Source organism: Lacisediminihabitans sp. FW035 (assembly GCF_054880895.1).
Genome location: NZ_CM142187.1, coordinates 2661773 through 2718204, shown reverse-complemented (window position 1 = coordinate 2718204; position 56432 = coordinate 2661773). Strand labels below are relative to the sequence as shown.

Below are 56432 nucleotides of genomic sequence, written 5' to 3'. Positions count from 1 at the left end.
CCGGGCTGGTGGTGGCGCTTCATGCGGTCGCGTCTCTCTCGCCCAGTGAGCGCATGGGGGTGACTATTCTCGTGACCGGCGATGAAGAGATCGGATCACCCAGTTCGCGGGAGCTGATCGAAGGGGAGGCCCGGGGGGCGGCGGCGGCGCTCGTGCTCGAGGCCAGCGCCGACGGCGGAGCGCTCAAGATCGAGCGCAAGGGTGTTTCGCGCTACGAGGTGAGAGTGACCGGCAGGGCGGCTCATGCCGGACTCGAGCCCGAGCGCGGCGTGAACGCGAGCCTCGAGATTGCCGCACAGATCATCGCTGTCGCGAAGCTGGCTGACCTCGCGCTGGGTACGACTGTTACGCCCACGGTGGTGTGGAGTGGCACGACGACGAATACGGTCCCCGGCTCCGGCACGTTTGCCGTCGACGTGCGGGCGAGAAGCCGGGCGGAACAAGATCGAGTAGAGCGGGAATTCCGGAATCTGCGACCGACTCTGTCCGGCGCGGTCATAGCAGTCGACGGCGGACCTAACCGGCCTCCGCTCGAGCGTGAAATGGCGCTCCCACTGTTCGAGCGGGCACAACTCGTCGCTACCGCACTTGGGATGTCCCCCCTCACCAGCGCCGCGGTAGGCGGCGGTAGTGATGGGAACTTCACTGCCGGCGTCGGCACTCCGACTCTCGATGGACTTGGGGCTGTGGGCGGGGGAGCGCACGCGGACAACGAGCATGTGCTGGTCGAGTACCTGAATCCACAGGTTAGATTCCTGACCGCATTGATCTCCGACCTGTTGGCCAGCGAGCAACTGTGACCATCACCCACCTGGCTGTCCCGACCGATCCTGACGTCGTCAGGGCGGCTTCCGCAGCAGTCGGCGCGGCCGGAAGAGCCGAAGTCGTGCTCCGCTACCTTGCCGGTCGGGACGAGTTGGAGGCGGCGGTCGCTCTTACCAGCGACATCTGGCGCCGTGTCGGCGGTGAAATGGTGACAACCGAGCTTCTGCGCGCTTTCGTCAAATCCGGCAACTATGTCGGTGGCGCCTACGACGGCGACGAACTCGTCGGCGTGGGCATCGCGTTCCACTCGAGTCCTGCTCAGCGCACAGTGCACAGCCACATCGTGGCGGTGACTCCCGCGATGAAGGGCCGTTCCGTGGGGTTTGCGCTGAAGGTTCATCAGCGGGCTTGGGCGCTCAGCCAGGGCATTTCGGTGATCGAATGGACATTCGACCCGTTGGTGGCCCGAAACGCCTACTTCAACATCGGCAAGCTTGCGGCATTCCCTGTCGACTACCTCACCAACTTTTACGGGACGATGCCTGACGCCATCAATGGTCAGGACGAGACCGATCGCCTCCTGACGAGGTGGATGTTGCTCGATCCCCAGGTTGTGGTCGCGGTCGAGTCTGGGCGCGCCGTTCCCGCGGACTCGACCTTGCGTGGTCGAACTGTGGTGCCAGTGCCCGCTGACATCGAGGCAATGCGGCGGGCGGACCCCGCGGCGGCACGACGCTGGCGAACGCGGGTGCGGGATCGATTGGATACTGCGCTGAAGGAGGGTGGCAAGATCGTGGGATTTGACCGTTTTCAGGGCTACATCGTGCAGACGCATGAGCAAAACGCTCCACTAGAGAGGGAAGACACGTGAAAATCGAAGGATTCGACCTGTATCGGGTTCGGATGCCCCTCGTGTCGCCGTTCCGCACGTCTTTTGGAACGCAGACCGAACGAGACATCCTGCTGGTGCGCGCGGTGACCGATGAAGGATACGGCTGGGCCGAATGTGTTGCGCTGGCGGATCCGATGTATTCGTCCGAGTACGTCGACGGAGCTATGGACGTGATGAGGCGATTCTTCATTCCCGCCCTCGGTCACGCCGAGGTTCGGGATACCCCCGCTGTCGGGGAGGCGCTATCGATGTTCACCGGGCACCGGATGGCCAAAGCGGCCCTCGAGACAGCAGTCCTCGATGCCGAACTGCGGGCCACCGAACGAAGCTTCGCCCGCGAACTAGGGTCTGTGCACGATCGCGTCCCGTGCGGGGTGTCCGTGGGAATCTTCGATCAGATTCCACAGATGCTCGACGCGGTAGAGGGCTATGTCGAGGCGGGGTACGTGCGCATCAAGCTCAAGATCGAGCCCGGGTGGGACATCGAGCCGGTCCGGGCGGTGCGGGAGCGTTTCGGCAACGACCTCCTGTTACAGGTCGACGCGAACACCGCCTACACGATGCGGGACGCTCGCCACCTCGCCAGGCTCGACGAATTCGACCTACTCCTGATCGAGCAACCGCTGGAGGAGGACGACCTGCTTGGTCACGCGGAGCTGGCAAGAATGCTCACAACCCCGATCTGTCTCGATGAATCCATCACGTCGGCGCAAACCGCTGCCGCAGCGATTCGACTCGGTGCAACCCAGGTGATCAACATCAAGCCCGGCCGTGTTGGCGGCTACCTCGAAGCCAAACGTATTCATGACATCGCTGCGGCCAATGGAATCGCGGTCTGGTGCGGCGGCATGCTCGAGACGGGAATCGGGCGAGCCGCCAACATAGCGCTCGCGTCGCTGCCCGGGTTCACCTTGCCCGGGGATGTATCGGGATCCGACCGTTTCTACCATCAAGACATCACGTCACCGTTCGTGATGAAAGACGGCCACTTGGACGTGCCGACGGGGCCGGGTCTCGGCGTTGAGCCAATCGCCGAAGTGCTCGTCGAGGTGACCACGGCCCGAGAGTGGATCGGGGTCTGAAGCTAGGCTGCTCACCGTGACCCACAGAGAGCGCGCCAACCTTGGTCGAATCCTTGAGGACCTCGGTCACACCCTGCTGGACCTCGTGTCCGGCAACGCGGAACGCGTCGACGAAATCGGCGGTGTCCTTATCTACGATCCGGTGGACGAGCAGATCTTCCCCGAGCATGCGATAGTGCTGGGCGTGGGGGTGGCCGACTCCACCCAGTTGCTCTCCCTTATCGCCGATGTCCGCAGCCGCGATGCTGTCGCGGTGATCGTGCGTGCCCCCGTTACCCTGACCGATCCCGAACGCGCGACAGTGAGGGAGTCTGGCGTCGCAGTTCTGGCACTGACCCGGGGTGCAACGTGGACACAGCTAGCCACATTGCTTCGCTCGCTTCTAGCCGAAGGGGACATCGGCGTCGCCGAGCCCGAATCACTCGGAGGCTTACCCTCAGGCGATCTCTTCGCGGTGGCTAACGCGGTGGCAGCACTCCTTAACGCCCCGGTGACGATCGAGGATCGTTCCTCTCGTGTGCTGGCGTTCTCGGGCCGCCAAGACGAGGCGGATGCATCGCGCGTCGAGACGATCATCGGTCGGCAGGTGCCCGAGCGCTACGCGCAGATGCTCACCGAACGAGGTGTGTTCAGGGAGTTGTACCGCTCCGAGCACCCGGTGGTGGTGAATCCGACGGAGGTCGACTATGAGGGTCTGACCACGCAACGAGTCGCCATTGCGGTGCGCGCGGGCGACGAGATCCTCGGGTCGGTGTGGGTAGCAGTAGACGGCGAACTGACGAAGCAGTGGACCTCGATGCTGCGGGACTCAGCAAAGTTGGTGGCGCTTCACCTCCTCAGGGTGCGGGCCGGAGCAGACTCGCACCGTCGATTGAGTGCGGATCTGGTCGCGACCGCGCTCGAAGGAGGCTCCGGAGCACGGGGCGCCCTTGGCCGGCTCGGTCTGGGTGGTCGCCGACTCATTGTTGTCGGCGCTTCTCTGATTGACGCCGACCAACTGGGCGGCTCGCTTCGCGCGGACCAGTCGCTGGTAGCGGAGCGGCAGAGATTCGCTGATGCCTTCGCCGTTCAACTATCGGCGATCAACCCGGGAGCGGCCGTTGCGCTCCTCGGCGACACCGTCTACGGGCTCTTCCCGACCGCCGAGGCAGGGGCAGAAGGGGAGCAATGGGCCACCCGCGTCGCGGAGGACTTTCTTAGTCGAGTCGGCACGAGGATGCCCGCCGTCATCGCGATCGGACCTGCCGCGGGTGATATCGCCGGAATCGCCCTCTCCCATTCCGCGGTCGACCGAGTCTTGAGAGTGCTCAGGGATGGAAAGGTGACGCGCCGTGTTGCGAGGCTGGAAGAGGTCCAGACTGAATCCCTGCTGCTGGAACTTCGCGATCTGGTCGCCGTACGAGCCGACCGTCCGGTGGGTCCTCTCGCTCGATTGATCGAGTATGACGACCGCAACAATTCCAACCTCGTTGAGACGCTTGAAGCGTGGCTGGACAGCTTCGGTGACGTGAGCGCCGCCTCTGCGCGGCTGTACGTGCATCCCAACACTTTTCGTTATCGACTTCGTCGACTCGCGGAGGTCAGCGGCCTGGACCTGGGCAATCCGGATGAACGTTTCTCGGCGATGCTTCAATTGCGCATTCTCGCCCAACGCTAGGAGGTTCCTCGTGCTGAGAGGGGTGGGCGGCGGTCCGAGTCGGAACGCATTTCGCTCGCCTTCTAATTCCTACCTGCTGAGGAATACCACGATCAGAGTCACCACCGCCAGGCCAAGGAAGACGACGGCTCCACGCAAGTCGGGGTCACTCGCACGCCGATGCGAGATGATCGCGCCGACGAAGTAGGCGATTACTCCGATCGTTGCCGCGATCGCGAGCTCGGGGAACCAGATCCCCGCGACAAGGCCAACGGTTGCTATGACCTCGATCACCCAGAGAACCCTCATCTACGGTTGTGTGACATGAACCGCTTCCATCATGGCCACGACCCTCGGGGCGTGAATGAGTTTTATCACTCCGGAACCGAGCATGATCAGGGCGAGGAGAAGGGATAGGACGAGGGCGATGGTGTGCACGAGTGTTCCTCCTTGTTGGTCGATCTGATCGGTTCGCGGCACAGAAAGGGCGCGTCTCCGCGGGCGAACCGGTAGACGGATGCGCGGACGGCGTAGCGGGGAGCCCGCCAGGTTCCACGTCATCGACGCTACGAATCCGATAGGTACCCCTTGGTACCCTTCAACGCATCAGCCTCACCGCCGGAACCGTGTTCCTTGCTGACTGCTCGGCCCGGTTAGCGATCGAGATCATCGCCAACAAGTGGTAGGTCGTTACGCTGTTCGCTCTGGGCGACGGGCCCAAGCGTGATGGTGAACTCGTGATTCTCATCGGCGGAGTCTCCCGAAGGTGCTCACCCAGACTCTCGGTCGCCTGCAGAGCAATAGCATCACCGAGCGTCGAACCTTCGCCGAAGCGCCCCGAGGGTCCATTACAGCCTGACCACACTGGGCGGAACGCTTCACGAGCCGATCAGGATTCTGACCGACTGGGCAAGATCCCACGAAGAAGCCATCCTCGACCACCAAAAAAGCAGCGAGGAGTCGGCTGCGGTCTGTCGGTGTTCCTTCTGTGGCGCTGGCAAATACCGTCACGATCCCTCTTAGGAAACTCTGGGCCGCGGGACTTGTCGGAGCGACAGCGCTGATTCTCGTGCTGGCTCTTACCGCCTTCGAGTGCGAATTATTGGCCTCGGTTGCGGCAGTCACCCTGTATTGCGGAGTGCCGCACGTTTACGGGGAGACCGGGTCAGTCCTATTGTTCATGACCATCACCATCGCACTTTCCGCAACAGTGGGTAGCTCGGCGGCGCTCCGCTTTGACGTCAAGAGCCGCAGACCCGCATCATGGTGGTCAACATCCGTCTCCCTGTTTCTATTCGGCGGGATCCCGGGAGTCTGGCCGTGTGCTCTCGTGCCCGGGGCTTGGGACTCCGCAAACCGCGGGCACGCGCCACCGGTATTGAGCCGGCCTTGCGACCCCTCATCTCGGCGGCACCTCTTGTCCCGTGGATGGCTGGCGCGCTCACCAGCGCAGTCGCCGTAATACTAGGCTCCCAAACTCTCAGGCTCCCAATGGAACGATCGCGGGCTGGGCGATTGCGTCGAACATGCTCGTAGTCCAGTCCTCGCTGGCCTCGCCATTGATCGGCCTGGCCGGTGTCTAGCACCTGAGAAAACCAGGATCGTGGGCTTACGGCGCATGGTTCCGATCCCTGTGTCACGATTGGTGCGACGGCGATGGTGGAGTGCTCGATTCTCGTTCGATCAATTCGTACGGGACGACGATGTGTGACGGGGGTCTCCCGGGTGCGGCGATGCGCATGATCAACACATCGAGCGCCTGGTGGGCGAGCTGGACGATGTCGGGCGCGATGGTTGTGAGCGCCGGCCAGCAATACCGGCCCTCGGGGGTGTTGTCGAAGCCGACTACGGCGACCGAATTCGGAACCGAGATCCCGTGAAGGCGTAGTTGGCGAAGGGCGCCGACGGCAAGAAGGTCGTTCGCGCAGAGGAGCGCATCGAAATCGACTCCGTCCTCAATGAGCCTAAGGGTTTTGGCTTCGCCTTCTTCGGGGATGTACTTTCCCGTTTCGATCACGAGCGAGTCGTCGAGTTCGATTCCCTCCGCGGCGAGTGCGTCTCGATGGCCCTGAAGTCGTAGGTCACCGGTGCCAGCAGTGCTTCTTGGCTGGTAGCCCATGAACGCGATGCGCCGACGGCCTGTTGCCAGAAGGTGCTCGGTTGCCTGCCGCGCAGCCGTGATGTTGTCGATGGCAACGTGATCGAGTCGATCATCTCGCAAATGCTCGCCCAAGGCGACGACAGGCGCGCCCTCACGGAGAGCTTCGATGTCGTCAGGGCTCAGTGAGAGCGGGCTGAATATCGTCCCTTGGACGTTTCGCTCCGAATGGGGGCGTATCGCTCGCTGTTCGCGTTCGATGTTTCCGCCGGTCTCGGTTATCAAGACGGTGAAGTTGAGGGTTTCCGCGTAGGCGATGAGTGCATGGGCGAGGTGGGAGAAGTACGGCGATTCGATATCGGGTACAACAAGAGAGAGCAGCCGGGAGGGTGCGCCTCTCAACTCGCGTCCGGCCGCTGAGGGTCGATACCCCAGCTGCTGGATGGCTGCCTCCACGCGCGCCCGTGTGCCGGCCCGGATGTTCGGATGATTGTTGAGGACGTTGGAGACGGTAGCCCAGGACACGCCGGCGACACGTGCCACATCCTTGACAGTGGGTCGCCGATTTTGGCCTGTGATACTCGGCGTCATGAGCCATCGCTAACTGTTGGGCGCCGTCGCTCAGCGGAGCCCAGGGGACACTCGTGCTGTGTGGCTTCGAAGGTTGTCAGGGTCTTCGTAGGCGGCGACTTCGCGCTGTACCGCCCTGATTGGTGCGACGCTGAGCTTCTCGCTTCGATCAAAGCGATAGATTCCGTTCTGCTCTTGGAAGACATCCGTCAATTGCGTGTAACAGTAACCGAACATCAATGGATTTCGGGCCAGCACTCGAGTTAGGCCAGCGAAGCGTTCGTGAAACTCCGTCTCGCTCGCGACGCGCTGTCCGTAACCCCAGGAGTCTGCTCGGTCAGTTCCGTCTGCGTCTCGATGGTCGGGGTTCCACCAAATACCTCCGTACTCGGAAACGAAGTAGGGCTGCCCACGGTAGGGCACCGAGAAGATACCAGCGTCGGACCGGTTGAGATATGGGCGTCCGTCCGAGAGTCCGGATTGTTCGCGTTCGAAAGCTTCGGGGTCTTGCTCGTAGGAGTGGGAGTCGTAGATATCGGTCGCCTCCACGCGGTGCGCGTATCCGGAGGCATCGATCGTCGGTCTACTTGGATCCGCGAGTTTGGTCGCGAGGAACATCCCGCGCGTGACATCGTCCAGAGTGGTCGTGCGGTCATGGAGAACCTGGTGCGTCTCATTGAGAGGGCACCAGCCGATGATCGATGGATGGTTGTGGTCGCGCTCAAGGACCTCCAGCCATTCGGTCACGAATGAAGTGGTGGGACGTTGATTGTTGCCAAGGACGCCCTGCCCGGATACGCCCCAGTCGCCGAATTCGGCCCAGACGAGATAGCCCATCCTGTCGGCGTGGAAGAAGAATCGCTCCTCGAATACCTTCTGGTGGAGTCGCGCGCCGTTGAATCCTGCGGCCATCGACAATTCGATGTCGCGTTTGAGAGCGTCGTCGGTCGGGGCCGTCATCAGCGTGTCCGGCCAGTATCCCTGGTCCAAGACGAGCCGCTGGAAGACCGGCTCACCGTTCAGCTTCAGCACCTGCCCATCGATCGACACTGATCGCAGTCCGCAGTAGCTCTGAACAGAGTCGATGAGCGTCCCTCCGATCCGACATGACGCGCGCGGAAGTCTTGTTTTTTTGGGGCACTGGCCCGGTCGGTCGCATTTCTTGTGAAGTCGTTGGCTGGCTGAGTTAGCGCAATTTCGTTGCAGTATTCGACCGATTGAGGCCATTGGGAGCCTCTCCGTTGCCCAAAACGGCTGCGATCTGGATACGACAGGGAGTCTGGTTAAAAGCTCAATTGGGGCATCATTCGTGCTTGAGGCTCGCGCACTTCCACGGTCATCGTTGCATGGTCTGCCTCGTGACCCTGAATGGGAGGGCCCCTGTTCGAGCCCCACCGGATTCCGGCGGATTCCTAATCCATATGGTTTCGAGCTGTCTCGTGCGATGGCTTGCCCCGGGCCCGAGGTCACGGTGTGGACTGTGGTCCTTGAACGAAACGAATGGAAGCAGAAATGGTTAAAGTAAGAAATGGTCTCCTGGGCCTGCCGTTGGTCGCGACGCTGGCCCTGGCTGGCCTTTTGATTCCTTCCCCTGCGATGGGAGCGGAACCGGCCGTCCCGGCCGCCGACCCGGTTGCCTGGGCAGCGTGCCCCGAAGATGTTGCGGATCCGCTCAAGCAGCTCCAGTGTGCTTCGATTCCAGTGCCGGTGGACTACACGGACCCGGGCGGCGCGGAGATCCAGATCATGGTGTCGCGCCTGGCCAGTCCGGCGCCGGACGAGCGTCGTGGCATCCTGCTGCTCAACCCGGGCGGCCCGGGCGAATCGGGGCTGACCCAGTCGCTCGATCTCGTGTCGAAGGGTCTGCCAGTCAGCGTGAGCGATGCCTACGATCTGATCGGCGTGGACACTCGCGGGATCGGCCACTCCGCTCCGATCTCCTGCGGTTTTACGATCGACCAGGGCTACGCCGGAGCCATCCCGAAGTACGCTGCCGACCGGGCGGCGGTGGCGGCTCAGGCCGAGGTCGTGAAAGGCATCGCGGAACAGTGCGCAGCGAATGACGTCGACGGGAGCCTGCGCCACGTCTCCACGGCGAACATGGCGCGCGACATGGATCGGATCCGAATCGCGCTCGGCGAGAAGAAGATCAGCTTCTTCGGCGTGTCCTACGGCACGGCTCTTGGCGCCGCCTATGCGTCGATGTTTCCCGACCGCACCGACCGGATCGTGCTGGACAGTGCCATCGGCGATACCCATCTCGATCGAGAGGGTATTCGACGGTACGGGCTGGGGGCGGAAGAGACGTTCCCCGATTTCGCGCGATGGGCGGCGAAGCGCGACGGCACTTATGGGCTCGGATCCACTGCGGCCGAGGTGCGGAAGACCTACTTCAGCCTGGCGCACCGGCTCGATGCGACTCCGATGGACGGGGGACAACTCGACGGTCACCTGTTCCGTCAATTCACCTTCGTGTCCCTGTACAACGAATCCCTCTATGCGGGTGCCGCCCAGTTCTGGGAGTACGTACTCCGCTCCGACGCCGCCGGTGTCACGAGCCAGATGAACCAAATGGACGCCGCGGTGCCCGGTTCAGCCGTCGCGCCCACGCAGCTTTCACCGAGCGACAACACCTTTTCAGTCTTCCTCGCGGTGACCTGTAACGACAAGAAATTCTCCGGGGATGTGTCGGTTTACCAGCGTGCTGTAGCCGAGGATCGCACGCGGTACCCGGTGTTCGGCGCCGCCACCGCCAACATCATGCCGTGCGCGTTTTGGCCCTATGAACAGGTCGAACCGCCGGTCGCGATTGTGGATGACGGTCCCGAGAATATCTTGATAGTGCAGAACAGCCGCGACCCGGCCACACCCCATGCCGGAGGCACCATGCTTCGAGAGAAGTTCGACAAGCGGTCGACGCTGGTGAGCGTCGACCGGACCGGTCACGGCGTGTACATCTATGGCGACAGTTTCTGCGCCGACGGCATCACCACCCGCTTCCTCGTGGGAGGGAAGATGCCGACGAAGGACAAGAAGTGCTGAACTGACGGGCAGTTCCAGGTGACTTTCTCGACAGTCATGCGCGGCAAACGAATTCGGCGTGCCCTCGCCGAAAAGACCTCGCCGAGAGAAAAGGAATCCCATGCCCCTGTACTCTCCTGTCATTCGAGCCGCAGCGGCAGCCACCGTGCTGCCGCTGCTCCTCGGCCTCGGCCGCGCCTGTCGCGCCCGCGTCGGCCGCCCAGGTGGCAACGGACACGAAAGCGGTGACCCATGCCGGCAATGACCGGGTTCCGGAGGGTGCGTCCTCAACGCAGCACTACTTCCCCTCGGTCGACGGGTCGGCCGTGGAGCTGCACTCCGACGTGCTGCTGCCCGAGGGGTTGGCTGCCGGCGAGAAAGTGCCGGTCATCCTCTCGCCCGGAACGTATTTCGGCCACTCGGGAGAGTTGGCCATCGAGGGTCACAGCCAGACATCTGACAACGCCCTACCCGATGTTTTGTCGACGTTCCTTCTCGCCTAAGTGGCTGCCTCCACTTCGACGTCGCCCGCGGAGGCTCCAGCCTCCACCGTGCTCACGGTCGCGAAGGGCGAAGGGCGAAGGGCGAAGGGCAAAGGAGCAGGCTGAATCGGCCTGACTTTCGTTCCTAGTGGGAGCCTTGTCCGGCGGGTGCCGGTTGGGCGGATTCTTTGTCTGCGTAGTATGCGTTCTCGACCTCGGTCGGGGTTCGCATGTCGAGTTCGCCGTGGAGTCGCTGGTTGTTCCACCACCACACGTATTCGAGGGTGGCGAGCTCGACCTGTTCGACTGTGCGCCACGGACCCTGCTGGCGGATCAGCTCCGTCTTGTAGAGGTTGTTGACGGCCTCTGCCATCTCATTGTCATAGCTGTCGCCGACAGTTCCGGTGGAGGGCACCGCGCCGAGTTCGACGATGCGATCGGTTCAGACCATCGCCATATAGTTCGCGAGTTCAACCGGTCGGAGTGACACTTAACCCCGGTGAGGTCTCCGCCTGCGTCCCACGCCGCCATATCGAGAGCCTGCATGGGCAGGATTTCGGCCCGCAGTGTCGCTGCGACGTTCCAGCCGACAATGCGACGCGAGTAGACATCAGTGACGAACGCGACATAGGCAAACCCTGACCACGTTGCGACATAGACCACGTCGCAGACCCAGAGTCGCCGCGGACCGTCGGCGGTGAAGCGGCGGTTGACGAGGTCCTTCGGCCGCTGCAGCGCGGGGCCGGACTTCGTCGTGAACACCTTCTTCGACTTGCGCACCCCGCGAACGCCGGCATCCCGCATGAGTCGCTCGGTCTGATCTCGGCGGATCGCCCAGCCTTGCCGTCGCAGAAGCGTGTGCATCTTCCGTCGCCCATAGACGCCGTAGTTCTCCGCGTGCAACCGCGCAACCTCCGGCACGAGCAAGTCATCGCGCAGCTGACGAGCTGATGGTGTCCTGCTCGTCGCAGCACGATACCCACGCGAGGTCAGGAATCCTCTCACTGCCGGTCGAAGCCCTGGCAGATGAGCTCAACCGGCGAAACGATCCCGGTGTTCGTTGATGAACCGGATCATCTCGTCGAGGGGCGGTCGAGCTCCTTCGCGAAAAAGATGCTCGCAGCCCTGTGGATCTCGTTCGCTCTCCGCAACTCCGAGACCTCCTTCCGCAGGCGCTTTATCTCCGCGGCCCCTTCGGTCGTGACGCCATGTTTCACGCCGGCGTCGACCTCGTAACGGCGGTGCCACAACCGCAGCGTCTCTGGACTCATCCCGAGCAGCCCAGCGACAGGGCGGATCGCGGCCGTCGGATACTCCGGTCTGGCCTCCGCGAGCATCCTGAGAGCCAGCTCACCTATCTCCGGCGAATATCTTCTGTTCACCGTGTTCCATCCTTACTAGAAGAACGGAACCGAAGTCAGGCCGATTCATTCATAACTAGCGACTCGCGCACCGGGAAGCGTGTCGGCCTGAACCGTCCCGGGTTTCATGCCGCCGGTATGTTGGCGGCGTCACCTTTTGATGGATGGGTCACCTGACCGTGCAGCAGACCCTTCCTCATGTCTCGGCTAATGTTTGTGCGAAGGTAGCTGCATGAGATCAGGAGGCCGAGTTCACGGTGGCTGGCTCGTCGCCGCCTTAGTCGCCGCATTGTTCAGTGTGCTGATCGCTGTCGGGTTCCAGACAGGTTCGTGCCAAGATTCACTAAATCCCGCCGCGAGCAGCTGTGTGCAAGGTCCTGAGCCCTTCGCTATCCTTCTTGGCCTAGCTGGAGCCGTGTTCGTCATCTTTGCGATGTTCCGTGCATTCCGTCGACAGTGACGGGGTTGCCCGTTAGCGGGACGTCGACCGCGTCACGTTTCGAGTGAATGGACCCGCGGCCGAGCGAGCCGGTGCCGTGTGTCACTCGGGAATGTCTTGACCTCAAAACAACAGCCCAGAAGCGGGTCGGACAACGTTGCGGTTCTTGAGCACTTGGGCAGCGGTGATCACGCTGCTTTCATGACTGAATTACTGATTGGGTACGCCCGCGTATCCACAAACGAACAAGACCTGACCGCTCAACAGAACGCACTCGAAAGGCTCGGCGTTCGGCCCGCCCTGATCGACACCGATCATGGGCTCACCGGCACCAACCGGGCCCGGCCGGATTGCGCGAAGGCCTCGCCGCGTGCCGTAGCGGTGACACCCTCGTTGTCGTGAAACTCGACCGGCTGGCACGGTCCCTTCGCGATGCAAAGGACATCATCGACGAACTCACCGCCAAGGACGTGAAACTCAGCATCGGCGGATCGATCTACGACCCCAACGATCCCGTCGGACGGCTCCTGTTCAATGTCCTCGCCATGGTTGCCGAATTCGAATCAGACTTGATCCGCGCCCGAACCCGGGAAGGCATGCAGGTTGCGAAAGCAAAAGGCAGACTGCGAGGAAAGCAACCCAAACTCTCCGCCGCACAGCAACGACACTTGATGGAGATCGCGAAAGCAGGAACTCACTCGGCCGCGGAAATGGCTGAACTCTTCAGCGTTGCCCGCTCAACCGTTTACCGGACCATCGATCGACAACTGGCAGCAAAACGCGAAGAGGAAACACGGACGTTCCCGTTGCACGGCATCTGTGTCGACAACGGGAACCTTCTGCGAAGCGTCATACGCAAACACTAAGTCGCCGGACGGGCCGGCGGATGGCCTACCTGCGGCGGAGGTGCTGCCAACGCGGGATTACAGCTGTTTCGAATTTTCTCCGCATATTTGTGCGGGAGTATTAGAGTGCAAACGTGAAGAATTATCCGAAGAGCAGGCTCATCCGAGGCATCGTCGTGAACGCAATCCTGCTCGTCGGAGGGCTAATCCTCGTGTTCTGGGAACCCCACAACCCTCCGTTCACAGGCGGCGGCATCGGCCTGGTGATTGGAGCCACCCGGAACGGAACCGCGATCTACTACAAGGTCAAGATGAGTCGATTGGCAGCCGCTAACCCGCCGCTTCCCGAAACGGCCAAGGAGTTTGCAGTCGCAGTTTCGCTGGATAGCAAGCGATAAACGACGCTATGTCCAGATCACGCGGATATCCCGTGATGGGAACGGTAATCGCGACACCGTCGGTCGCTTAATAGTGTCCTCTGATCTCGGGGCCCACGAGTGATATCAAACAAATAGTGTTCACGCATGAAGACAGTTCATTCTCGGATCTGGGTCCGGCGGGCATACACGATGCTCGCCGTTATGGCCGCTGTCCTGATCGCTGCCAGTGCCACTCTGCGCGAAACGATCCATGAACCTCGGGCGGAGATCCTTGCAAACATATTGCAGGCTGCGCCGATCATCAGCGGTGGACTGGGGTCATCGGCCATTCAGAAGCGTCGCCGCCTGATCCCGCCCACCGGACCGTGATGCGAATTCGAAGCGAGACTCGCACGACAGAACGCCACAGTCAGGGGTTCGTGTTGGCGAGAGCTCCCTAAGGGGAAACCCCAGTGATATAACAGCCGCAAGCCGATCGCCTGTCCGACAGTTTTATGCCGGGGCTTACTCTCTCCGGATCTCTCGCAGAATGAGCACTTTCTTCTAGATTGCGACCACAAGATCCTTTAGCGCTGATGATGATCTCGAAGCACATCTGCTGCAGTCGTCCAGCTGCGCTTCCCATACCGAACATTGTCGACGTGGTTGAGCGCATGTCAATCTGGGCCTACATTGGCCCGCTAGGGCGGACTCTCAACTTCTTGTTACAACGGACCGGGGAGCTGATTCATCGCTACTTGTTTGTAGTTACCCCGGAAGCTGCGAAACAGCGTCAGGATCGACTTCCAACCACTTTTGAGCCTCACGGAGTGTCATGACCACCCCGTTCCTCGGCATGGGGACATTGCTCTCTATCAGCACGGAATCCGGGCCGTAGCTGGCAGCATCGAACACGTTGACCCCGAGATCTTGACAGTAGCGCTCGAGCATCTCCGAGGTGAACTGAACCGCGCCCGTCGCGCCGCGTAGGACTCAACCTGCTCGAACAGCTGCTCCGTCCCAGTGGCGCTGAAAACCCATCGACTGCCATCAAAAGCGACCGAGACCGTTCGCACGTAGTTCAAGAATTGGGTCTTAATGGGTCCGAATAGCGTGAACTGAACCGCGCCCGTCCGGCCCTTCTGAACTCCTGCTAGGCCGATGGTGTGGGGAATACTCTCAACGGCCAGCCCCTGGCACTTGAGCTTTCGGCTGAGCACACCAATAGCGCTGATTGCTTCTGTCCCCTGCAAAGAATTGTCGAAATACGCGGTCCACGTTCCGTGTCCAACCAACAGCTCCCGAGGCCGTGCGCCCAAAGTAAGTCGCTCAAGACCGTGCAAAGCCTCCGGAAAACCGCAAGCGACCGGCCCGGAGGTGACATTCGAGTACAACGATTGACGCCATCCACTCAACGCAGCTGCCGCCTCGGACAGCGGGACCTGGAGGAAGCCCACCGAAGAGGTAATCGGCGCATAGAGATCGTTCAGCAATGTCTTCACAAGAACCCTAATTGACCTTAAGGAGGTCGACCATACCCGCCGGATCATTTGCAAGAAGCCGGTCCCTGAGACCGACACCTCGCCCGGAAACGCTTGTGTCGAACTCCTCGTAGTGGCGCACACCATTCAGCGTGTACTGGAGATCCGGTCGGTTCACTCCCACCCGGACTCCATTGATATCGATCTGCTGCTGATCAACCCGCATGTCGAGGGCACCGCCACCCATGAGCGAGCCTCCTTGGACTCACTGCGCGCCCGCCACTCGTGCCAGGACCTCGTTAATCTCAGAGCGCAACGCCCGCGCGTCCGAGGATTCGAACCCGAGTCGTGTTGAGAACTCCCACTCATCCACCGCCTCGAGCGCTTCCCCGATTGCACTCGCGAGTAGTCGGAGCTCATCGAGGGTCACAGTGACAGCAAGTTCGTCTTCCGAGTCAATCAGCCTCATGGCACCAACCTTAGTGAAGGGTGTTCAAGAAGTAGTCGTAGCCATCCCTCGGCCGGAATGCGGTGCCGCCGTCGACCGCCCCAGGGTTACGAATCACGACCGTTCCGTTCTTCCAATAGCCGGTCCTGCCACCGGAGAGCGTGCGCATCTCGCCGTTCGTCACCACGTCCTCGATCACCCCCGCGAACTGGCTTCGATTCGCGACGCCAGGGAACTCCCCGAGTTCAACCACATGCTTGTCGAACGCATGCCCACCCGCGATCTCCTCGCCAGTCAACTGTGCCCGCAGGCGAACACCATTGACGACGTTCTCGGCGCCCGCTCCGGTGTTTGCGGCTGCTGTGCCGCACTTTGGGGGCAAGATGCCCTTCGCGAAGGGGGCGGCAGTGAGTCCAATACCGAGGAGACCCTGCCCGAAAGCTTGTCCAGAGTCTTGAACATTGGTTGCGCTCAGTGAGGTGGCGTCAATCGTTTTCTGGCATTGCTGAGTGGCCAGCCGAAGCTGGAGCTGAACGAGGAGCACCCCGATGCTGACAGAAAAGATCCCGCTTCGGGCGAGTGAGTGAAGCCGAGCAAAAGGCCGCCTTGAAAGCGACCGTAAGAGGGACCGCGAATGGGACACTGTTCACGTGATTACCGAACATGCACTGCTGCCCGTGATGCCCGGCAGGGAAGACGAGTTCGAGATCGCTTTTACCGAAGCACGGGCGATAATCACCTCAATGCCTGGGTGCCGGGGACTGTCGCTCTCGCGTTCGATCGAATCGCCAAGCACATACCTGTTGCTCGTCGAGTGGGAGCAGTTAGAAGACCACACGATCGGATTCAGGCAATCGGAGCAATACCAGGCGTGGCGTGTTCTCTTGCACCATTTCTATGAGCCATTCCCCTTGGTCGAGCACTACCGATCCGTCCCGTAACCGGAACGTCATATGGGGCGACTTTGTGCCCTTGTCCTGATTGCAGTACCGGTCGCCGAGTTGTTTCTCTCGCGATAGAGGGGCCCTCCTTCCCTCGGATCCCGTGGGCTTCTACAGTGAAGAGATGAATACTCGGTTTGTTACCTGTTTCACAGCTCTGGCCGCTGCCGCTGTCCTTCTCGCCGGATGCTGCAGCACGGCCGACGGTGGCGCTGGTTCGTCAGCAAAGCCACTACAACTGCGTCTCGTGATCTCCTCAGCCGAGGGTATGTGCAGCGCGCCGGCTCTGACCTCGGACGGCCCGTCCAGCGCGTGCGACCGCGCGGGCATCACTACCTACGAGTTAGGGAAGTCGCTGGGTACGCTCACACCAACCTCCGTCACGCTCTCCAAGGATCAGGGGTCCGCACACTCAGTCATTCTTGAGCTCAACCAAGCGGATACCAGCACACTCGGCAATGTGTCTGGCGACGCCATCGACAAGAACCTGGCGATCGTCCTCGATGGCCGAGTACTTTCCGCGCCTCTCGTCAAGGTTCCCATCACGACTAGTCCGCTTACTCTTGCATTCGGGTCCGCATCCGAGGCCAAGCAGACCGCCGCAGACCTGACTGCGTCCGCAACACCTTGACCCCAACAAGTTCGCACGTCGGTGAAGTCCCCGCAAGCGGAACCCGATGAGTGGATCCAAATGAAACTCGCGTTCGCGGTGGCTTTCGCTGCGCTGGTCTGCGTCGGCGTCTCGTCATGCTCCCAGTCGACAAACTCAGTCACTCCGTTGAGCGATAGTGAGAAACTCCAAATGCTGCGACAGCAATCAGATGACTCTTGGACAGCGATTCACTACCAGTACCCTGACGCCGATGTTCCTTCTACTGGTCCGCCTGTGCTCCTCACCGGTCAGCGGTGGATGGCTGCTTTCAAGGACTGTCTCCACCGCCGAGGGGTAACCGGCGTGCAAGTGTCTTCTGAATCGGGCACCATCGTCACTGAAGCAGAAACCGAAGGAATCGCCGTTGGACTCTTCGCCTGCGATCGCGAATTGCCCAACCCGATTGAGGCAAATTTCTTGTTCAGCCATTCTGAGATTCTGGCGATGTACAACTACGACATCGGGTTCCTTCAAGCCTGCTTGGCGGCATCCGGATTCCGTATCGCCCCTTCTCCGACTATGAAAGCATTCGAGTCGAATTTTTACACGGAAGGGTGGAATCCCTACTACGGGTCTGTCGATACGCAGAAGGCCCTGGCGGATCGTAAGTTGCTCTTGAGATGCCCGCCCTATCCCGCCTGGACAAAAATCTCAGTTCCTACGCCGACGCGATAAAGGTCGGGTCAGCTGGGTCTGCTGCAGGGTTAGGTGACATCTGAGTTGGCTTGCCCGGAAGCCTGCCGTCAGCGCCCGCAAGCGGGACCTCTTGCGCGGCAAATCCGTGCGGCGATCTACGAACTCGGGGCCCATCAGTTGGGAACGGCTATGGCGCTGGCTCGAAATCGGTGTACACAGTTTCCGCTCGCCGCCTTCGTTCTTGCACGATTACTCCCGGCGCGTTGACCTCACCTTCGCCGAGGATCCGTTCGGCATGTTGCCGGTTCATATCGTCGCTGTCTTGGGCGATGATCTCTAACGCTTCGCGCGGGGCATCGACTCGACTGAGCACCGCCCAACGCACCTCGGCAGAACGATCCCGTGCAAGACGAACGAGCTGTTCATCGGTGGGGTACCTCAACCCTGTGACGGCGGACAGCGATCGCGTAGTCCATGCGCGATCGGTGACTAGGCGTTCCATCTGTTCGAGAGAGATCCGCGGGTTGCTAGCGCACCAACCACGAACTCGTGCATCGTCATCGTGAAGCAGCCGGTCGAATACGTCCGCGTATGGTGTGTGTCCCGCCAGGGCCGATCGCACATCTCGAAAGCTATCGCCGGCCAGCAGTCGCTGATCGGCGTAAGCGATGCAATGCGGATCACTCTCAAGGACCCAGACGAACAGTGCTCGCACCGACTTATCGTCATGATGAACGAGGGCGGAATGCATTTCGCGCCGACTACGTCCAGTTATTGCCGCTTCCATCCGGACCTCTGGAACCTGATCATCCAAGAGTCTTCTCAGGGTGCGATTGTCGGCCGCTTGATTGCTCGCGACAGCATGTCGCACTCGGATGGACTTGTGCGAAGCAAGCTCCCAAACGCGAGCCGAGTCGGATTCCGGATCCTCGGCCTGCGCCTCCGCGAGCTGCAAGGCAGTCATCATCCTGGCCATGTCCACAAGTATCCAGCAACTGATCCCCACTCGGGATCTTGAACGATCCCGAAAAGCACGAACGCTGCTCCCATTCCTCGGAGCCATCGGATTTGGTGCAACTGCGCCACCAGGGAGAGGTGCCCGTAAGTCGGACGTCGAACGCGACGAATCTCGAGTCAACAAGATCGACATCAGTCCCGTCCGTCATCTGAGACCCAATGCCTGAAGGGCTTCCGGGTATTCGGCGGAGACGTTGATGTCGCCTGCCTCAATCGCCTTTTGCAGCGGCCCTGACAACTCGGTCCGGTTCGCGCCGCCACGGACATACAAGTCGAAGCGGATCTTCAGACCAACGAGCTATCGAAGATATCGTCCAGGTTCTTGTTGACGCGACAGGATGACGCAATCACCAGGTGCCGTGCCCCTGCTGACAGAAGGAGAAATACCTGATTCGGCGCCACGACGGCGCCAAACTCTGCGCCTACGCGTTGTATGTCATCAGGTGTCACTTCGACCAGCTCCAACCCCCGCAACATCCGCGGGCAGGCGACATATTCAACGCCGGAGAACACGAGGTCAATGTTCGTTTCGGCATCCGGTCCCTTCGGGCTGCGGACCAGCAGAGAACCGTGGCTCACCTGTGACGGCGCTCACTGAAATTCCCCAGTTCTGCTCACCGAAATTCCCCACCCCGGGTCGCTTCCGCACATAGAAGCGGGCCTCCCTCGATGCTGATGGTCTTCGACCACACACCAGCTCGAGAAAGGCCCTGCTCCTATGCTTTCAGAGGAGGGCGACGTGGACATCCACGCGCTCAAACGACAAGGGATGACGATCAGTGAGATTGCCCGCCGCACCGACCACGACCGCAAAACCATCCGGGCTTATCTGGCCCGACAGACCGCTCCGGGGCAACGCAAACGTGCCACTCCGGACTTGTTCGACAAGTTCATCGCCTATGTTGCGGCGAGGCTTACCGAAGATCCGCACCTTTGGGCGGTGACACTGCTCGACGAGTTACGACCGCTGGGCTTTACCGGCTCCTACCCGACGCTGACTCGCCAGGTTCGGGATCGCGGGTTGCGGCCTACATGCACGGCCTGCGCGCATGTGACGAAACGACCGAACGCGATCATCGAGCACCCGCCCGGGGAAGAGACCCAGTTCGACTGGGTCGAGTTGCCCGACGCGCCGACTGGGTGGGTGTTTCCCACGAAACGCGCCTACGTCCTCGTGGGGTCGCTGGCGCACTCCGGTGTTTGGCGGGCGGTGATCTCACCATCGATGGACCAGCCGCACCTGCTGGCCGCGATGACGGTGCTGCTGGGCCTGCTGGGCGGTGTGACGAAGACCTGGCGGTTCGACCGGATGAGCACGGTCCTGAAGGCCGGGACGAGTGATCTAACGCCGATGTTTGCCGCGTTCTCCAAACATCATGCCGTCAGCGTGGTCGCATGCCGGCCCCGCTCCGGGAACCGGAAAGGGGTGGTGGAGAAGAACAACCACACCGCGGCGCAGCGGTGGTGGCGAAACTTGGCCGATGAGCTCACACCCGAGCAGGCGCAGCACAGCCTCACCACTTTCGCCTCCCGCCAGGACGGGCGGCGCCGCGAGGGCCGGGATGGGTCCACGACCGCGGCGGTCATGTTCGCCGCGGAACGCCTCGCCCCGCTGCCCCCGACGTTGTTCCCCGTCGTCGTGACGGAAGAGCGCACTGCGACCCGGCAGGCGCTGATCGACTGGCGTGGCAACCGGTACTCGGTCCCGCCCGAGCTGGCCGCGACGAAGGTTGTCGTCTATCAACGGCTCGGCGCGAACACCATCGATATCGCCACAGTCTCTGGTGTGGTCCTCGCCCGCCACCAAGTTGCTGAGCCGGGGCTCGGGGTGACGATCCGCGACAGCGGACACGTCACCGCACTCGAAGCGATCGCCTTGGCGTCGGCGCCTCCCGGGCGCCCGCACCGGAAGAAGGAACGCATCCCACCGGGGACCGGCGCCCGCGCCGCCGCCGCTGAACTTGCCGGCACCCCAGCCCCCACCACAACCGTGATCAACCTGGCCGCCTACGAGCAGGCCGCGAAGAACAGGAACACACTCCAATGACAACACCGACGAGACCCCAGACCGCCTCGACCACGATGACCACCGCGACGTCGGCGAGTATCTATCAGCAGCTGAAGGGCCACCTGGCCGAACTGAAGCTTGCCGACGCAGCCGAGGCGTTGCCGCGCGTCCTCGACCAGGCGCAGGCCGAGGGCTGGTCGCTGACCCAGACGCTCGAGCACCTGCTCGCCGTCGAGGTCACCGCCACCGACGCCCGCCGCCTGGCTGGCCGGTTCCGGTTCGCCAACCTCCCCACCGGCGCCACCCTCGACGACTTCGACCTCGACGCCGCCTCCGGCATCGACCGGTCCCTGCTCGCCGAGCTCGGCACCTGCCGGTTTCTGGACACCGCGACGAACGTGCTCCTCATCGGCCCGCCCGGCGTCGGGAAAACACACCTCGCCACCGGCCTCGGACACGCAGCAGTGCAGGCCGGCTACCGCACCTACTTCACCTCCGCCGCCGACCTCGCCGCCCGCTGCCATAGGGCTGCGATCGAGGGCAAGTGGGGCACGATGATGCGCTTCTTCGCCGGTCCCACCCTCCTCGTCATCGACGAACTGGGCTACCTTCCGCTGCCAGCCGAGGCAGCGTCAGCCCTGTTCCAGGTCATCAACCAGCGCTACCTGAAAACGTCGATCGTGATCACCACGAACCGGCCCGTCGGAGCCTGGGGCGAGATCCTCGGCGACACCACCGTCGCCGCCGCGATGCTCGACCGAATCCTCCACCGCTCCGTCGTCATCACCCTCGACGGAGCCTCCTACCGGCTCCGCAACCACACCGCAGCATCCGACGAACTACGCCGCATCACCACCGGCACAAACCTGCGCTAACCTAACCCCGCGACCTGGGGAGTTTCAACGATCAAGACTGGGGAAATTCGCTGAGCGCCGTCACCTGATACTCCCAGAGTTGGAACCGGCGATCAGGATAGGTTGCGCTCATTCGAAAGGACTCCTATTCGTGCGCGGCAAGCGCCACTTCACCCTCGTGCATCACATAGTCCATCCTCACGCACTGGGCGTCCGCATGCCGGACGTTGATCGCGACAGATCCACCTAACGCTCCCCAAAGCCGGGGCAGTGTCGCTGGCGCCGATCGATAGTCAGCGGCACGCAACTATCGCCGATCAGCGGCACGCAACTATCGCCGTGTCCGTAAGACCCGCCCGCAATTAAGTCGCAAAAGGGTAGGTCAACCGCGACACGCTAGTCATCTCTTTGCCCTTTCCCCAGGACCGCTGGCTGTTGGCGATTCGCACCCATAGAGTTCAGCTGGAACTTTTTCAAGCTAAGCCTGGAATCACCAATCCGTCCTTCGGAAAGTGGCCAATCATTCCCGGGCTATATGGATTTGCGGAACCACCCACAGAGGTAAAATTCAGAAGGCCCGGAATCCTCGAGATTCCGGGCCTTCTGCGTTGGCGGGCCCTTCTTGTTGGCGGGCCTTCACCAGGGCTACGACAGAATGTCGCGGAAACGGGCGGACAGGTCACCTGTCCCGCAGAGTGTTCGGCCGCGGGCTGAGCTTCGGGCCCGGTGTTGCATGGAGCCGCTCCGGTTTCGAGGGGGCGCGCACGACGACAGCGTGAAAGCTCGACCTCAGTTGAGGTGATCCCCGTTCACGGTCAGGTCGGCAGTCGAGTCGATCTCCAGCGCTTCGATGGTGCTGCTGCCGACCAGCTCATCGATGAGTGCACGGCTGCCGGCCACGATCGTCGAGTCGAAGTCGACCTCGGTCGCGGATGCCCAGGCGAGGTCGTCCGGCCAGATGATGCTGGGGCCCTCCGCATCCCACGCGTGCCGCACCCAGGGGGCTGACTCCGGCCAAGCGGCAGCGGCGAGCTCGCTGACGCCGGCATCGAACATCAGGTGCCTGCGCCACGGTGTTTCGAAAAAGGTACCCTCCTCGGCGCCGCCCGGCCGGAACATGCCGCCCCAGCCCTCCCACACGGCGATGATTCCTGCGTGGGGTGTGGCGGTGTGTCCCTCGAGATGCCGGGCGAGCGCGGTCACGGATGCGGCATCCAGGCGTCCCTGCCGAGGTTCGTTATATCGCCAGTCGTTCGCATCGAGGAAGTGATTGTTGCCATCAAGATCGCCCGCCCGCAGCCGGTCGAACTGAGCCAGGGGATGCATGGTGGTGCCGAAGGCCGTCGCGACTGTCGCCCAGCTCACCCGCTCCCGTTCGATCTCCCCCGGGTGAGTATCACCCGGCAGCCATCCGCGCCAAGTCTCCGGGGCCGCGAGGCGGTCGCGCTCAGCGGGGTGGAAGACGCGTGCGTAGGCATCGAAACCGCTCGGAATGACGAAGTGGATGCTTTCCCAGCGTTCGATGAGGCGCTCTCGATACCAGCGCCCGCGCTCCACCTCACCCGTCCACCGCATATCGACACGCTACTGCGCGAGCAGCTACGACAGGACGTCGCGCAGCAGTTCCTCGTTCACGGAGGTGCGGGCGCGGGAGACCAGGTACCCGATGCCGAGGAGGGCGAAGGGCAGGATCACGAGCACCCAGCCGATCACGCTGAGCCCCCAGGGGGTGACGGTCGGGTCCACGCCCTCGGCAACAGTTCCGGCGAGCAGGCCGAAGCGTGACATGAGCAGGTACTCCCCGAGCACGAGGCCGACGGTCGCCAGCACGGGCGCGATGACCGTCTGGAACACGTTCTCTTCGCCCTTGTTCCTGCGGAAGTAGACCATGATCGCGATGCACACGAGGATTTCGATGAGCACGATCGCCACCACGGACAGGCCGCTGAACCAGTAGAAGAGGTTGAGCACGGGGTCGAGCTGGGCGACGGCGAACACGATTATGACGACCCCGGTGATCACCGAGGTGACGATGGATGCCGCGGCCGGCGCACCGCGGCCGTTGACGGTACCGAGGCGGGCGGGCAGCACCCCGCCGCGGCCCATCGCGAAGAGGTAGCGGCTCGCCGCATTCTGGAAGGCGAGAAGACCGGCGAACAGACTCGAGAGCACCAAGATCGACATGACCGTCGCCATCCACGGTCCCACGTACTGGGTCGCGAGCGAGAAGAGGACTTCGGCCGGTGCCGCGAGCGGCACCTTTGCCACCGTCGACAGTTCTACGGTCTTGTCGACGACGTGGGAGGCGCCCATTCCGGTGACCATCGCGAAGGCGGTGAGGGCGAAGAGCACGGTGATCACGACCACCGCGAGATAGGTGGCGCGGGGCACCACCTTCTTCGGGTCACGAGACTCCTCGCCGTAGATCGCGGTGGCCTCGAACCCGATGAATGACGCGAAGGCGAAGGCGAAGGCGATGCCGGCGGAACCCGCGAGGCCGCCGACGACTATCGCTGCCGGGTTGAAGGACGCCCAGAAGTTGATTCCTTCTGGTCCACCGTTCGCGAGGATGACGATGGACGTGATCACCAGCGCAGTGAGTTCGAGGAGCATGAGGCCACCAAGCACCTTCGCCCCGACATCCACGCGGAGAAGCGAGAGCACGGTGACAAGCGCCCAGGCGATGAGCGACCAGGCCCACCACGGGAGGACGCCAACCTGGCCTGCCATGACGCCGCCGAAGAATCCGAAGATGGCGAGCTGGATCGCCACGTAGGCGAGGATCGAGACGAAGGCGGAGGCGATGCCGGCATGGCGACCGAGACCGCGGCCGATGTAGGCGAAGAAGGCGCCGGCGTTGGTGACCCGCTGGCTCATCGCGGCGTATCCGACGCTGAAGAGCAGCAGGGTTATGCCGACGACGAGGTAGGCGCCCGGGGCCGCGGCACCGTTGCCGAGAACGATGGCCACCGGAACTGCTCCGGTCATTCCGACAAGTGGGGCGGCGGCCGCGACCACGAAGAAGACGATTCCGACGGTGCCGAGTCGTCCCTTGTTGAGAGAGGTGTGTGTGTCCGTGTCGGAGGCGGGGGTGTCTTGGGCGAGTGCCATTGCGATACTCCTCATTGAGTTCGGGCTGAAATTCTGGGTGGGTACGCAAATCGTCCGTATCCGAACGAGTTAGCTAACAATGGCGAACCACGGCCCTACAGTCAAGCGATTCGGAGATTTTCATTCGGATACGAACAAGCCGGTATCTGGGCTACACTCTGGCGCTATGACTGCTCTGAACGGATTTCTCGCCCCGCTGACCCCCACCGGAGCGAGCGCGCTCGTGCCGAAGCCGCCGTGGTACTACTCGGGAACACTCCTGACCGTCGAATACCTCACCGATCCCGCCAACGTGCGTGCCATCCTCCCCGCGGATATCGACCTCGCTCCTGACCGGCCGGGCGCTGTCGCCATCATCTGGGCCGACTGGCAGTCGTGCAGCGAGGGCGGTCTCGAATTGCTCGACCCGGTGCGCGCCCAGTACCTCGAGGCGTTCGTCGTGGTGCGTTGCTCCCACCGCGGAGTCACCTACAGCCGCTGCGTCGCCATCTGGGTGACGAAGGACTTCGCAATCGGCCGCGGATGGTTCCAGGGCTACCCCAAGAAGCTCGGTTCCGTTCATGTGACGCGACTGTTCTCGCATGGCAAAGCGACACCGCGGCTCGAGGCGGGAGCCCAGATCGGCGCATCGCTCGCCGCCTACGACCACCGCCTGGCATCCGCCATCGTCACACTGCGGGAACCCTCGGAAGACAACGGATTCGTCAACGGACACCGGATGCTGCACAACCGCTTCATGCCGTCGATCAGCCAGGGCGAGGGTCTCTCTCTCGACCAGCTGGTGGCCATGGGCGGCATCGACGCCGACCTCGGACCGGCCTGGCGCGGCGATGCCGAGCTCTCGCTCGCGGATTCACCGTGGGACGAGCTGCACTCGATCCTGCCTGTGGAGGAGATCCTGGGCGGGTACTACCGCGAACTGGGCGTCACCTTCGCCGGGGGAGACCTCGTGGAGGATCGCTCGCGCGCCGTATAACGCGCGAGACCTGAGGGCTAGTAGTCCTCGAGGTACTCGTCGAGCTCCCACCGGGTCACGTCGCGGGTGCCGGGATCGTCGCACCCGTGCTCGTAACGCGAAACCTCGTCGCGCTTCAGGATGCTGAACACGTCGACGACCGGCGCTCCCAGCGCCTCGCGCAGCACGGCGTCGGAGTCGAGGGCATCGAGGGCGGCTGTCAGAGTGGTCGGCAGCACGGCGGCGGACTCGTTCTCGTACGACCAACCGTCCGCACTCGGTGGCACCTCGAGCTCGCGGGTGAGACCGTCCAGGCCGGCGGCGAGCACCGCCGCGATCATCAGGTAGGGGTTTGCCGCACCGTCGCCGATGCGCACCTCAAGCCGTGTGCCTGCTCCACGCTCCGGGGGCACCCTCACCATCGAACTTCGGTTGTCATGGCCCCAGTTGGCGCGGTACGGCGCGAGAGTGTCGGGTCCGAGGCGCTTATAGGCGTTGACGGTGGGGTTCGTGAAGGCCGCGAGCGCGGGAGCGTGAGCGAGGATGCCGGCGATCAGTCGGTTCGAGGTGGTCGTGAGCTGCCCATCCGGCTCACACATGAGGTTCTTGCCCGACGAATCGACGACGGAGAAGTGCAGGTGGAATCCGCTTCCCCCCTCATCGCTCCAGGGCTTGCCGAGGAAGGTCGCGAGCTTGCCGGTACGCGCAACGATGTCCTTGATGGCGGTCTTGAACAGGAAGGTGCGGTCCGCGGCGCGGAGGGCCTCACCGTGCCAGAGGTTGATCTCGTACTGCGAGGGGCTGAACTCGTGGTTACCGGCCACTACCCCGATGTCCATGCGGTCGAGCATGCGCATCAGATGCAGGAAGGTACCGTCCGGGTCGACCCAGGCGCCGGTCGTGTACACCCGACCGGTGCGGGTGAGGGCGCGCTGCCACTCACCGGATTCGCCTCGCTCGGCGATGTAGAACTCGAGTTCGGGACCGACGATAGGCGTGAGCCCGAGCGCGGCGTACCGGGCGATCACGCTACGAAGCACCGATCGGGGTGCGAGGGCGCTCGCGGTGCCGTCGGGCTCGAAAGCATCCGCGATGGCGAACGCGACGCCCGGCTCCCACGGCATCATCGTTACGGATGCCGGATCCACGCGGCTCACGAGGTCCTGCAGCCCGTCCGACATGATGTCGTTGCCGTCAAGCACCCCGCCACGGGTCGTGGTGACCCAGACACCCTGGCAGAAGGTGGGGCCGTTGCTGGCCGTGCGCTCCAGCTGGCTCACCAGCAGGTCTTTCGAGCGGGTGATGCCCAGGATGTCGGCATAGATCAGGCGCAGAACGTCGATGCCTTTCGCCTCGAGGTCCGTGCGAAGAGCGGCTGCGTCGATAGTCATTGATCCTCCACCAATAAATCGTTCGGCCCTGAACGATTAGTGCGATACTAAGGGCTAAATCCAGTCGACGACGACATCCGCGAGATATGCGGGAGCAAGGATGCGAATGCGCGCGCTGTTCATCCAGCATGATCACGTGAGCCCGACGGGCCCCGTTTCCCAGCGTTTGCGGGAGCGCGGTTTCGATGTCGACGAGGTATTGATCGTGGACGAACAGCACGCCGGCGCCCCCAACGTGCACTTCGATTTCCCGGATTCCTCCGAATACGACCTGCTCGTGCCGATGGGAGCCCCGTGGGGTGCCTGGGACGACCGTGGCATCGGACGCTGGCTGGTGCCGGAGATCACCTGGCTGCGCGGTGCCCTCGACGCCGACATCCCGGTTCTCGGGATCTGCTTCGGCGGCCAGCTGATGTCCCGGGCCCTCGGTGGTGCGGTCGCAACGGCCCGACGGCCCGAGATCGGCTGGACCGTGCTGCACACCGACGACGCCGAGCTCGTGGCATCCGGTCCCTGGTTCGAGTTCCACTACGACCGCTGGACGGTGCCGGCTGGCGCCCACGAGATCGCACGCACGGCAGCTGCGAGCCAGGCCTTCACGCACGGCCGGAGCCTCGCCGTGCAGTTCCACCCCGAGCTCACCGCCGCGAGCCTCGAGGGCTGGCTGAACGCGGGCGGCGCCGAGAAGGTGGCGGCGGACGGCCAGGATCCGGATGCCCTGCTCGCCCACACCCGCGCAGAGGAGTCGGCGGCGGCAGCTCGCACGTTCGCGCTGGTCGACGCCTATCTCGAGCGGGTGGCCGGGCTGATGCCGAGCAGCACGAGCAAAAAGAGCTAGCGAAGGCTCTCGAGGATCTCGATCACCCGTTCGGCATCGGTCGCCGGGTTCACGAATGCCAGGCGAAGAACCGTCTCCCCGTCGAGGGTCGTCGGAACGCAGAGCATCGTGCCCTCGGCGGCCGTGGCATGCGACCAGGCCTCGTAGTCTGCTGGCTGCCAGCCGGGACGATCGAACACGACGACGGAGAGCTCTGGCTCACGAACGAGCCGGAGATGGTCGGATGCCCGGATGGCCGCCGCTACTGCGCGCGCGGTCTCGAGCGAATTCTCGATCGCGTCCCGGTAGCGGTCGGTACCGTGGGTCGCGAGGCTGAACCAGAGGGGTAGCCCGCGCGCTCGTCTGCTCAGATGCAGCGCGAGCTCGCTCGGGTTCCATGACTCACGGTCCACGTGATCGAGGTAGTTGGCATGCTGTGAATGCGTCGCACGGGCGAGGGCCGGGTCGCGGTAGAGCAGCGCGCAGCAGTCGTAGGGAGCGAACAGCCACTTGTGCGGGTCGACGATGAAGCTGTCGGCCTGTTCGATGCCGTCGAAGAGCGCGCGAACGCTCGGCGCGGCGAGGCCAGCCCCGCCGTACGCGCCATCCACGTGCATCCAGACCCCGAATTCGTGGGCGACGGCCGCGATATCGGCGAGGTCGTCCACGAGTCCCTCGTTGGTCGTGCCGGCGGAAGCGACGACCGCGAAAACGTCGGGGGAGCGTTCGAGCACGGCACGCAGGGCCGCTCCGGTGAGGTGGCCGCGAGCATCCATGGGCACCTCGACGACATCGACGTCGAGAGCCCTGGCGGCCGAGCGGATGGAAGAGTGGGCGTTTGCGGTGCAGGCGAGTTGCCATCCTCCGGGCGGGCGCCCTCCCCGGCGGGATTTCGCGGTCTCCCGGGCGGTCATGAGGGCGGAGAGGTTGCCGGAAGTGCCGCCGGAGACGAAGCATCCGCCCGCGCCTTCCGGCCAGCCGAGAAGGTCGACGATCCAGGCCAGGGCCTCGTTCTCGGCGTAGATCGCGCCCGCGCCGGCCTCCCAGAGTCCGCCGAAGATGTTCGCTGCGCTGGTGACGAGGTCGAAGGCGATCGCCGCCCTCGTCGGGGCCGCGGCGATGTAGGCGAGGTTGAGCGGGTCGTCCTGGGCGCGGGTCGCGGGCTCGAGCACCCGGTCGAAGACCTCCAGAGCGGCATCCGCCCCGATTCCCGATGCGGTGATGGTGGGGCCGGCCGCTGCGGCGAGCTCGGAGGCCGATCGCGCCGTGGACTGCGGATCGGTCTCCCGCACCAGCCGACGAGCGGCCCAGTCGGCGGCGAGCTTCACTGTCGCCGACTCGTCGCCCCAGATCGAGTGGGAGTCGACGGTCACTTCCCGCTCGCCAGCTCGACTCTCACGGGAAACCGTTTGATGCCGTTGACGAAATTACTGCGAAGTTTCGAGACCTCGCCGAGGCGAGTCATGCCGGTGATCCGTGGAAGCAGCTCTTCGTACATCACGCGGATCTCGAGCCGTGCGAGCGCATTGCCGAGGCACATGTGCGGACCGCCGCGACCGAACGACATGTGCTCGTTCGGGTTGCGGGTGACATCCATGCGGTACGGGTCGTCGAAGACCTGCGGATCCCGGTTGCCGGCGGCGAACCAGGTGACGACCTTATCGCCCTCCTTGATGGCCTGGCCGTTGATCTCGGTGTCGTGGGTGGCGGTGCGGCGGAAGTGGTAGACGGGGCTCGCCATGCGCAGGAATTCCTCGACGGCCCACGGGATGAGCTCCGGCTTCTCCTTCAGAAGGGCCAGCTGGTCGGGATTCTGCATCAGGTAGTCCATCGAATGGGTGATGGTGTGACGGGTGGTCTCGTTGCCGGCGACGACGAGCAACAGGAAGTAGCTGTTGAAGTCGCGCTCGCTCAGCGGGATGCCGTCCATCGGCGTCTGATTCACCAGCCGCGACACGAGGTCGGTGCCGTCGCCACCGCGGCGCTGCCTGGCGAGTTCGTTTCCGTAGTCGAAGACCTCCTGGGCGGCGGGCGAGCGGAAGGGCAGCAGCCGGTATTTCTCGCTCTCTTCCGAGTGCGCGAGCACATCGGTGTGCTCCGGATCGGTGTTGCCGACCATGCGGTTGCCCCAGTCGATGAGCTTGTAGATGTCCGCGTCGGGCACGTCGAGCATGCGGGCCAGCACCCGGATGGGGAAGTCGGCGGCGACCTCGGCCACGAAGTCGAACTCGGTCTTCGCGAACGCCGCGTCGAGGGTCGATGCCGTCAGTCCGCGCAGGAAGGTCTCGTAGCCGGCTACCGCTTTCGGGGTGAACTCGCCCTGCATGAGCCGGCGAAGGGAGCGGTGCCGAACACCATCCGTCTCGAGCATGGACTTGCGCGCCTCGATCTGCTCGTCGTCCAGCTCCTCGAGGTTGACGGTGCCGCGTTCGCTCGAGAAGGTCTCGGTGTCGCGCAGGACACCCACGATGTCGTGATACCTCGTCAGCGACCAGAAGCCGTGATTCGGGGCATCCTCTTCGTCCCAGTGCACCGGCGAGTTGGCGCGGAGGTCATCGAAGACCCGCCAGGGGTCACCGGTCTCGAAGAGATCCAGATCGGCCAAGGTGACATTCGTCGTCGAAGTCATCTGAATCCTCGCTATCAGTTCGGGGGATGTTGTTCGGACACGAACAAGTTATACCCGACGATAGGGCATTCGGCCGTGGTGCGACAGGGAGGAGGATCGTGCCGGACGGTCAATTAGAGTGAGCGGAGTCAGCATCACCTGTGAGAAGGAGTCCCGATGGCCGGAGCGCACACGCTCGCCGAGACCGAGCGACAGGTCGATGCGCGTCTGGGTGACCTCCGGCTCGACTACTCGGCGATGGCCGTCGCGTCGAACCTGTTCCGAGCGGCGAACGCGGTGCGCAATCACTTCGAACGCACGGTGCTCTCTGAGAACAACCTCTCCTGGACCGGCTTCGTCGTGCTCTGGGTCACCTGGATCTGGGAGCCGATCGAGACCCGCCAGATCGCCCTCGAGGGCGGCTTCTCCAAGGCGACGCTCACCGGCGTGCTCTCGACGCTCGAGGGGCGCGGATGGCTCGTTCGTGAGCGCAGCACGAGCGACGGTCGGCTCGTGGTGGTGCGACTGACCGCCGCAGGCCGCACGCTGATGAACACGCTGTTCCCGGCCTTCAACCTGCAGGAGCAGCACATCGCGAGCCCGATCGATCCCTCACGCCGCGACGAGTTCGCCGAGATGCTCCGTCTCGTGACCGCTCACGTGGAGAAGCCGGAGTAAGAGCTGCCGGGGTGGTTGTAGACCCATCGCGGATTCGCTATGGTAATTCATTAGCATCCGAATGACTTAACGAGGAGTCTTTCGATACGGGAGGCGGCTCGATGACCAGCACCGACAGCGCGACGTCCCATCACATCGAGGTCGCGGGCGTCGCGGTCGACACGCGGCACTACATCGGCGGGGCTCGTGTCGCGTCCGCCGAGACCTTCACCAATACTTCTCCGATCGATGGCTCGTTCCTCGGCGAGATCGCGCGGGGCGCCGGGTCAGAGGTACAGCAGGCGGTCCAGGCGGCCCGGGATGCCTTCCCCGGCTGGGCGGCGACACCTCCGTCTGCGCGTGCCGCGATTCTGCACCGCATCGCCGATCTCGTCGACCAGAACATCGACGCGCTGGCCAACATGGAGACCCTCGACAATGGGGGACTGCTGCGGAGCAACCTGCGCGGGGTGATGCCGCGGGTGGCCCACAACTTCCGTTTCTTCGCCGACTGGCTGGTCGACAACCTGAAGCACGACGACTTCGAGACTCGCGGACACGTCAACCATGTGAGCTGGGACCCGTCCGGGGTCGCCGCGATCATCACCCCCTGGAATGCTCCGCTGATGCTCGCCACCTGGCGGATCGCGCCCGCGCTGGCCGCCGGTGACACCGTGGTGCTGAAACCGGCCGAGTGGACGCCGCTCACGGCATCCTTCTTCGCCGACCTCACCAAACAGGCCGGCCTTCCCGACGGGGTGTTCAACGTCGTGCAGGGCTATGGCGCAGAGGCGGGGGCCGCGCTCGTCGCACACCCGGCCCTCAGTCGCATCTCTTTCACCGGTTCGGTACCCACTGCCAAGACCATCGCCCGAGCGGCCGCGGAGAACCTCACGCCCTGCAGTTTCGAGCTCGGTGGCAAGAGCCCGTGCATCGTGCTCGCCGACGCGGACATCGAGCTCGCGGCATCCCTCGCTGTCGAGCAGTACGACAACGCCGGCCAGGTCTGCCTGTCGGGCACCCGGCTGCTCGTTCACGAGAGCATCGCCGCCGAGTTCACGGCGGCCTTCACGCGCAAGACGGAGTCGCTCGTGCAGGGCGATCCGCGCGATCCGCTCAGCGACATCGGTCCGCAGGTGCATCGGACCCATTTCGAACGCATCACCGGATTCGTCGACCGCGCGAAGGCGGATGGCGCGACCATCGTGTTCGGCGGCGAACAGAATTCGGGGCTCGGCGGCCTCTACTTCCGTCCGACCCTCGTGGACGAACCCACCCCAGGCAGTGAGATCGTGACCCAGGAGGTCTTCGGACCGGTGCTCACCATGCAGACCTTCTCCACGGACGAGGAGGTGATCGAGCTGGCGAACGGCACCGAGTTCGGGCTGGCGGCGGTGGTCGTCTCCGGTGATCGGCTCCACGCCGAGGCGATCACGACCCGCCTCGTCGCGGGCACGATCTGGGTCAATTGCTTCTTCGTGCGTGATCTTCGGGCGCCTTTCGGCGGCTCGAAGAAATCCGGGGTCGGTCGCGAGGGCGGCACCTGGTCATTTGATTTCTATGCGGACGTGAAGAACACGGTCGTCGCTCCCAACGGTTGGAAGGAATAGCTCATGGGTGAAGTAGTCGGGGTGGGCCTCATCGCCCATGTACCCACGATCATGCTGCCGATTGAGACACGCATGGAGCTCAACGAAGGCAAGGACTCGACCCTCGTCTCCGGTCTGGAGAAGCTGAGGGCGGATGTCTTCGAGACCGCTGACTACGACACCGTCATCGTGCTCGACAGCCACTGGGCCTCCACCGTCGAGTTCATCGTCACCTCGCAGGAGCGCCGTCACGGGCTGTTCACCTCGGAGGAGCTGCCGCGCGGCATGCACGGCGTGCCATTCGACTATCAGGGCGACCCGGAGCTCGCCGAGCTCATCGCCGCTCAGGACGAGAAGAACGGCACCTGGATCACGCCGATCGACGATCCCGATCTCCCGGTGATGTACGCCACCATCAACCTCTGGAAGTACCTCGGTGAGGGACTGCCCGACAAGAAGTGGATCAGCGTGAGCCTCTGCCAGACCGCGACCGACGAGGACTTCCTGCGCGCCGGTCGCGCCATCGGCGAGGCGATCGCGAAGAGCGACCGCCGGGTGATCCTGCTGGCTTCAGGCGCCCTGTCCCACACCTTCTACAAGCTCCGCGAACTGCGCAAGCACGAAATGGCCGATCCGAGCCACATCTTCTCGGAGGCGGCCCGCGTCGCCGACTATGAGCGCCTCGACTGGTTCACCGCCGGCGACCACGCGAAGGTGCTCGAGACGATGCCCGCGTTCCACAAAGTGCGGCCAGAGGGCATGTTCGGCCACTGGCTGCTCACGATCGGGGCGATCGGCGAGGAAGCCTGCACCGCTCCCGGCGTCCTCTACAGCGAATACGAGAACTCGATCGGCACCGGGCAGGTGCACGTCTGGTTCCCGCGTCCCGAGGGCGGGTTCCCCGCGGCGAAGGATCTGGTGCTGTCGCGTGAGTGAACAGACTGTCGAAACCCGCCGCATCCTGCTCGACGGGTTCCCGGTCGAGACGGTGCGGCACGGCGACACCCTCGTGGCCGCGGACGGCCGAGAGGTGGGAGTGGATGACGCGGTGCACCTGCCACCGTCAGTGCCCTCGAAGATCATCGCGGTGCACCTGAACTATGCGAGTCGCACCGAGGAGTTCATGACCAAGCTCCCCGCCGCTCCCACCTACTTCCACAAGCCGGTCACCGCTCTCAACAGCCACGGCGGTTCGGTGGTGCGGCCGGAGGGCTGCAAGTGGCTCAACTTCGAGGGCGAGATCGTCATCGTGATCGGACGCACCTGTCGGAACGTGTCCCCGGCAGAGGCCGGCGACTACATCGCCGGCTATACGATCGGCAACGACTTCGGGCTCCACGACTTCCGGGACACGGATGCCGGCTCGATGCTTCGGGTGAAGGGTAGCGACACCCTCGCCCCCGTCGGCCCCGGACTCGTGAGCGGCTGGGACTTCCGCGACAAGCAGATCCGCACCCTCGTGAACGGGGTCGTGAAGCAGGACGACTCCACCGCGAACATGGAGTGGGACATGAACTACCTGGTGGCGGACATCGCCCGCACCATCACGCTGAGCCCCGGCGACCTGCTCTTCTCCGGCACGCCCGCCTTCTCCCGTCCCGTCGAGCCGAGGGATGTCGTCGAGGTAGAGGTCGAGGGTCTCGGCACGCTGCGCAACCTGATCGTCACCGGACCCACTGCCATCCGTACGGATGTGGGAGCCCAGCCGACCGAGAGTGAAGAAGTGGTGTCCACCGCGCTCGGGGGCGACTGGGAGTTCCGGGGCATCCGCACCCCATCAAAAGACCTGTATCCGTCGACCGTGAAGGAACAATCGTGATCAAGATCGAAGTCGACATGGATCTCTGCCAGCACTACGGGCAGTGTGTGTTCGAGGCGCCGAACCTCTTCAAACTCAACGAGGACGACAAGCTCGAGTACCATGCAGAGGCCGATGACTCGGAGCTCGAAAACGTCGAGGCCGCGGTCGATGTCTGCCCGATGCAGGCCATCCGAATCGTCGAGTAGAGCCGTGCCCGACGCTCTGCCCGTCATCATCGTCGGGGGGTCGATGGGGGGACTCCGCACCGCCGAGGCCCTGCGCCGCGCGGGCTACACCGGCCCCATCACGGTGATCGGTGAGGAGTTGCACGCTCCGTACAACCGTCCGCCGCTGTCGAAGGACGTGCTCTCCACCGGCGTCTCCCACGAGGCCGTCGCATTTCCCGTACGGGCTGCAACGGCAGACGTGACGTGGATGCTCGGCGCTCGCGTGATCTCGGCCGACCTGGCGGCCCGCACCGTCACGACCGACGACGGGCTCGAGCATTCCTGGCGCGCCCTGGTGATCGCGACCGGATTGCGATCGCGTCGGCTCGACCTTCCGCTCATCACCGGCAGGCACTGCGTCCGCACCCTCGACGATGCGATGGCGCTGCGGGACGAACTCGTGCCCGGCGCCCGCGTGGTGGTGGTGGGCGCCGGCTTCATCGGCTGTGAGGTCGCGGCGACGGCACGCAAGCTGGGGTGCGAGGTGACGATCGTCGCGCCGGGGGCCGAGCCCCTCATCCGCCCGCTCGGGGCGATGCTGGGTGCCGAACTCCGCCGCCGGCACGAGGAGCACGGGGTTACCTTCCACTTGGGGCGCTCGATCACCGCGATGCTCGGCGACTTCGAATTCGAGGGCCTGCAGCTCGACGACGGCACGATCGTGCCGGGGGAGGTGCTGGTCGAGGCGATCGGCTCGGAGTGCAACACGGACTGGCTCGACGCCACCGACCTCGACCTCACCGACGGCGTGCTGGCGGATGCCGCGCTCCGCGCCGTGTCGACGGACGGCACCGTGTGCGACGACGTCTTCGTCGTCGGCGACATTGCACGCTTTCCGAATCTGATGTTCGACGGCGTTCCCCGGCGGGTGGAGCACTGGAACATCCCCACCGATACCGGGAAGCGGGCGGGGGCCGTGCTCGGTGCCTGGCTCGCGGCGGACGGCTCCCTCGACGAGGTGGTGGCGAAGGGGTTCACGCCGATGCCGGCCTTCTGGTCGAACCAGTTCGAGATCAGCCTGCAGGCCTACGGGCTCCCGGGACTCGCCGATGGCGATATCCGGGTGCTCGAGGGCGACCTGTCGGGGGCGGTCGCCGTCGGGTACTACCGGGCGGAGCGACTCGTCGGGGTCGTCGGGCTCGGTCTCAAGGCCGAGCTCTTGCCCTACCGCCAGGAGATCGCGGCCCACGCAGCGGGCTGACGGACCCCGCTCACGCAGCGATGGTCTGTGTGCACGCTGTCGAGTTGCATGCTGTCGAGTTGCATACTTTTGTGGCGTTCGCCGCTCGCGAGGCCACAAAAGGATGCAACTCGCTGCGCGCGCTGCGCCTGACGGTGAGGCTGAGCAAGCGAATAGGCTGGCGGCATGAGCGACAGAACCGACCCCGTTGCCATCGCCGTCGCCCAATTCGCCCCCGGTGAAGACAAGGCTGCCAATCTCGAGCACCTGCGCGACCTCGCAACAACTGCGGCATCCCGCGGCGCAAAACTGGTGGTGTTCCCCGAATACTCGTCGCACTTCAGCGCCGAACTCGGCGCCCACTCTGTCGCGGCGGCCGAGACTCTCGACGGCCCCTTCGTCGCCGGGCTCGAAGCTATCGCGAAGGTGCTCGACATCCACATCGTCGCCGGCATGCTCGAACTGTCCGACGAAGACGACGACCGGTTCTTCAACACCATCGTGGCGCTCGATCCGCACGGGACCCTCGTTGCCAAGTACCGCAAGGTGCACCTGTACGACGCTTTCGGCCAGAAGGAGAGCGACTGGGTCGTGCCCGCACCGATCGAGGAGCCGGAGACCTTCGAGCTCGGTGACCTGAGGGTCGGACTGCAGACCTGTTACGACATCCGATTTCCGGAGGTGACCCGGCGGCTCGTCGATGCGGGGGCGGATGTCGTGGTGCTTCCGAGCGAGTGGGTGCGGGGGCCGCTCAAAGAGCAGCACTGGCGCACCCTCGTCACCGCGCGCGCGATCGAGAATACGGTCTATGTCGCCGCGGCCGACCACGCTCCGCCGATCGGGGCGGGCAACAGCATGATTGTGGATCCGATGGGCGTCGAGCTGGCGACGATCGGTGAGGAGACCGCCGTCGCCGTGGCCTGGATCTCCTCGGAACGCATCGCAACCGTGAGGCATGTCAACCCCGCTCTGGCGCTCCGTCGCTTCGAAGTGAAACCGCGGTCGCGCTAGTCGGCACCGCACCGCTTTCCGAGTCCGGCGGCGGCCGAACTGCTGTTCGCGCATCTCGTCGTGTTCGCGGATCAGGAGTTTCGATCCGGATGGGCGTGTCGCATGTGTCCTAGGCGGCGTGTCGCGCGTGACTCCTGATCGGCGAACGGGCTCGCACGCGAACGGGGTGCCCGCGGTGGGTGACATCGGCTTACCCCGGTATCTCCACCCGATGCTCGCCCCACCTGCCTGTCACCCTCGTCATGTTCGCGGATCAGGAGATGCGCTTCGGATGCGGCGTGGCGCGACCGGTGAACGCGGCGTGTCGTCCACGTCTCCTGATCCGCGAACGCGCTGCGTGCACAATCGGTCACCGGCCACTCGATTCGCTGTCCCGTGAACCCCGCACTGGGGCTACGGCGATTCGGGATTCACGCCCTCACGACGGCCCATCCGCCTTTAGAGTAGACAGACCAGTAGCGTTCAGGGGGGCCGGGTGGTCGATCAGCCATATCTCGTGGTCGTCGTCGAAGACGATCCCGATGTCGCGTTTTACACGAAGACCGTGCTCGAGAAGCGCGGTTGCGTGGTCGAGGGCGTGGCCAACCCGCTCCTCGCGCGCGCCGCGATCCGTCGTCTCGCGCCCGATGTCGTCATCACCGACATCGAGATGCCGGGGATGACCGGGCTCGAGCTCATCGAGGAGATCCGGGCGGAGCGCCCGGGCACGCCGATCGTCGTCATGACCGCCCATGTCTCGATCGACTACGCCATCGCCGCGCTTCGCAGCCAGGCCGACGAGTTCCTCTCCAAGCCGGTGAGCTCCACCGACCTCTTCGCGGTGGTCACCCGGCTTGCCGAAGAGTTCCGTCGCATGAAGGCGGCCCGCCCGCCGGGGGAGGTCGTGCTGGCGATCGGGGCCCATCCTGACGACGTGGAGATCGGCGTCGGCGGCATGCTGGCAGCCCATCGCGCCGCGGGCGATTCGGTCACGATCCTCACCCTGTCGCGCGGGGCACGAGGAGGCGAAGCGGATGACCGCCAGAACGAGTCCCTCGCCTCGGCCGAGCTCCTCGGCGCGCGGCTGTTTCTCGAGGACCTCGAAGACACGCACATCAGCAACTCGGATCCGACTGTCGGCATCATCGAGCGGGTGGTCGCAGAGGTCAACCCCACGATCGTCTACACCCACAGCAACCACGATCGCCACCAGGATCACCGGGCGGTCCACGACGCGACGCTGGTCGCGACGCGCACGGTCCGCACCGTCGCGTGCTACCAGAGCCCGTCGGCGACCGTCGACTTCCGCCCCAACCGCTTCGTCTCCATAGACGGCTTCACTGCTACCAAGAACCAGCTGCTCGCCTCCTTCGCCTCGCAGGCCGACATCCGGTGGTATCTCGAGCCGGACTTCGTCGAGGCAACGGCGCGATACTGGTCGCGCTACGGCGGCGGCAAGTCGAGTGAGCCGCTTGAGATCGTGCGTGAGTCCTCCGACCTCTCCGTCTCGCGCGGGGAGATCGCGGCGGCGGTGCAGGCCGAGAAGGCGCGCCAGGCGCGCGACGAGGCCGCGCTCTGATGGAGCGCGTGCTCGTCACCGGGGCGGGCGGTCCGGCCGGTGTGGCGGTGATCCGCTCCCTGTTGAAGCGGGCGGATGTCGAGGTCTACGCCGCAGACATGGACGGGTGGGCAAGCGGCCTCTACCTCGTGCCGTCGGAGCGCCGCCGGATCGTGCCTCGCGGCGCGGATCCCGAGTTCGTGTCTGCTGTCATTTCACTCTGCGTTGCCGATAGTCTCACCGTGCTGTTCTCTACCGTCGATGTCGAGCTCCCGCCGCTCGCCGCCCGCCGGGCCGAACTCGGCGGGGCCGTGCTGGCGGCGGCGTCGCTTGCCACCCTCGAGGTCACCCTCGACAAGTTCGCTCTGTCCGAGCGGGCCACCGGGTTCGCCCGCGTGCCGACGACACGCCTCGTCGGCCCGGCCAGCACCGCCGAGGACTGGGCCTTCCCCATCATCGTCAAGCCGCGTCGCGGTGCCGGATCGCGCGGCGTGCGCCTCGTGCCCGACCGGGCCGCCCTCGATGCCCTCGGCGACGACGAAACACTCATCGCCCAGGAACTCCTGCCCGGGGCGGAATTCTCCGTCGACGTGTTCGCGGATGCCGCCGGGCACGTGATCGCCGCCGTGCCCCGCACCCGCACACGGGTCGATTCCGGGGTGTCCATCGCCGGGCGCACTCTTCGTGACGCCGAGCTCGAGTCCACGGCCGCGGATGTCGCCCGGGCCATCGGTCTCACGGGTGTGGCCAACGTGCAACTGCGCTACGACACCGCCGGTGTCGCCGCCCTGCTCGAGGTGAACCCGCGATTCCCCGGAGCCATGCCGCTCACCATCGCCGCCGGGGTCGACATGCCTTCGCTCGCGCTGGATCTCGCGCTCGGCCGGGAGCTGCCGTCGACGGTGGAATTCCGCGAACTCGCGAACGTGCGCTATCTCGAGGACATCTTCGTCGATCCCTCCGAGATCCTGCTCTCCGACAACGCCGCCCACGACGAGACCGACGGATGATGTCCTCCCTCCACCCTGCGCTCGCCGGCGACTTCCATGTGCACTCCACCTTTTCCGACGACGCGGTCAGCAGCCTGGGCGAGAACATCGCCGCGGCATCCGCTATCGGCCTGAACCGGCTGCGACTCGTCGACCATGTGCGCGCGTCGACCACCTGGGTACCCGAGTTTGTGCGTGCGGTGGCCGCCGAGCGGGTGCCGGATGGGCTCACGATCCTCACCGGTGTCGAGGCGAAGATCCTCGACAGTTCTGGCGCGCTGGACATCCCGGCGGATCTCCGACTGGGTGCCGGGGGTGTCGACGCGGTTCTCATCGCTGACCACCAATTCCCCGGAACGGATGGCCCGTGGTCGCCGCGCACGACGGTGGCGAAGCTCGAGGCCGGTCTCGCGGCCAGCGATGCGCTCGACCTGCTCGTGACCGCGATCGTAGCCGCCATGCGTTCGGTGGCCGCAGCCCAGCTTGCCCACTGCTTCTCGATCCTTCCGAAGATCGGCCTCTCGGAAGACGATCTCACCGACGAGCACCTGGCCGTCTGGGCGACCGAGGCCGCCCTCACCGGAACGCTTGTCGAGGTCAACGAGAAATGGGCCTGCCCCGGCCCGCGAGCGCTCGCAGCCGCCCGGGTCGCCGGCGTCATCCTCGTGGCCTCGACCGACAGCCACGTCGCCACCGAGGTCGGCCGCTACACCGAAGTGGCGCGCTTGCTTGGGGGCACCTCGTGAGCGTCGCGGAGATCGCGACCCGCGCCCTCGAGATCGTGCTGCTGCTCTTCGTTGCCACCGGGGCGTTCCCGGTGCTCACCGCGGCTTACTCGTTCCTCGCGATCCCCTTCCACTCGGTGCGGAACCACTACCGCAAAGCCGCCCCGTACTTCCCTCGCGTTGCGATCGTCGTTCCAGCGTGGAACGAGGGGGCCGTGATCGGCACGTCCATCGACCGCCTCATCTCGCTCGACTACCCGCTCGAGCGCCTGCGCATCTACGTCGTCGACGATGCGAGCACGGACAACACCCCGGATGTCGTGCTCGCGAAGGCGGCACAGTATCCCGGATCGGTCTTCCACCTCCGGCGCGAGAAGGGCGGGGAGGGCAAGGCCCACACGCTCAATCACGGCATCCGGGTCGTGCTCGAAGACGACTGGATGGAGGCGCTGCTCATCATGGACGCCGACGTCATCTACCTGCCGAACTCACTGCGGCGCATGACCCGCCACCTCGCCGACCCCAAGGTCGGGGCGGTCTCGGCGTATATCCGCGAGGGCAGTGCCGACAAGAACTACCTCACCCGTTTCATCGGACTCGAGTACATCCTGTCGCAACCGGCGGCCCGGCGTGCGCAGAACGTGCTCGGGGCGCAGGCCTGCCTCGCCGGGGGAGCGCAGCTGCATACCCGCGAGAACCTCCTGGCGATCGGAGGGAGGATCGACACGTCGTCCCTCGCCGAAGACACCATCACCACTTTCGAGACCCAGCTACGCGGGCGCACGGTGGTCTTCGAGACCCTCGCCGTGGTTCTCGCCGAGGAGCCCGGGTCCATCGACGCGCTCTGGAAGCAGCGACTGCGCTGGGCCCGGGGCAACGTCACCGTCACCGCGCGCTACAAGAAAGTGTGGTTCCGCCCGTCGAAGGTGCACAAGCTCGGCACTATCGCTTTCGGCCTGGTCTGGTTCAGCCTCTGGTTGCTTCCCCTCGCCATGATCGTGTCGTCGATCGGGCTGCTCGGCCTCCTGCTGATGCAGAGCACCCTCGCCGAAGGCGTGTTCCGCGTGCTCTGGATCTCCGCCGCCTGCACCTACGTCTTCACCCTCGCGCTCGGCGTGCAGCTCGACAGCAAGCTCAGCCGGCAAGCGTGGCGGGAGGTGCTGAGCTTTCCGGGCATCCTCTCCATGATCGTGATGCTCACGGCATTCTTCCCCGGGCTGGTGGAACGCCAGATCCCGGCTTTGTTCGGCTCGAGATTCACGGAGTCGGGGATCTTCGCGTTCACCGTCGCCATCTACGTCTGGATCCCGTTCTCCATGGTCGGAGCCTGGGCGGCCCGCCGGGTGGAGAAGACCCGGATGGGTCCGTTCCTCGCGCCCCTGCTCCTCTACCTGGTCGGCTACGGTTCGCTGCTCTGTGCGATCACCTTCGACTCCTACATCAAGGAACTCCGCCACGCAGAGGCGAAGTGGGACAAGACCGAGAAGACCGGGCGGGTACTGGCATGAAGCACAAGCAGACGGCGGATGCCGCGTCACCAGCGCATCGCACGGTCGATGCGCCCCGGGCGAACGACCTGGAGACGCCGGTCGATCCACGCAATCCCGGGGACGAGTTCCTCCAGCGCGAGATCGACGACAATCGTCGGTCGGAGTTCTGGCTCATCCCCAAAGCATTCCTCGCTCTCGCGGTCGTCGCGGTGTTAGTCGTGATCCGAGAGGTGTTCTTCCGATGACTGTTCCCGTGTTTCTCCCCGAGAAGGTCACGGTGTTGGTGGTCGACGACAGCGATGACCAGCGGGCCTTGCTTCGTCGCTATTTCGAGCGTGCAGGGTGCCTTGTGACCACCGTCAAGAACGCTGAAGATGCCATCACCGCTTACACTCGGGCCACTCCGGATCTCGCCGTCATCGACCTCGTGCTGCCCGGGATGAGCGGGTGGGAGCTCACCGAACGCCTCCGCGTCGATCGGCCCGGCTGCGTCATCGCCGTCACTTCGGTGCTCGACGAGAGCGCGTATCCGCCAACCGAAGCGACCCTTCCGAAGCCCTTCACCGGGGCGCAGATCCGCTCTGTCCTCCGCGACTTCGTGCCGAAATGGACCGAGCTATGAGTGAGGCGGCGATTCCGGCGCGATCACGGGTGGTGATCGCAGATGACGACCCGGACATCCGGGCGCTCGTCTCGATCGCCGTCACCCGGGCCGGCCTCGACCTGGTAGCCGTGACCGAAGACGGTGATGCCGCCTGGGATGCGCTCACCGAGTTCCGGCCGGATCTCGCTGTGCTCGACGTGTCGATGCCCGGGATGACCGGACTCGAGCTCTGCGCCCGTGCCCGTGCCGACGATTCCTTCGCCGGGACCCGCATCGTGCTGTTGTCGGCGGGGGTCGATGACAACGCTCGCGAGGCCGGTCGGGTCGCTGGCGCCACCGACTTCATCGCCAAGCCGTTCAGTCCGCGGGAGCTCGGCGCCCGACTGTCGGAGCTCATGCGCGCGCCGGCCGGAACAGGCGAGTGACCACGTGACGAGCCTCTACAACGCGATCAAGGCACGCATCGCGGTCGATAATCCCAGTCCGGCCCTCAAGCAGATGCCGACGACTGTCGCGTTCTTCGTGGCCGTCCTACTCTGCGTTCTCCTGCCCGAGGCGCTGGTCAGCGATCCGCTTGCGATTCTCGGCGGTGTGCTGATCATCGTCTTCGCCACCGCCCTGTCGTTCTATTTCGGATCGCTGGGGAGAGTGACGCGGTGGTCGCTGGTCGTGCCGGGCTATTCGCTGCTCGCCATCGCCCTCCTTCGTGAAGGGTCCAACGGCACCGGCTCGCTCTTCTCGGCGCTCATCGTGCTGCCAGTGGTCTGGATCGCGGCGGAAAAAGGTCGACTGTGGGTGGTCGTCGCGGGGGTCGGCGTATCCGCAGCGCTGATGCTCCCGTACCTGATCGAATGGCGAGTTCCCGCGGACATCGGGGAATGGATCCGAGGAATCTTCTCGCCGGTGGTCTTCGGTATCGCAGCCGCCATCATCAACGAGCTCTCTCGCCAGGGCCGCCAGCAGCTCGACTCTATCCAGCGTCTCGCCCAAGAGGGGGAGACGATGCTGGTGGAGTCCCTCTCCGTCGCGTCCCGGCTGAAGGAGAACGAGCTGCAGTTGCACGCCGCCGATCGCCTCACGCGGAGTGTGCTCGACGCGGTCACCGAGCAATCCGTGATCGGAACAGACCTCACCGGCCTGATCGATGTCTGGAATCCAGGCGCAGCGGCGATGCTCGGACTCTCGCCGGCCGACACCCAGGGCAAGCGTTTCGTGTTCGACTTCCATGTCGAATCGGAGCTGGAAGACCGTGCACGAGAGCTCAACTACCCCGCCGGTGCCACGGTGCTCAATCCTGGATTCTCCGCGCTCGTCGAATCGGCACGGCTCGGCCGGGCCGAGGTGCGGGAGTGGACCTACCTGCGCGCGGACGGCTCGCCCCTCACCGTGTCCATCGCCGTCACGCCGCGGATCGACGAAGACGGAGAGACCGTCGGCTACATCTTCGTGGCGACCGACGTGACCCAGGCACTCGAGGTCGCCCGGTTGAAGGATGAATTCGTCGGGCTGATCTCGCACGAACTCCGCACGCCGCTCTCCTCGATCCTTGGATACCTCGAGCTCATGCGGGACGACGACGAATCTCCACTGTCGGGGGAGCAGCTGCAGTACCTCGGTGTCGCCGAACGGAATGCTCACCGCCTGTTGCGCCTCGTCGGCGACCTGCTGTTCACCGCCCAGGTCAGTTCGGGCAAGTTCCCACTCGACATCAGCCAGGTGTCGCTTAATGAGGTGGTCGCCGCGGCGGTTCAATCTGCACAGCCAGTGGCGAACGCCGCTGGGGTGGAGCTCGTGCTCATCAGCGCGGACGAACCGATCACCGTTCGGGGCGATACCGTGCGACTCGGACAGGGCTGCGACAACCTGATTTCCAACGCGCTCAAGTTCACTCCGCGCGATGGGGTGGTGACGGTGAGCCTGACCTCGAACGCTGATGCGGCGATCATCACCGTTCGCGACACCGGAATAGGTATTCCCGCGTCCGAGCTCGACCAGCTCTACGCGCGCTTCTTCCGCGCATCAACGGCGACCCGCAATGCGGTACCGGGCGTGGGTCTCGGACTCACGATCACCAAGGCGATCGTTACCGCTCACGGCGGGGAGCTCGACGTGCAGAGCGAGGAGGGCGTCGGCACGGCGTTCATCATGTCGTTGCCGCTGACCAAGCTGCCGCTCGCAAAGGTGCCCGTCGAGGCCTAGCGCGAGAGGTTCGCGAGCTGGGATGATGCGCGCTCGAGCACGTCCACCCTCTTGCAGAACGCGAACCGCACGAGCGAGGCGTAGTCGCTCTTGTGCTCGTCACTCACGAAAGCACTGATCGGCACGGCGACGACCCCGGCGAGCTCTGGCAGCCGTCGGCAGAGGTCGGCGGCATCCGCGAAGCCGAGGGGCGAGGCATCCGCCACCACGAAGTAGGAGCCGTCGGACGGGCTGACGGAGAAACCGGCGCTGCGGAGGCCGGCGGAGAGCAGGTCGCGCTTGCTCTGCAGCACGCTCACCACGGTGGTGAAGAATTCGTCGGGCAGGCCGAGCCCGACGGCGATCGCCGGCTGGAACGGCGCCGCATTCACGTAGGTGAGAAACTGCTTGACCGCGAGGATGGCCTGCAGCAGGTCGTGCGGTCCGGTCATCCATCCCACTTTCCAGCCTGTGGTGCTGAAGGTCTTGCCGGCGCTCGAGATCGTGACAGTGCGCTCCCAAGCACCGGGAAGCGTGGCGAGAGGGATGTGGGTCTTGCCGAAGGTGAGGTGCTCGTAGACCTCGTCCGTCACGATGATCGCATCGTGGCGGTGGGCGAGCTCGACGATCAGTTCGAGCGTCTCGCGGCCCATCATCGCGCCCGTGGGATTGTGCGGATTGTTGACAAGGATGATGCGGGTGCGGTCGGTCACGGCGCGACGCAACTCGTGGTGATCGGGCTGGAAGTGCGGTGACCGCAGCGCCACCGTGCGATGGACGGCTCCGCTCAACGCGATCATGGCCGCGTAGGAGTCGTAGAACGGCTCGAACGTGACGACCTCGTCGCCGGCCTCCACGAGCGCGAGGATGGAGGCCGCGAGCCCCTCGGTCGCGCCGGCGGTGACGATCACCTCCCGGTCCGGATCCGGTGCCAGGCCGTAGAAGCGCTGCTGGTGCGCGGAGATCGCCTCACGCAACACGGGGAAGCCGAGCCCGGGCGGGTACTGGTTCACGCCATCGCTGATGGCCTGGCGGGCGGCCTCGAGCACCTCGAGGGGGCCGTCTTCGTCGGGGAATCCCTGGCCGAGGTTGATCGCGCCGGTGTCCGAGGCCAGGGCGGACATCTCGGCGAAGATGGTGGGCTTCAGGGCGCCATCCGCGCCCAACAGCATCGCGCCCCGTGCCGCACGTTGCCATGCTCCGCTGAGATCCACTGGCGGCCTTCTGTTCGAGGGTGGTGATCGATTCCACCGTAGCTCCTCCTCACACCGTGCTCGGCGCGATGCGCTCACAGCCTGTGGAAACTTCTGGCGGGGGATGCCCCCGGTGCCCTACCGTCGATACCTATGTGGACCATCCCTCGTATCTCCGGCGCCGCCCTCGTGGTCGTGCTGCTGTTGAGCGGATGCGTTCCTACCCCTGCGCCGACCAGCCAGACTCCGCGGCCGACCGCGACACCGGTCTTCGCGAGCGAGGCGGAGGCGCTGGCCGCTGCGACGAAGGCGTATGCGGAGTATGTGCGGGTCTCGGATGAGATCTTGGCCGATGGTGGGAAGAATCCAGAACGCATCGAGGCAGTCGCGTCGGGTGATGCTCAAGAGGATGCGCTCTCGGGCTATGGCGAATTCCGAGCCAAAGAATTGCGGGCAGTTGGACTATCAATTGTCAACAACGTTTCGATCCAGCAATTCTCCAACAGTCCAGCCCGCGGGATAGATCTCGTCAGTATTTACGCGTGCCTCGATGTGTCAAACGTTGATGTGCTGGACAAGAACGGCGTCTCGGTTGTCTCACCCCAACGGCCCTCTCGTCAGCCTTTCCAGGTGTCAGAACGCTGGGACAAAGAGAGAGCTGTGCTTGTCGTATCGTCGCGAGAGCCGTGGGCAGATGGTGGAGTATGCGAAAAAGACTGACGATCGCACTCGTCACATCGATAGTTGTGGCCGGGGTCGTGATTCAACCCCAGCCCGTAGCAGCGGCAGCTCAAACGTGTTCCGAGGCAGACATTTACGTCGGAGGCTGCCCATCCAGTAGTGGCACCGTGAACGGCGACGGAGTCGACATCCGCGGCACTGTCAATGTGCCCGGCACCGGCGGATCGATCGGTGGAGGCGGCCGTGGTGGAACGCCGGTGATCCCGCCGCCACCCCCGCCACCGCTTCGCGACGGCTACTCGGTCACGGCACCGATCACTCTGGCCGACCTGATCAACTTCAAGCCGGTGGCCGGTGTCGACCACATGGAGCCGAACGGGTGGATGGTCGTCGGGCTCGACACCAATTTCTATGCCACGGTCGACTCGGCGGTGCAGACCGGCCCCCTTCTCGCTCTGCCGGCATCTGTGCGGTTCACCGCGGAGAGATATCGCTGGACCTACGGTGATGGGACTACCGCCACTCGGTCGACTCGCGGGGCGAGCTGGGCAGCAGCCGGAGTCGGCGAGTTCGATCGCACCTCCACCAGCCATGTGTATCGCAGTGCCGGCACCTACTCGATCGACCTCACCATCGACTTCAGCGCCGAGTACCAATACGCGGGAGCACCGTGGATCCCGATCGCCGGCACCATCCCGGTCGCAGCCAACCGACTGGTCGCAACGGCCGGGGATGCGAACACCGTTCTGGTCGGCCGCGACTGCACGCAGCATCCGTCCGGTCCCGGTTGTTGAAGGGCCGCCCACGGATGCGGTGAAGCTTCGGCCTGCTCTCAGCGCGTCCATATAGAGTGCTCAGGTTCGCGGTGGATGCTTGCACCGCTTGGAAGGAGCAGCCCCCATGACTGACGCACCGCAGGATCCCCACTCCGGCACCGAAGACGGCACCACGAACGCCGCCGAGAATTCCGAAACCCTCGAACAGACCGAGGCGCGATTGAATTCTGCCAACACTGCGTCGGGCGATGCTGCGCCGGCGACCGCTCCGGTCGATAACGCCGCACCCGCCGACACCGCTCCGGCGTCCACCCAGCCCCTCGACCGCGACTACGCGTGGACACCCGCGGCACCGGCCGAGAGCAAGCGTTCCAACAAGGTCGGCATTATCGCGGCCCTCGCAGTCGGCGCACTCGTCGGAGGAGTCTCCGGCGCCGGTGTCGCAGCGTGGGCCGTATCCGCCAACCAGGGCAACAACACTTCCAGCGCCGTATCGAACGCTGCTCCCCAGAACATCACGGTGAATGACACCTCGAGTGTCAACAACATCACCGCGGTCGCCGCGAAGGCGGCTCCGAGCGTCGTCACGATCTCGGTCACCAGCAAGTCCGCATCCGGAACGGGATCGGGGGTGATCCTCTCGAAGGACGGCTACATCCTCACCAACACCCACGTCGTCACCCTCGACGGCGAGATCGCCGACCCGGCAGTGCAGGTGACCACCTCCGACGGGCGCCTCTTCTCCGCGACCGTGGTCGGCACCGATCCGATCGCCGACCTCGCCGTCATCAAGATGAAGGATCCGAGTAACCTCGTACCGGCCGAGTTCGGCGACTCAAGCAAGCTCAACGTCGGTGAGACCGCCATCGCCATCGGAGCCCCGCTCGGACTCAACAACACCGTCACCGACGGCATCGTGAGCGCGCTCAACCGCAGCATCTCGATCGCGTCCTCCGCGGCGCCGAGCACCGGTGGCGACACCAGCACCCCCAACTCGGGAAGCCCGTTCGACTTCTGGCAGTTCGACAACGGCCAGGGCAACACCCAGGGCCAGTCGACGACAGCGGCCGCGACGATCTCCCTCCCGGTGATCCAGACGGATGCCGCGATCAATCCCGGCAACTCGGGTGGAGCGCTCCTCGATTCGGATGCCAAGGTCATCGGCATCAACGTCGCCATCGCCAGCGCCGGTGGAGCAAGCGCCTCCTCCCAGTCGGGCAGTATCGGGGTCGGATTCGCGATCCCGGCCAACCTCGCCCAGCGAGTGGCCAACGAGATCATCAAGACCGGCAAGGCCACTCACGGCCTGCTCGGGGCGAGCGTGCAGGATGTCTCCTCCACCAGCACCAGCACCGTGGTCGGCGCCAGCATCAAGGAGATCACGAGCGGCGGGGCGGCCGACAAGGCGGGCCTCAAGGCTGGTGACATCGTCACCGTCTTCAACGGCGCGCCGATCACCAGCAGCACGGATCTCACCGCCCAGGTGCGTTTCCTCGCCGCCGGATCGTCGACCTCGCTCACCTACGTCCGCGGCGGCTCGTCGAGCACCGTCGATGTGACGCTCGGAACACTCAAGCAGTAGCCCCCTTCCGCACGAGCCGAACGGATGCCCGCGGCCGGTCCAACACCGGCGGCGGGCATCCGTTCGCTGCGTTCCAGGCGAGGATCAGGTCGGCTGATAGGCTCGACCGACTTGGCCGCCCTGACATTGGAACCCATGCCGAACGAGGTACACGCCCCACCCGGAGTGTCCTATGTCATCCCCGTTCTCAACGAGGTCGCCTACATCGAGACAGCAGTGCGCACGGTGCTCGACCAGGATTACTCGGGGCCGACGGAGCTCATCCTCGCCCTTGGTCCGTCGACCGACGGCACCACCGAGCTCGTGCAGGAGCTGGCTGAAGCGGATGACCGGATCGTCGTCGTCTTCAACCCCGCCACCGACATTCCCGTCGGCCTCAACCTCGCGATCCGGGCGAGCAGCCACCCGGTGATCGTGCGGGTGGACGCGCACTCCGAGCTCGACCCCACCTACACCCGCCGCGCCGTCGACACTCTCACCCGCACGGGCGCAGCGAACGTCGGAGGAGTGATGAAGGCGCGCGGCAAGACGCCGTTCCAATCCGCGGTCGCGCGCGCGTACAACAGTCGGTTCGGTCTGGGGGGCGGCAGCTATCACGGGGGAGCCGAGGAGGGGCCGGCCGAATCCGCGTACCTCGGAGTGTTGCGCCGCGAGGTGCTCGACGAGGTGAAGCTCTTCGACGAGTCGGTGCGCCGCGGCGAGGACTGGGAGCTCAACCTGCGCATCCGCAACGCCGGGTACTCTGTGTGGTTCGATCCAACACTCGAGGTCACCTACTGGCCACGGGAGAGTTGGTCGAAGCTCGTGCGCCAGTTCGCCGCGACCGGCATCTGGCGGGGCGAACTCGTGCGCCGCTATCCCGCCCGCAACCCGTGGCGGTTCTTCGCGCCCCCGCTCCTGGTGGTGACCGTGGTGCTGAGCATCCTGCTGCTGGTGCTGCAGCTCAGCGGAGTCGTCAGGGGCTGGCCGAGCCTGCTGCTGTCGCTGATCTACCTGGGGCCGGCCGCGTACGTCGTGCTCCTGGTCCTGATCTGCTTCTCTCGCGCCGGGGGGCCGGGATGGTCGGATCGGTGGCGGTTCTTCCTGGTGCTGCCGACCATGCATCTCAGCTGGGGGGTCGGCTTCATCGTCGGCGTCCTCCGTGGGGCGCGCGACACCGTCGACACCTCCCGCACCGGCATCTGAGGCTAACGAGCGGGATCAGCCGATGATCCCCTCGGCCAGCAGGCGTTCGACCACTCGCTCCGCGGCATGCCCGTCGTCCCGGGGATTGAATCGTTCGCGCCAGTCCCGGTATTTGTCGGCGAAGCGCTGCTGCACTCCGGCGCGATCACGCACGAGCGCGGCGAGCTCGTCGACGGAGGTGACCACCGGGCCGGGGGCGACAGGGATGAGGTCGAAGTAGAACCCGCGGAGCTTCTGGCGGTAGTGCTCGAGATCCGGCGTGAAGAAGAACACCGGCTTGCCGGTGACCGTGAAGTCGAACATCACCGATGAGTAGTCGGTGATGAGGGCATCGGCCACGAGGAAGAGCTCGGAGACGTCGGGATACCCTGTCACGTCGAGCACGTTCGGTGCGTGCACGTCCTCGCCCGGTAGGAGGGTGCGTGAATGACCACGGATCAACGTGACGTAGTCATCGCCGAGGAGTTCGGCGAAGCGGGCCACATCCAGATGGTCGACATGGTCGGGTCGGTCGTCACGCCAAGTCGGCGCGTAGAGCAGCACGCTCACGCCGGCGGCGATGCCCAGCCGCTCCCTGATCGCGGCGGCATCCCCGGTGACGAGCACGTCGTCGCGGGGATAGCCCTCCTCCCAGACGGCGCCGGTAAAGGCATACGCCCGGCGGAATACACGGCGACTGTAAGGATTCTGGGCCAGCAGGATGTCCCACCGGCTCCGTTCCCGAAGGGTCGCGATCGCCGGTCGCAGGCCGAGCCGCACGCGGCTGAGGGCCAGCTTCTTGAGCATCGTGCCGTGCCAGGTCTGCAAAACCGTCTGGTAACGGCGCTTCCGGAGCCGCTTGCGCAGCCAGTCGTTGACCACGAGAAGACGCACAGATCCCCGGATGCGCCACCATTCGGCGCTGCCCTCGAGCAACGCGACGGCACCGTCCGGCACCCGCACCGAGGCATCCGTCACACTCCAGTAGCGGGCAATGTCGGGGCGCAGCCGGGCGAGCGCACGGTCGATGGCGAGGGGATTACAGGAGGCGTTCTGCCCGTAGAAGCTCTCGAAGAAGACGGCGTCGAGAGGCTCGTATTCGGCAGCGCGATAGTCGGATTCCAGGGATGCCTGCTGAAGTTTTCCTCGCTCCCGGTCGGTGAGGGGAGCCGAGAGCACAACGACGAGCGAGTCGTCGGTTGCCGTCACCGCCACCCGGGTTACCGAGGGGAGCAGCTGGGGAGCCGGCAATTGTGCAGGCTTCTGCAGCGGCATCCGGGAGCCGTCCGCCGCCGAAGCGATCACCGCGTATCGCCCCGAGCGGGCAGGCATACGGGGCCCGCCCCAGTTCGACACCAGCAGGGGGACCCGCGCGGACCAGCGACTGCCGAGCGCGATCAGTTCGCCCGGCAGCACCTGACGGGCAGCCTGCAGGCGGAATTCCGCCGGTGCGGCTCCAGGCCCCTCGAAGACGATCGATGGCAGCTGTCCCGCGGTCACCACGACCGTATCGACCACCACGACCGCAGTCGGTGCGGAAGACGTCATTGGCGCTCCTTCAGGCGGCGCACGAGCTCGGAATACACTCTCTCAGTATTGCGCCCGTCCCGGAATGCGAAGTGTCGTGCGTCCAGCGCGGCTGAATGTGCCCGAACATCTGCCGCCCACGTGTCGTCGGCGTCATACCGCGCAAGCTGGTCGAGAATTTCCGTCCAGGTGCGCACTTCGCGACCTCCGCTGAACTCGCGGTAGGGCTCATAGAGTCCGCGTGAGCCGGTGTAGCTCTCTTCGTCCGGAGCGATGAACAGGATCGGACCCCCGGTGAGGGAGTAGTCGAAGGCCACGGAGGAGTAGTCGGTGATGAGCAGTTGCACCGCTGCGAGGATCGGGGTGAGGTCGCCCTGGCGTGCCGACGACAGGAGGTGGATGCGTTCGGCGCCGGCGACCCCGGCGGCATAGTCGCCGACGCCGTTGGGGTGCGGCCGAACCACAAGGGTCCCGTCGTTCGCGCTCAGCCAGGCATCGATCCGCGACCACTCCGCAACCGTCGGAACGGCGGGATCAGCGTCACCGTCGCGCCAGGTCGGGGCGTAGAGCAGCACGCGCGATGTCCCGAGTTCGGCCTCGAGAGCGCCGGAGAGCACGGTGCGGGCGGTCGCCTCGCGCTCGACGACACTGCCCTGGCTGAGCACGTCATCCCGTGGGTCCCCGGTCACCACCACTCGATCCTTCGGCAGGGCGAAGGCGGTGCGCAATCGGGTCGCCACCAGTTCCGACGCAGCGGGCATGAGTGAGATCGCGCGGTAGCCGCGCCGGTAGAACCGGCGCAGCAGCCCGCGCACCTGGCGGGACACCACCGGAATCGAGATCCGGGTCGTGGCGGCAGAGTCCAGCTGGATGAGCTTGAGCGGGATGCCGTGCCACAGCTGCACCACCACGGCGCCGTGCCTGCCGAACCGATTGACATCCCCGAAACCATGGGTCACGACGAGGACACGGGAGCGCAGGGTGAGCCACAGACCGCGGCGGGAGGCGGCAATCACCGCGGGGATGCCGAGGACCGCGGCCGCCTCGAGGTCGCGCTCGTTGCGGGCGAGCCAGATGAGCCGGAGTGCGGGATCCGCCTCCCGCGCATAGCGGAAGAGCGCGAGCGACCCCTCGCCGATCCCCGAACCGCTTCCGAACGCCCAGAGGCTGTCCACTCGCGGCACGAACAGGCTGGCCAGCGCCCCGAGGGCGTAGAGCGGGAGGGCGGCGAGCTTCTTCGCATTCCCCGACGCAAAGCTGAACCCGGGCACGTGGGGAGCCTAGCATTCGGGTCTGCCCCGGGGTCTCGGCTGGGTAACGGAAGCGGCCCGCGCGCGGGGCATCCAGCAGACACTGGTTTAATCGACTGGTGCCAATCCTCAAGGACGTCAAAACGGCCGCGCGGATCGTGCGGAATCTTGTCCGCTCCCGCCAGCAGAGACGGGAACTGGCCCGTCGCGCTCCCTCCCTGCCGAAACCGAAATCCGGCAGCATCCGGATCGTCGTGTACTTCGCGGACAGCACGGTCAACCTTTATCAGGTGCGCCAGTGGTACGCGCCGCTCGCCGAGCTCGCGAAGACCACCCCGGTCGCGATCATCTCCCGCTCGCCCGGAACGGCGCTCACCCTGTTCGACGAGTCGCCCGTGCCGGTGCTGTACCTGCGGTCGGTCGCCGAGCTCGAGGCCTTCGTCGCCGACCAGGACCTGCGCATCGTGTTCTACGTGAACCAGAACTCCAAGAACTTCCAGATGTTCCGGTATGGACGCATGTGGCACGTTTTCATCAACCACGGTGAGAGCGACAAGATGTACATGACCACCAACCAGTTCAAGGCCTACGACTACAGTTTCGTGGCGGGGGAGGCCGCGCGGGACCGGCTGCGGCACAAGCTCTGGGACTACGACCTCGATCGACGCACCCTGATGATCGGTCGACCGCAGGCCGACCATTTTGCCGGCACGCTGCCGTACCCGCCGGATGACCACACGGTGGTGCTCTACGCGCCCACCTGGGAGGGCGATCGCGATTCGGCTGCCTACGGGTCGGTCGCCTCGCACGGTGAGGCGCTCGTCGGGGCGCTGCTGAACAGCGGGACACACCGTGTGCTCTATCGGCCGCATCCTCGCAGCGGCGTGATCGACCCGGAGTTCAAGCGGGCGAACGAGGCGATCATCGCGTCGATCGCGGCGGCGAACGCCCGGGACTCGTCGGCCTATCACGTCTTCGATGACGGCCCGGAGCTCGGCTGGCAACTCGACGCGGCGGATGTCGCGATCACCGATATCTCGGCGATGGTCTACGACCGGCTCGCCACCGGCAAGCCACTCATCATCACCCGCCCCGCGTCCCCGAGCGCGGAGATCGACGAGTCGGGATATCTCGGGGCGGCGGAGTGGCTGCTCCCGGCCGAGGCGGCGGACATCGTGGCGATCGCCCACCGCGTGCAGCATGACGTCGAGGCTCGTCGGCGGCTCGAATTCTGGGTGGGGCGCCACTTCGGTGACACGACTCCCGGGGAAGCCACCCGTCGATTCCACGACGCCATCGACAGCCTGCTCGCCCTGTGGGATCGCGAAGCCTCCGTGCACGCCGCCGACCGCCGATCCCGCGAGACGGACCCGTTCGAGACCGACGAGGACGACGCGGACTGAGGAGCCGTCGATCGCCTCCTGTCGGTTGATTAGCGCCCGACGAAGGAGGAGGGGTGTCGAGACCCGTGCTCTCGCTCCCCACCCGCACGGCCGCCCGATTCTGCGAATCGTCCGGAACCGACGGCCTGTGCCCACGTCGCTAGCGCCCCTACTCGACCAACACGAACAGAGTGAGGCATATACACCTCAGCGTTCCAGCGTCTGGTAGTTCTGGCATGCGGCAGATAGCAATGGGGTATGTCTCAGCCGATCTCCGAAGCCACCCGCATTCTGGGCGAGCGAATTCGGACTCGGCGCCTCAAGCTCGCCTGCAGCCAGGAGGAGATCGCTAATCTCGCCGGCATGAACGTCTCTAATTTCGGCAAGATCGAACGCGGCCTCGGCAACCCGAACTTTCATACGCTGGTGCGCATCGCCTCGGTCCTGGGCATCGATCCTGCCCTACTGGTCGTGAAGATCGGTGCGGATGCGCTGCCCGACCTCGAGAAGACCTTCACCGCCGCAGACTTCATCCGTGAGCGTCGCCGGCGCGAGGAGAGCGGCCGTTGAGTCGAGCGCGCACCGGCTAAGACCGGCTAGAAGCTCACTCGCCAGAGAAACTCCTCTCCCGACGGCCGGAACCAGCGGACGACCAGCACCGTGCTGCGGGCCAGGTCGCGCGCCGCGATCATCACCTCAAGGCTCTCCCCCGGCGCAAGGGCGGAAGGTGCGGTCGCGGGCATCAGGCCGGCTCCGAGCAGACTCAGAGTCACGCCATCCAGGGCCTCGTTCCCCCTGTTGGTGAGCACGTACCGGCGGGGGCCGGCATCCCGCTCGAGATGGAACGGCACGGGGTAGGCGGAATCGACGATGGGGGAGCGCGGGCCGGTCATGCCCCGAAAGCTACTGACGACATCCGACCGGCCGAGTGGATGTCGCGCGACGGCCACCGGGGGAGGAGAGGAGCGGTCGGCCTCCGGGTCCACAGCGTGCACGTCCTAGGTGGGGGTGACGACCGGCCTATGGCTTCGGCGGCCGCAGCGCCTTCGGCGGGCGAGGGGTCTTCGGAGTCTTGGAATCGGCCGTGCCGCTGCCGAACCGGGGGAGGTTGATGCGCGACCGCCGGGTCAGCACCACCGGGCCGCGCACGGGGGGATCCAACACCACGGGAAACTGCAGCGGCGCCGGCCCGAATGCGTCGCGCGAGCTCGACACCACCTTGCGACCGAGGACGTGGTTGCCGGTTCCGCCGATCACGGCACCGATTCCGAAGGGGATCGCGCGACCCACGACGCTGGCCCCCTGCGTGGCGACGAAGCGCTTCACGAACGACTTCTTGATCCGGTCACCGATCTGGCCCATGGCCGCCTGCGGAAGGCTCTTGGTCACGAGCTCGCCCCAGAAGCGTCCGCGCGTCGGGCCGATTCCGGCGGCCTGGCCCGCGAGCTGCTTGACCAGGTCCGACCCGGCGGTGCCGAGCATCATGGCCATGACGAGCGTGCGGGCCCGCTCCGGGTCCTCGACGGCGATGCCGTGTACCTCGGTCACCGACTGGGCGAACAGGGCGCTCGCCTCGAGGAATCCCGCGGTCTCGACACCCGAGAGCGCCAGCGAGATGCCGACCCCCACGCCGGGGATCACGGCACTCGCGCCGACCGCGGCACCACCGGCGGTCACCGCAGCGAGATAGCGGGTCTCCAGCATCTTGATCACCTGGGCGGGCGAGGCATCCGGATTGCGTCGGCGGATGCTTCGAATGTGAAGCAACACGACGGGACGCTGCACCGAGAGCAGCCGCTCCACTCCCTTCTCGACCTGCGGAGGCGTGTTGCGTGGCAACTGCCCGGGAACGACGCTCACGGCTTCACGCCGTATTCGGCGTTGTACCGGTCGAGCACCTCCGAGATGGAGGCATCGAGCACGAGGCTCCCCTTGTCGAGGTAGAGGCCGCGGGTGCAGAAACGTCGGAGATCTTTTTCACTGTGGGACACGAAAAACAATGTACGCCCACCCGCCAAGAGCTCCTCGATTCGCCGATAGCACTTCTCCCGGAAGGCCTTGTCGCCCACAGCGAGCACCTCGTCGACGAGGATGATCGGCTCCTCGAGACGCGAGATCACGGCGAACGCGATCCTCACCTTCATTCCGCTTGAGAGGTGTTTGTAGGGGGTGTCGAGAAAGTCCCCGATCTCGGAGAAGGCGATGATCTCGTCGAATCTCTCGTCGATCTCGAATCTCTTCATCCCGTGAAGGCCCGCAGTCAGGTAGACGTTGTCGCGCACGGTGAGGTCGTCGACGAACCCGCCGGTGATCTCGATCAGTGGTGCGACCCCCGCGCCGACGCGCACGCTGCCCTCGTCGGCGAAGACCACCTCGGCCACGAGTTTCAGAAGTGTCGACTTGCCCTGCCCGTTGCGTCC

At 64.8% G+C, this 56432-nt stretch carries 54 protein-coding genes and 3 pseudogenes (2 of these 57 running past the window's edge); 37 read left to right on the top strand and 20 right to left on the bottom strand.

Features of this window, described 5'->3' with window-relative positions:
- The 4 genes in view from ACVXZ4_RS13025 to ACVXZ4_RS13010 are tightly spaced (at most 16 nt apart) and all read left to right on the top strand, a layout consistent with a single transcriptional unit that may run on beyond the window.
- Window positions 1–800: the 3' portion of a M20/M25/M40 family metallo-hydrolase gene (locus tag ACVXZ4_RS13025; RefSeq protein ID WP_461795258.1), read on the top strand. It extends 310 nt beyond the left edge of the window; the window shows 800 of its 1110 coding nt (coding positions 311–1110); the start codon falls outside the window, past its left edge; it ends in the stop codon at window positions 798–800.
- The gene (locus ACVXZ4_RS13020; RefSeq protein ID WP_461795257.1) at window positions 797–1636 is read left to right on the top strand and encodes a GNAT family N-acetyltransferase; all 840 of its coding nucleotides are present in this window, start codon (window positions 797–799) and stop codon (window positions 1634–1636) included. Before ACVXZ4_RS13025 ends, ACVXZ4_RS13020 begins: the two co-directional genes overlap by 4 nt.
- Window positions 1633–2739 carry an o-succinylbenzoate synthase gene (menC, locus tag ACVXZ4_RS13015; RefSeq protein ID WP_461795256.1) on the top strand — a complete coding sequence of 369 codons (1107 nt, stop codon included), beginning with the start codon at window positions 1633–1635 and terminating at the stop codon, window positions 2737–2739. The genes ACVXZ4_RS13020 and menC overlap by 4 nt, the downstream gene beginning before the upstream one ends.
- A 16-nt stretch (window positions 2740–2755) precedes the next feature.
- Window positions 2756–4396 (top strand): PucR family transcriptional regulator, encoded by a 1641-nt coding sequence (locus ACVXZ4_RS13010; protein WP_461795255.1) that lies wholly within the window; start codon window positions 2756–2758, stop codon window positions 4394–4396.
- A 69-nt stretch (window positions 4397–4465) separates the two neighbouring features.
- Here the strand turns inward: ACVXZ4_RS13010 and ACVXZ4_RS13005 are convergent, their stop codons facing one another.
- The 3 genes and pseudogenes from ACVXZ4_RS13005 to ACVXZ4_RS12995 form a co-directional block, all read right to left on the bottom strand.
- The gene (locus tag ACVXZ4_RS13005) at window positions 4466–4684 is read right to left on the bottom strand and encodes a DoxX family protein (RefSeq protein WP_461795254.1); all 219 of its coding nucleotides are present in this window, start codon (window positions 4682–4684) and stop codon (window positions 4466–4468) included.
- Between the two features lie 1327 nt (window positions 4685–6011).
- Complete coding sequence (locus ACVXZ4_RS13000; RefSeq protein ID WP_461795253.1) at window positions 6012–7016, bottom strand: LacI family DNA-binding transcriptional regulator; 1005 nt, start codon at window positions 7014–7016, stop codon at window positions 6012–6014.
- A 78-nt stretch (window positions 7017–7094) separates the two neighbouring features.
- Window positions 7095–8138 (bottom strand): annotated as a pseudogene (locus tag ACVXZ4_RS12995) (glycoside hydrolase family 2 TIM barrel-domain containing protein); the annotation flags it as partial.
- A 405-nt stretch (window positions 8139–8543) separates the two neighbouring features.
- Between ACVXZ4_RS12995 and ACVXZ4_RS12990 the strand changes: the two are divergent.
- Together ACVXZ4_RS12990 and ACVXZ4_RS12985 are read left to right on the top strand one after the other, a co-directional pair.
- Window positions 8544–10085 (top strand): alpha/beta hydrolase, encoded by a 1542-nt coding sequence (locus tag ACVXZ4_RS12990; RefSeq protein ID WP_461795252.1) that lies wholly within the window; start codon window positions 8544–8546, stop codon window positions 10083–10085.
- A 203-nt stretch (window positions 10086–10288) separates the two neighbouring features.
- Window positions 10289–10567, top strand: coding sequence for a hypothetical protein (locus ACVXZ4_RS12985; protein ID WP_461795251.1), 279 nt, complete (start codon window positions 10289–10291; stop codon window positions 10565–10567).
- Between the two features lie 124 nt (window positions 10568–10691).
- On the opposite strand, the pseudogene ACVXZ4_RS12980 reads toward ACVXZ4_RS12985, so the two are convergent.
- Window positions 10692–11883: pseudogene (locus ACVXZ4_RS12980) on the bottom strand (IS3 family transposase).
- Between the two features lie 664 nt (window positions 11884–12547).
- Here ACVXZ4_RS12980 and ACVXZ4_RS12975 point away from each other — a divergent pair.
- The 3 genes and pseudogenes from ACVXZ4_RS12975 (at window position 12548) to ACVXZ4_RS12965 (ending at window position 13940) form a co-directional block, all read left to right on the top strand.
- A pseudogene (locus ACVXZ4_RS12975) lies at window positions 12548–13212 on the top strand (recombinase family protein).
- A 113-nt stretch (window positions 13213–13325) separates the two neighbouring features.
- The gene (locus tag ACVXZ4_RS12970; protein WP_461795250.1) at window positions 13326–13589 is read left to right on the top strand and encodes a hypothetical protein; all 264 of its coding nucleotides are present in this window, start codon (window positions 13326–13328) and stop codon (window positions 13587–13589) included.
- A gap of 126 nt (window positions 13590–13715) precedes the next feature.
- A complete protein-coding gene (locus ACVXZ4_RS12965; protein ID WP_354576877.1) occupies window positions 13716–13940 on the top strand; it encodes a hypothetical protein in 225 nt (74 codons plus the stop codon).
- Window positions 13941–15059: 1119 nt separating this feature from the next.
- On the opposite strand, the gene ACVXZ4_RS12960 is transcribed toward ACVXZ4_RS12965, so the two are convergent.
- Genes ACVXZ4_RS12960 through ACVXZ4_RS12950 form a run of 3 tightly spaced genes read right to left on the bottom strand, consistent with a single transcriptional unit; the run spans window position 15060 to window position 16023 of the window.
- The gene (locus ACVXZ4_RS12960) at window positions 15060–15278 is read right to left on the bottom strand and encodes a hypothetical protein (protein ID WP_461795249.1); all 219 of its coding nucleotides are present in this window, start codon (window positions 15276–15278) and stop codon (window positions 15060–15062) included.
- Window positions 15279–15296: 18 nt separating this feature from the next.
- A complete protein-coding gene (locus ACVXZ4_RS12955) occupies window positions 15297–15500 on the bottom strand; it encodes a hypothetical protein (RefSeq protein WP_461795248.1) in 204 nt (67 codons plus the stop codon).
- Between the two features lie 10 nt (window positions 15501–15510).
- Complete coding sequence (locus ACVXZ4_RS12950) at window positions 15511–16023, bottom strand: hypothetical protein (RefSeq protein ID WP_461795247.1); 513 nt, start codon at window positions 16021–16023, stop codon at window positions 15511–15513.
- A gap of 106 nt (window positions 16024–16129) precedes the next feature.
- Between ACVXZ4_RS12950 and ACVXZ4_RS12945 the strand changes: the two genes are divergently transcribed.
- The 3 genes from ACVXZ4_RS12945 (at window position 16130) to ACVXZ4_RS12935 (ending at window position 17747) form a co-directional block, all read left to right on the top strand.
- Window positions 16130–16420: an antibiotic biosynthesis monooxygenase family protein gene (locus ACVXZ4_RS12945; protein ID WP_461795246.1), complete on the top strand. Its 291-nt coding sequence runs from the start codon at window positions 16130–16132 to the stop codon at window positions 16418–16420.
- Window positions 16421–16544: 124 nt separating this feature from the next.
- The gene (locus tag ACVXZ4_RS12940; protein WP_461795245.1) at window positions 16545–17051 is read left to right on the top strand and encodes a SecDF P1 head subdomain-containing protein; all 507 of its coding nucleotides are present in this window, start codon (window positions 16545–16547) and stop codon (window positions 17049–17051) included.
- 60 nt (window positions 17052–17111) lie between these two features.
- Complete coding sequence (locus ACVXZ4_RS12935) at window positions 17112–17747, top strand: hypothetical protein (protein WP_461795244.1); 636 nt, start codon at window positions 17112–17114, stop codon at window positions 17745–17747.
- A 148-nt stretch (window positions 17748–17895) separates the two neighbouring features.
- Here ACVXZ4_RS12935 and ACVXZ4_RS12930 read toward each other — a convergent pair whose 3' ends face one another.
- Window positions 17896–18684 (bottom strand): hypothetical protein, encoded by a 789-nt coding sequence (locus ACVXZ4_RS12930; protein ID WP_461795243.1) that lies wholly within the window; start codon window positions 18682–18684, stop codon window positions 17896–17898.
- Between the two features lie 326 nt (window positions 18685–19010).
- Window positions 19011–19304 (bottom strand): hypothetical protein, encoded by a 294-nt coding sequence (locus tag ACVXZ4_RS12925; protein WP_461795242.1) that lies wholly within the window; start codon window positions 19302–19304, stop codon window positions 19011–19013.
- 160 nt (window positions 19305–19464) lie between these two features.
- Between ACVXZ4_RS12925 and istA the strand changes: the two genes are divergently transcribed.
- Both istA and istB read left to right on the top strand, forming a co-directional pair.
- The gene (gene istA, locus ACVXZ4_RS12920) at window positions 19465–20772 is read left to right on the top strand and encodes an IS21 family transposase (RefSeq protein WP_461795241.1); all 1308 of its coding nucleotides are present in this window, start codon (window positions 19465–19467) and stop codon (window positions 20770–20772) included.
- Window positions 20769–21608 (top strand): IS21-like element helper ATPase IstB, encoded by an 840-nt coding sequence (gene istB / locus ACVXZ4_RS12915; RefSeq protein ID WP_461795240.1) that lies wholly within the window; start codon window positions 20769–20771, stop codon window positions 21606–21608. The genes istA and istB overlap by 4 nt, the downstream gene beginning before the upstream one ends.
- 768 nt (window positions 21609–22376) lie before the next feature.
- Here istB and ACVXZ4_RS12910 read toward each other — a convergent pair.
- Window positions 22377–23162, bottom strand: a complete 786-nt coding sequence (locus tag ACVXZ4_RS12910; protein ID WP_461795239.1) for a hypothetical protein — start codon at window positions 23160–23162, stop codon at window positions 22377–22379.
- A gap of 24 nt (window positions 23163–23186) precedes the next feature.
- The gene (locus ACVXZ4_RS12905) at window positions 23187–24698 is read right to left on the bottom strand and encodes an APC family permease (protein ID WP_461795238.1); all 1512 of its coding nucleotides are present in this window, start codon (window positions 24696–24698) and stop codon (window positions 23187–23189) included.
- 166 nt (window positions 24699–24864) lie between these two features.
- On the opposite strand from ACVXZ4_RS12905, the gene ACVXZ4_RS12900 reads away from it, so the two are divergent.
- The gene (locus ACVXZ4_RS12900) at window positions 24865–25674 is read left to right on the top strand and encodes an acetoacetate decarboxylase family protein (protein WP_461795237.1); all 810 of its coding nucleotides are present in this window, start codon (window positions 24865–24867) and stop codon (window positions 25672–25674) included.
- Window positions 25675–25691: 17 nt separating this feature from the next.
- Here ACVXZ4_RS12900 and ACVXZ4_RS12895 read toward each other — a convergent pair whose 3' ends face one another.
- Window positions 25692–27044, bottom strand: coding sequence for a glutamine synthetase family protein (locus tag ACVXZ4_RS12895; RefSeq protein WP_461795236.1), 1353 nt, complete (start codon window positions 27042–27044; stop codon window positions 25692–25694).
- Window positions 27045–27150: 106 nt separating this feature from the next.
- Here ACVXZ4_RS12895 and ACVXZ4_RS12890 point away from each other — a divergent pair, with 106 nt between their 5' ends.
- On the top strand, window positions 27151–27882 hold the full coding sequence (locus tag ACVXZ4_RS12890; RefSeq protein WP_461795235.1) for a type 1 glutamine amidotransferase: 732 nt from the start codon (window positions 27151–27153) through the stop codon (window positions 27880–27882).
- Here the strand turns inward: ACVXZ4_RS12890 and ACVXZ4_RS12885 are convergent.
- Both ACVXZ4_RS12885 and ACVXZ4_RS12880 read right to left on the bottom strand, forming a co-directional pair.
- Complete coding sequence (locus tag ACVXZ4_RS12885) at window positions 27879–29234, bottom strand: pyridoxal phosphate-dependent decarboxylase family protein (RefSeq protein WP_461795234.1); 1356 nt, start codon at window positions 29232–29234, stop codon at window positions 27879–27881. The two genes, ACVXZ4_RS12890 and ACVXZ4_RS12885, sit on opposite strands and share 4 nt — an antisense overlap.
- On the bottom strand, window positions 29231–30490 hold the full coding sequence (locus tag ACVXZ4_RS12880) for a cytochrome P450 (protein ID WP_461795233.1): 1260 nt from the start codon (window positions 30488–30490) through the stop codon (window positions 29231–29233). Before ACVXZ4_RS12880 ends, ACVXZ4_RS12885 begins: the two co-directional genes overlap by 4 nt.
- 156 nt (window positions 30491–30646) lie before the next feature.
- Between ACVXZ4_RS12880 and ACVXZ4_RS12875 the strand changes: the two genes are divergently transcribed.
- From ACVXZ4_RS12875 to ACVXZ4_RS12805, 15 genes are all read left to right on the top strand, one after another.
- Window positions 30647–31147, top strand: a complete 501-nt coding sequence (locus ACVXZ4_RS12875) for a MarR family winged helix-turn-helix transcriptional regulator (RefSeq protein WP_461795232.1) — start codon at window positions 30647–30649, stop codon at window positions 31145–31147.
- A 101-nt stretch (window positions 31148–31248) separates the two neighbouring features.
- A complete protein-coding gene (locus ACVXZ4_RS12870) occupies window positions 31249–32736 on the top strand; it encodes an aldehyde dehydrogenase (protein WP_461795231.1) in 1488 nt (495 codons plus the stop codon).
- 3 nt (window positions 32737–32739) lie between these two features.
- The gene (locus ACVXZ4_RS12865) at window positions 32740–33651 is read left to right on the top strand and encodes a DODA-type extradiol aromatic ring-opening family dioxygenase (protein WP_461795230.1); all 912 of its coding nucleotides are present in this window, start codon (window positions 32740–32742) and stop codon (window positions 33649–33651) included.
- Window positions 33644–34534, top strand: coding sequence for a fumarylacetoacetate hydrolase family protein (locus ACVXZ4_RS12860; RefSeq protein WP_461795229.1), 891 nt, complete (start codon window positions 33644–33646; stop codon window positions 34532–34534). Before ACVXZ4_RS12865 ends, ACVXZ4_RS12860 begins: the two co-directional genes overlap by 8 nt.
- Window positions 34531–34722, top strand: coding sequence for a ferredoxin (locus ACVXZ4_RS12855; RefSeq protein ID WP_409156930.1), 192 nt, complete (start codon window positions 34531–34533; stop codon window positions 34720–34722). Before ACVXZ4_RS12860 ends, ACVXZ4_RS12855 begins: the two co-directional genes overlap by 4 nt.
- Window positions 34723–34726: 4 nt before the next feature.
- Complete coding sequence (locus tag ACVXZ4_RS12850) at window positions 34727–35944, top strand: NAD(P)/FAD-dependent oxidoreductase (protein WP_461795228.1); 1218 nt, start codon at window positions 34727–34729, stop codon at window positions 35942–35944.
- Window positions 35945–36109: 165 nt separating this feature from the next.
- Window positions 36110–36934, top strand: a complete 825-nt coding sequence (locus ACVXZ4_RS12845; protein ID WP_461795227.1) for a carbon-nitrogen hydrolase family protein — start codon at window positions 36110–36112, stop codon at window positions 36932–36934.
- Between the two features lie 475 nt (window positions 36935–37409).
- Window positions 37410–38492, top strand: coding sequence for a PIG-L deacetylase family protein (locus ACVXZ4_RS12840; RefSeq protein ID WP_461795226.1), 1083 nt, complete (start codon window positions 37410–37412; stop codon window positions 38490–38492).
- Window positions 38492–39481 carry an ATP-grasp domain-containing protein gene (locus ACVXZ4_RS12835; RefSeq protein WP_461795225.1) on the top strand — a complete coding sequence of 330 codons (990 nt, stop codon included), beginning with the start codon at window positions 38492–38494 and terminating at the stop codon, window positions 39479–39481. Before ACVXZ4_RS12840 ends, ACVXZ4_RS12835 begins: the two co-directional genes overlap by 1 nt.
- On the top strand, window positions 39481–40206 hold the full coding sequence (locus ACVXZ4_RS12830) for a PHP domain-containing protein (protein WP_461797982.1): 726 nt from the start codon (window positions 39481–39483) through the stop codon (window positions 40204–40206). The genes ACVXZ4_RS12835 and ACVXZ4_RS12830 overlap by 1 nt, the downstream gene beginning before the upstream one ends.
- Window positions 40203–41693 (top strand): glycosyltransferase family 2 protein, encoded by a 1491-nt coding sequence (locus ACVXZ4_RS12825; protein WP_461795224.1) that lies wholly within the window; start codon window positions 40203–40205, stop codon window positions 41691–41693. Before ACVXZ4_RS12830 ends, ACVXZ4_RS12825 begins: the two co-directional genes overlap by 4 nt.
- Window positions 41690–41920, top strand: coding sequence for a hypothetical protein (locus ACVXZ4_RS12820; RefSeq protein ID WP_461795223.1), 231 nt, complete (start codon window positions 41690–41692; stop codon window positions 41918–41920). The genes ACVXZ4_RS12825 and ACVXZ4_RS12820 overlap by 4 nt, the downstream gene beginning before the upstream one ends.
- On the top strand, window positions 41917–42297 hold the full coding sequence (locus ACVXZ4_RS12815; RefSeq protein ID WP_461795222.1) for a response regulator: 381 nt from the start codon (window positions 41917–41919) through the stop codon (window positions 42295–42297). The genes ACVXZ4_RS12820 and ACVXZ4_RS12815 overlap by 4 nt, the downstream gene beginning before the upstream one ends.
- Window positions 42294–42704 (top strand): response regulator transcription factor, encoded by a 411-nt coding sequence (locus ACVXZ4_RS12810; RefSeq protein WP_461795221.1) that lies wholly within the window; start codon window positions 42294–42296, stop codon window positions 42702–42704. Before ACVXZ4_RS12815 ends, ACVXZ4_RS12810 begins: the two co-directional genes overlap by 4 nt.
- Window positions 42705–42708: 4 nt before the next feature.
- Window positions 42709–44478 carry a sensor histidine kinase gene (locus ACVXZ4_RS12805; protein ID WP_461795220.1) on the top strand — a complete coding sequence of 590 codons (1770 nt, stop codon included), beginning with the start codon at window positions 42709–42711 and terminating at the stop codon, window positions 44476–44478.
- Here ACVXZ4_RS12805 and ACVXZ4_RS12800 read toward each other — a convergent pair.
- Complete coding sequence (locus tag ACVXZ4_RS12800) at window positions 44475–45671, bottom strand: aminotransferase class I/II-fold pyridoxal phosphate-dependent enzyme (protein WP_461795219.1); 1197 nt, start codon at window positions 45669–45671, stop codon at window positions 44475–44477. The genes ACVXZ4_RS12805 and ACVXZ4_RS12800 overlap by 4 nt on opposite strands.
- Before the next feature lie 132 nt (window positions 45672–45803).
- On the opposite strand from ACVXZ4_RS12800, the gene ACVXZ4_RS12795 reads away from it, so the two are divergent.
- The 4 genes from ACVXZ4_RS12795 (at window position 45804) to ACVXZ4_RS12780 (ending at window position 49874) form a co-directional block, all read left to right on the top strand.
- A complete protein-coding gene (locus ACVXZ4_RS12795) occupies window positions 45804–46370 on the top strand; it encodes a hypothetical protein (protein WP_461795218.1) in 567 nt (188 codons plus the stop codon).
- A 128-nt stretch (window positions 46371–46498) separates the two neighbouring features.
- Complete coding sequence (locus tag ACVXZ4_RS12790) at window positions 46499–47125, top strand: PKD domain-containing protein (RefSeq protein WP_461795217.1); 627 nt, start codon at window positions 46499–46501, stop codon at window positions 47123–47125.
- Between the two features lie 106 nt (window positions 47126–47231).
- A complete protein-coding gene (locus ACVXZ4_RS12785; protein WP_461795216.1) occupies window positions 47232–48689 on the top strand; it encodes a S1C family serine protease in 1458 nt (485 codons plus the stop codon).
- Between the two features lie 135 nt (window positions 48690–48824).
- A complete protein-coding gene (locus tag ACVXZ4_RS12780) occupies window positions 48825–49874 on the top strand; it encodes a glycosyltransferase family 2 protein (RefSeq protein WP_461795215.1) in 1050 nt (349 codons plus the stop codon).
- Between the two features lie 15 nt (window positions 49875–49889).
- Here ACVXZ4_RS12780 and ACVXZ4_RS12775 read toward each other — a convergent pair whose 3' ends face one another.
- Both ACVXZ4_RS12775 and ACVXZ4_RS12770 read right to left on the bottom strand, forming a co-directional pair.
- The gene (locus ACVXZ4_RS12775) at window positions 49890–51401 is read right to left on the bottom strand and encodes a CDP-glycerol glycerophosphotransferase family protein (protein ID WP_461795214.1); all 1512 of its coding nucleotides are present in this window, start codon (window positions 51399–51401) and stop codon (window positions 49890–49892) included.
- A complete protein-coding gene (locus ACVXZ4_RS12770) occupies window positions 51398–52651 on the bottom strand; it encodes a CDP-glycerol glycerophosphotransferase family protein (RefSeq protein ID WP_461795213.1) in 1254 nt (417 codons plus the stop codon). The genes ACVXZ4_RS12775 and ACVXZ4_RS12770 overlap by 4 nt, the downstream gene beginning before the upstream one ends.
- Window positions 52652–52749: 98 nt before the next feature.
- On the opposite strand from ACVXZ4_RS12770, the gene ACVXZ4_RS12765 reads away from it, so the two are divergent.
- Together ACVXZ4_RS12765 and ACVXZ4_RS12760 are read left to right on the top strand one after the other, a co-directional pair.
- Window positions 52750–54033, top strand: a complete 1284-nt coding sequence (locus ACVXZ4_RS12765) for a CDP-glycerol glycerophosphotransferase family protein (RefSeq protein ID WP_461795212.1) — start codon at window positions 52750–52752, stop codon at window positions 54031–54033.
- 237 nt (window positions 54034–54270) lie between these two features.
- Window positions 54271–54582: a helix-turn-helix domain-containing protein gene (locus tag ACVXZ4_RS12760; protein ID WP_461795211.1), complete on the top strand. Its 312-nt coding sequence runs from the start codon at window positions 54271–54273 to the stop codon at window positions 54580–54582.
- 26 nt (window positions 54583–54608) lie between these two features.
- Here ACVXZ4_RS12760 and ACVXZ4_RS12755 read toward each other — a convergent pair whose 3' ends face one another.
- The 3 genes from ACVXZ4_RS12755 to ACVXZ4_RS12745 form a co-directional block, all read right to left on the bottom strand.
- Window positions 54609–54905 carry a hypothetical protein gene (locus ACVXZ4_RS12755; protein ID WP_461795210.1) on the bottom strand — a complete coding sequence of 99 codons (297 nt, stop codon included), beginning with the start codon at window positions 54903–54905 and terminating at the stop codon, window positions 54609–54611.
- Between the two features lie 127 nt (window positions 54906–55032).
- Complete coding sequence (locus ACVXZ4_RS12750) at window positions 55033–55872, bottom strand: hypothetical protein (RefSeq protein ID WP_461795209.1); 840 nt, start codon at window positions 55870–55872, stop codon at window positions 55033–55035.
- Window positions 55869–56432: the 3' portion of an ABC transporter ATP-binding protein gene (locus tag ACVXZ4_RS12745; protein ID WP_461795208.1), read on the bottom strand. The gene runs 213 nt beyond the window's last position; only the last 564 of its 777 coding nucleotides appear in the window; its start codon lies beyond the right edge, outside the window; the stop codon is at window positions 55869–55871. Before ACVXZ4_RS12745 ends, ACVXZ4_RS12750 begins: the two co-directional genes overlap by 4 nt.

What these genes read in the sequence shown, in the direction of transcription:
- ACVXZ4_RS13005 (WP_461795254.1), bottom strand. Translation starts at nt 4,684, where the DNA reads ATGAGGGTTCTCTGGGTGATCGAGGTCATAGCAACCGTTGGCCTTGTC.
- ACVXZ4_RS12990 (WP_461795252.1), top strand. Translation starts at nt 8,544, where the DNA reads ATGGAAGCAGAAATGGTTAAAGTAAGAAATGGTCTCCTGGGCCTGCCG.
- ACVXZ4_RS12965 (WP_354576877.1), top strand. Translation starts at nt 13,716, where the DNA reads ATGAAGACAGTTCATTCTCGGATCTGGGTCCGGCGGGCATACACGATG.
- ACVXZ4_RS12960 (WP_461795249.1), bottom strand. Translation starts at nt 15,278, where the DNA reads ATGGGTGGCGGTGCCCTCGACATGCGGGTTGATCAGCAGCAGATCGAT.
- ACVXZ4_RS12955 (WP_461795248.1), bottom strand. Translation starts at nt 15,500, where the DNA reads ATGAGGCTGATTGACTCGGAAGACGAACTTGCTGTCACTGTGACCCTC.
- ACVXZ4_RS12940 (WP_461795245.1), top strand. Translation starts at nt 16,545, where the DNA reads ATGAATACTCGGTTTGTTACCTGTTTCACAGCTCTGGCCGCTGCCGCT.
- ACVXZ4_RS12935 (WP_461795244.1), top strand. Translation starts at nt 17,112, where the DNA reads ATGAAACTCGCGTTCGCGGTGGCTTTCGCTGCGCTGGTCTGCGTCGGC.
- ACVXZ4_RS12930 (WP_461795243.1), bottom strand. Translation starts at nt 18,684, where the DNA reads ATGGCCAGGATGATGACTGCCTTGCAGCTCGCGGAGGCGCAGGCCGAG.
- istB (WP_461795240.1), top strand. Translation starts at nt 20,769, where the DNA reads ATGACAACACCGACGAGACCCCAGACCGCCTCGACCACGATGACCACC.
- ACVXZ4_RS12910 (WP_461795239.1), bottom strand. Translation starts at nt 23,162, where the DNA reads ATGCGGTGGACGGGTGAGGTGGAGCGCGGGCGCTGGTATCGAGAGCGC.
- ACVXZ4_RS12905 (WP_461795238.1), bottom strand. Translation starts at nt 24,698, where the DNA reads ATGGCACTCGCCCAAGACACCCCCGCCTCCGACACGGACACACACACC.
- ACVXZ4_RS12900 (WP_461795237.1), top strand. Translation starts at nt 24,865, where the DNA reads ATGACTGCTCTGAACGGATTTCTCGCCCCGCTGACCCCCACCGGAGCG.
- ACVXZ4_RS12895 (WP_461795236.1), bottom strand. Translation starts at nt 27,044, where the DNA reads ATGACTATCGACGCAGCCGCTCTTCGCACGGACCTCGAGGCGAAAGGC.
- ACVXZ4_RS12890 (WP_461795235.1), top strand. Translation starts at nt 27,151, where the DNA reads ATGCGCGCGCTGTTCATCCAGCATGATCACGTGAGCCCGACGGGCCCC.
- ACVXZ4_RS12880 (WP_461795233.1), bottom strand. Translation starts at nt 30,490, where the DNA reads ATGACTTCGACGACGAATGTCACCTTGGCCGATCTGGATCTCTTCGAG.
- ACVXZ4_RS12875 (WP_461795232.1), top strand. Translation starts at nt 30,647, where the DNA reads ATGGCCGGAGCGCACACGCTCGCCGAGACCGAGCGACAGGTCGATGCG.
- ACVXZ4_RS12870 (WP_461795231.1), top strand. Translation starts at nt 31,249, where the DNA reads ATGACCAGCACCGACAGCGCGACGTCCCATCACATCGAGGTCGCGGGC.
- ACVXZ4_RS12865 (WP_461795230.1), top strand. Translation starts at nt 32,740, where the DNA reads ATGGGTGAAGTAGTCGGGGTGGGCCTCATCGCCCATGTACCCACGATC.
- ACVXZ4_RS12845 (WP_461795227.1), top strand. Translation starts at nt 36,110, where the DNA reads ATGAGCGACAGAACCGACCCCGTTGCCATCGCCGTCGCCCAATTCGCC.
- ACVXZ4_RS12835 (WP_461795225.1), top strand. Translation starts at nt 38,492, where the DNA reads ATGGAGCGCGTGCTCGTCACCGGGGCGGGCGGTCCGGCCGGTGTGGCG.
- ACVXZ4_RS12830 (WP_461797982.1), top strand. Translation starts at nt 39,481, where the DNA reads ATGTCCTCCCTCCACCCTGCGCTCGCCGGCGACTTCCATGTGCACTCC.
- ACVXZ4_RS12820 (WP_461795223.1), top strand. Translation starts at nt 41,690, where the DNA reads ATGAAGCACAAGCAGACGGCGGATGCCGCGTCACCAGCGCATCGCACG.
- ACVXZ4_RS12815 (WP_461795222.1), top strand. Translation starts at nt 41,917, where the DNA reads ATGACTGTTCCCGTGTTTCTCCCCGAGAAGGTCACGGTGTTGGTGGTC.
- ACVXZ4_RS12810 (WP_461795221.1), top strand. Translation starts at nt 42,294, where the DNA reads ATGAGTGAGGCGGCGATTCCGGCGCGATCACGGGTGGTGATCGCAGAT.
- ACVXZ4_RS12795 (WP_461795218.1), top strand. Translation starts at nt 45,804, where the DNA reads ATGTGGACCATCCCTCGTATCTCCGGCGCCGCCCTCGTGGTCGTGCTG.
- ACVXZ4_RS12785 (WP_461795216.1), top strand. Translation starts at nt 47,232, where the DNA reads ATGACTGACGCACCGCAGGATCCCCACTCCGGCACCGAAGACGGCACC.
- ACVXZ4_RS12780 (WP_461795215.1), top strand. Translation starts at nt 48,825, where the DNA reads ATGCCGAACGAGGTACACGCCCCACCCGGAGTGTCCTATGTCATCCCC.
- ACVXZ4_RS12775 (WP_461795214.1), bottom strand. Translation starts at nt 51,401, where the DNA reads ATGACGTCTTCCGCACCGACTGCGGTCGTGGTGGTCGATACGGTCGTG.
- ACVXZ4_RS12760 (WP_461795211.1), top strand. Translation starts at nt 54,271, where the DNA reads ATGTCTCAGCCGATCTCCGAAGCCACCCGCATTCTGGGCGAGCGAATT.
- ACVXZ4_RS12755 (WP_461795210.1), bottom strand. Translation starts at nt 54,905, where the DNA reads ATGACCGGCCCGCGCTCCCCCATCGTCGATTCCGCCTACCCCGTGCCG.